The following is a 57282-nucleotide window of genomic DNA, read 5'->3' as shown; positions in this document are numbered from 1 at the left end:
CAAAATTTCCAGAAGTAACTTCATAGCGATAGTGGCCCTTATCGTTAAACCAAACCTCATAGGTTCCGCCTTGCGCCATGCCATCCTCAGATACACCATTTTCTGAGATTACAAAGTGTTTGGAGAAATAAAATGGTGTTTTCTTCTCTGCGTTAGAAACAAATACTGCAAACAAACTCAAGGCGAGGATGGCCATAAAGGATATATAACGTTTTTTGTTCTTCATTTTTCCACCGCTATCATTTTAGAAATCGATATTAAATACAGCCCGTTTTGGGTACACAGTTGTCGAAGGAACTCCGTTTTGATTATACATATTTAGCTCATAATAGACTATTACACAATTGTTTGCATCTTTAACAACTGAGTTAGCCGAGTATTTTACCCAATAGCTAGAATTTGATTCTCGTCTGCGGTCTTCATCATATGTTGTAGAATTGTACACTTGTGTATACTGACCACCTAACTGAGGAGGTCTATTTGTACCAACATATACGCGCTCAACTTCCCAGGTATCATATTTACCAGTACTGTAAGTGTAGGTAGCTAGTACATCGCCTATCCTTTTATCATTTGCCAAAGGAGGAGCATCTGCCCAATATACTTGAGCGTTAAAGTGTGTCTCTGCATAATAATACTCACAGAGAACTTCATTACCCGGTGCACAGCCTGACGTACCATAGGGATACGCAGTTGTACCTACTGGATTTGGTGCGGCATAAGAAGTGAGAATCGATAACTGAAAAATCAGACAGACTACAAGCAATACACGTAACGGTTTAAATCCCTTCATCTTAGCCCTCCTTTTATTTGAGTATAGCTTACAATTTTCCCAGATTAAATCCAATGTGACAGAACTCCTATCTTTAAGCAGGTCTGTTGATTAACCAGAATATGTATCTAAAATAAGGCCCCCGTCTATCAATCGGCGCAGGCGTATCGTCCATTCAACCGGCAAAGCATTTATAAGGAGCAAGCGAGTGAAACGGACAAAAGAAAGCCTCGCATATCGAGGCAGCGTTTGCGTTGTACCGTCGAACAGCCATTTGAGCAGCACAAAGACGATCAGCGCGCAGAACAGCTGGCCATAGACGGCGTTTTCTGTCGTACCAAATAGAGTCGGAATGTTCAAATGCTGTTTCATCCAGCGAAACAAAACCTCAACCTACAAAGCGAGCTTTGTACATCAACGCGATTTACTCAGCCGTTATGGTCATTAAATCGGTCACAACGCGGATTTCTCTTCCCTCAAAATCACGAAAGATAACCACACGATGACGGTTCTCCGTACGACATTGAGGCGTACCTAGTTGACAGGTGATGTCGCGAATGACAGAAGAACCATCGGCAGCTTCACGTCGTCGTGCACGTGGCTTTTCCACATGAACATTGTCGCGCAGTCGAATCACGAAGGATTGCCCCTCTTGTTTATAGCGATCCAAACGCTCCAATTTCCCATAAGCTCGATCCATAACCCTAATAAATGCTGTGTTTTCTAGCGATTCACACACCGGCCCATCGTGCTTAGAGCCAACCGCCTCGGTGAATTGAAGGGGTTGCATCGTTTGAGCTTGCAAGGCTACATGCAACTTTACCGCAGCACGTTCTCCGTGGAAAGGCGCCCATGGCAACCGTGTTTTTCCCACCGTCATGGTCGTAGAGTCGATCAGCAGCAATTCTTTAGGGAAGGCCAGTTTCCGCCGTGTTTCTCGGTTGCATTTGCGGACGATGAGATGAAAGATTTCCTTAAATACCGCAAACGGTACATCAGCTGCTTTACCGGAAAAAGAAGAGTCGTGCACGGGGCGCAAACCGCTGCTGGCCGCATGATCCGCTCCGAAACGATAGCTGGGCCATTCTTCACTGGCCGCAACACTCCAATACAACAACAAATCATAGACGGTGATTTTCCGGGCATTGTCCACATAGCCGACAGCTTGGACCACAAGCCCGACTTCATCGGGTGTCAATACAGTTTGAAGGATAGAGGGAATCATTATGCCTGTCCAGTTGATGAAAAAAAGCATTTTTTGGTGGTTTGGGAAGTTAGGTATATATCAGGCAGACATTCATTCCCAATTGGGCCGTTGGCTAAGCAGGCAACCTGACCCGATATTTGGTTACGACCTAAAAAAACTGCTGCAAAAGGGCGGCGTACAGCTGAAACCTCGAACGGAAGCCATCGAAGCTCATGTGATCTCGTTTGCCGACAATACGACAATTCGGGTAAAAAACGTGGTTTGGGCAACGGGTTTTTATCCCGATTACCGTTGGATTGAAATCCCTGATGTTCATGACGATAAAGGAAAACCCATCCACCAAAGAGGAATAAGTCCAGTGTCGGGATTATATTTTGTGGGGACGCCCTGGCAGCATAGCCGCGGCTCTGCTTTGATCGGGGGGATTGGTAGGGATGCGGAATTCGTGGTGAATTCGATCAAATAAGGAGGCTCACCTGTAAAAGGAAGTGAATTTCCCGACATGATTAAGAACCCCCTGCCATCTGCAGGGGTTTCAAATACATTATTGTTGGCCGACAAGAAGGGAAATATATCTTATAGAGGTTGAGAGATGAACAGATCACGCAGTTGCTTACGGTCATGGATGCCGTTTTCCTTCAAGTTGAGGAAGAAGTTATGGATTGTCATAAAGTGAAAAGAGCTTTTTCAAACTGGCCTTAAGCCTGTTTGGAAAGCTCTTTTCATGTGTAGGTTTCACATGGCCTAGACAACTGTGGATAATAGTAATAATTGATAAGAACCTGAACCCAATGCAATGAATTAATTCATAATTATTCATAAAATCAGATGATAGCGAATCACTTTCCTAATTTCCCATAAAACCCACTAACAAATAGTCCAGAACTCCAATCCCTCTAAACCTTGACCATCCACCCTACTCCTTAAGCTTCAAAACCCCGTCCCACAGAGCCGCAGGCTCATACCCGAGCCGCCAGGCGGCGATGCCGGCGATGTCATACTTCTTCGCCAAAGCTACGCGCTGCTTGATGCTCTCGTTCGTTTCCGCCCAGAACACATACGTTTTGCCTTCTTCGGTGTAGGTGTACTTCGTCAGTCCCGCTTCAGCGTCGAGGGAGGCGTAGGCGGCTTTGGAGTTGATCAGCTTAGGCACATCTTTCATATACACGGCGCGGCTCGTTTTTGGCTTGCCGGAGGCGTCGACTTCCCATACCCGCACATAAAAAGGAATGCCTAACACCAGCTTGGAGCGAGGGACGCCGTAGGCCAAGAACTGCTGGATGCCGCCCTCGGACCAGCCAATGCTGGACACAGGCCCAGCTTCGTCGCTGCCCTGCCAGTGCTCATCATACGCCATGATGACAACTCGATCGGCAACCTCTGCGATGGCCCGATGGTCATAAGCGGTCAGATGATCCCAGGCGATGTCCCCGCGAGGTAAGTCGACTGCAAGCTCCATTCCCTCTTTGTGGAGGGCGGCAGCGATCTCTCTTACAAATTGGCTATAAAGCGCGCGGTCTTTGCCAGCGACACTCTCGAAGTCGAGGTTGAGGCCGTCTGCACCTGCTTTTTTCAAGCTGGCGACGATGTTTTTGATGAATGTTTGTCGAGCCTCGAGATTAGCCAGGAAAGCACTCGTCCGCTTGGCGTCAAACCCATTATGCAACAACGGCTGAACCTTTATTCCGCGTTTATCAAGCGAGGCAACAAGGTCTGGCAGCGAGTCATCTTGCAGCTTGCCGGTACCATCGAGCAGCACGTACCACGAAGGTGATGAAATATCGACCCCTTGGGTCCCAGCGAGCTGGGTTACGATGCTGGACTGATCGGCCGTGCCGCTCCAGCCCAAAATCTCGAGCGCCTTCGGTTGGCTCCAGATGGTCCTTTTATCCGCCGTGACGATGTGGCTCCGGGAATAGCCGGAAGCGTATTGCAGGGCGCTTTTACGCGTATGGAAACTCTTCAACAGCTTGTCCCCTTGCATGACAGTCAGATAGGGCGCATTCGTCCACCAGACGAGTCCATCCCGGACGATCTGAGCTCCGGACAAACCTTTTGCTTTCGTCAATGCGCTTTGCAGCGCATAATATTTCGCCACCGGCTTGCCGTTCTGCAGCACTTCATAAGAAGGTGCTCGGGAAAGAATGACGGCGCCGGTTGAGTTGTTCACTACTTTGCTGCCAGTTAGGGAACGAGCGGCTATTACAGCATCTTTGGCGAAGGCATATACTTTTTTCTCCGTTAGGGCCACGTCAGACTGCACTACGTAAACTGGGCTTCCCGCCCGAATGACCTTAATTTGCGCCGCGGTATAGTTGTCCCAGATCCAATCAGCTGCTTCGATGTCAATGATATGGGTGCGCGACCATTTGGCAGCCTCTTTTTTGGCTTCTGCTAATGTAGCAAAACCCCAGGAAGATTTGGTGCGATCGCCTTGATACAGCTGGTAGCGCGGCGATTTGCTGTACACCCAACCCGGCTGCTGCAGATCACGGATCTGGGCAGTCGGCAGCGAATTGGCTTTGGCAAGCGCCGAACTATAGGAGGCGTATTCCCATGAAGGTTGGCTTTGACCATTTTGATACACCTTGTACCGGGGGAAGTTATCCCAGATCCATTCGCGACCGGAAATTCGTTCAACCCGGGTGTAGGTGAAACGCGAAGCGTATGCCTTGGCGTCGGATAGACGGGCAAATTCTTTCAAGGGACGGTCATTTTGATAAACGCGGTACTGACTGATTTCACTGACGGATGTAGCTGGAGCCGCAGACACTCCAGTGGCAAAAACGGCCTGCAGTCCGATAGCGGCAGCTGCCGCAATGGCCAGCGGGGCTTTGTTCATATTTATTTTCCTCCTGTTAGTAGATATAGCCGATGCTCTCAGTTCGAAGTCGCAATCTACCTGGGCAGAGCGATCCACTTGGGAGCGGATTGGAATGAATGCCGATTGTTCAAGGGCAAGGATGATGAGATGAAAATCCTGCTTCTACTCTATTAAACGATACAAAGGCGCTTTTAGTCGCGTGGCAATGTTTGGACCGGCCGGAACGATAGAGTAGGATGATAGATTTTGATGGAGCCCTTTTGAAAATTACCCGCGCTACAAGAGGTTGAATCCTCCATGGATGGATGATTGTGGGAAAGGCTGCTCATACTATCGTCAGCGGCAGTGGAAGGAGGTGGTAGCATGAAGCGCCATCACGAAAAAGAGTGGCTAGACGAGGAAGGAGCGGCAACGCCCTCCGAGCTTGAAGAGAGCCTGCGGGAAGTATGGGCCGTGAACCGTTATTTGGGCGGTAACCCGCCTCTGCTGCGGCATCTTGGCCGAATGCTGGGACGGGCATCCCAGGGTTCAGACCTGTTGAAAGTGCTCGATGTGGCGACCGGACTGGCTGACCAACCGCTTGAGGTGCATCGCTGGGCTGCCTCCAAGGGCTGGAAGGTGCAGGTCACTGGCGTGGAGATCAGCCCTTCCATTGCGGAGCTGGCACAGCGACGGACGGCACATAATGCGGCAATTACGATTGAGGTGGGTGATGGCAGAAAGCTGCCCTATGAGGACGGAAGTTTCGATGTCGCATTCAGCAATCTGGCGCTTCATCATATGAGCGATGAGGATGCGGTGGCGATGCTTTCGGAAATGCAGCGGGTCAGCCGGCATGGCTGGGTTGTGACCGATTTGGAGCGCAGCCGAACGGCGTACGGCTTTGCGCGATTGCTCGCTTTGGCCGTCTGGCGCAGCCCGGTGACGCGGCATGACGGGCCTTTGTCCGTGCGCCGCTCTTACACGGCGGTTGAGGCTCGGGCGCTGCTGGAGCAAGCCGGTCTGAAAGCGCGTGTGCGGCGGCATTTCCCTTACCGCATCGCGTTGTTCAGCGATGTATGATGTAGTCGTTTGCGGTGGAGGTCCCGCCGGCAGCGCTCTCGCTTGGTGGTTGGCCCGGGACGGGATGCGCGTAGCTATCGCGGACGCGGGGACGCATCCGCGCCGCAAACCTTGCGGCGAGTCGCTTAATCCCGGCGCGGTAGCCGCGATTTTGCGGCTGGCGGCGGGAGCCCCTCCGTTAGAGGGATTGCTGGAGCATGTGCAGCCGCTGGATGGCTGGGTGTTACACAGCGGCAAAGCCTCTGTAGCGGCGCGTTACCCGCGCGGCCGCAGCGGCTGGTCCTGTCGCAGGGAAGCGCTGGACGAGTGGCTGCTGCGGGGAGCGATTGGTGCGGGAGCCGAGATCATCGCAGGCTGCCGGGTCAAGGCGGTGGCGCAGCATGATGACCGCTGCGAAATCAGCGCTGTGCGCGAGGGCATCAATATGACGATGGAAGCGCGTTATGCGGTAGGGGCGGACGGGCTGCGTTCCGTCGTCGCCCGCTCGGTAGGGCTGCTCGCGCGGCCTGGCCCGCTGCGCAAAGTTGCGCTGACCGCGCGGATCAGCGGTCTGCACGATTTGCGGCCGCTAGTGGAGCTGCATTTGCAGCGAGGGGCCGTGATTGGCATTGCGCCGCTGCAAGGCGAAGGCGGCGCCGCCAATGCGACGCTGGCGCTCTCGGCCGTCGAGGCAGCGCGACGGGCTTCCAGCCTGCGCAGCCGACCGGAGGCGCTGCTCGGTGCGCTGCGAGCGTCGACTGCCATTGGCGAAAGGGCAGCTGAGGCTCGCTTGGAAAGCGAGGTGCTGGCTTGCGGGCCTTTTCATTATCCGGTGCGGGCAGCTCACCGGGGGCGGGTGCTGCTCGTCGGTGATGCGGCAGGTTACTATGATCCGCTGACTGGACAGGGGATTTACCGGGCGCTGCGGGGCGCGGAGCTGGCGGCGGGGCTGTTGCGGCAAGCGGCTGCAGAAGGCGGGGTGGAAGTGCTCCAACGCTACTCTGCAATGCTGCAACGGGAGTTTGGAGCGGGCACAGCGTTGCAGCGCTTCATAGAATATGGCGCCGCAAGGCCGCGCCTGTTTCAGGCGGCTATACATGGGCTGCGGCTAAGCGGCAGCGCTTCCCTTGTCGCGGCTGTCGTCGGCAATTGCCGAGAGCCGAGGCGGTGGTGAGCTTTTACATACGGATTGATCAACGAGGAAAGAAGGTTTGCCATGTACACCTATAACGAAGCGTATATCAGCTCCCCGCCGGAGGAAGTTTTCCGCTATGCGAGTGAGGTTGAGCGCTGGCCGGAGCATTTGGACCACTATCGTCAGGTGAGCTTTCGCACTGGCGCACCGAGCGAGGGAATTGTGGAGATGCGTGCTTGGCGTCCGTTCGGAGCGCTGCGTTGGCCGGTCTGGTGGGTTAGCGAGATGAGTACGGAGCCGGACAATAATAGCATCTTTTATCGGCATATCGAGGGCGTCACAACGGGTATGGACGTGGAGTGGAAGGTGGAGCCGCATGGAGACGGCAGCAGGGCTGTCATCATGCATGAATGGAAACGTCCGGCGGTCGGTCGCCTTGCTGCAAGCGGGATCATCGGTCCGACGTTTGTCCATGCGATTGCCGAACGGACGCTGAGAGGATTGAAAGCGGCTGCGGAACAAAACTCAAGGAGGTATGCGCGATGAAGGAACGGAAAGCGGTCATTACCGGCATTGGCTGCGTGACACCAATCGGCACAGGTGTTGAAGGGTTATGGGAAGGTCTGCGCCGCGGCGAGAGCGCGGTTGGAGCCATCGACCGATTCGTGCCAGAAGGTCTGAAAAGTCGGATCGCCGCACAAGTCCGCGACTTTGATCCGAGCCATTATATGGACCGCAAGCGGGCGCATCGCACTGACCGCTACTCGCAGCTCGCGCTCGCTTCAGGACGGCTCGCGCTGCAGCATGCCGGTCTTGATCCGTCGCAGCTGGACGGCGACCGGACCGGCGTATTTATGGGCAGCGCGCTGGGCGGCATCGCTTATGCCGAAGAGCAGTGCAGTCAGTTCATGAACGGCGGTTACCGCAGCGTTTCGCCAACACTCGGTTTTTCTGTGTTCGGCGGCGCCTCTTCCTGCAATATGGCGATGGAGTTCGGCTTTACCGGGCCGAATGAGACAAATTCGATGAGCTGCGCTTCGGGAGCGGTGGCGATTGGACGCGCGCTCCAAGCAATTCGTCGGGGCGAAGCGGATACGATGCTGGCTGGCGGCTCGGAGGCGCCATTGTCGCCGCTGTCGTTCGGAGCATTTGATCTGCTGCGCGCGATGTCGACGCGTAACGAGGAGCCGGGCTCGGCGAGCCGGCCGTTCGATCGCAGCCGCGACGGCTTTGTGATGGGCGAGGGAGCGGCTGTGCTCGTCATCGAAGAGGAGGGCCACGCCAAAGCGCGAGGAGCGCGCATTTTAGCTGAGCTTAGCGGCTTCGGCGTGAGCAATGACGCGCATCATATGAGCGCGCCATTGCCTTGCGGTACTCAGGCGCAGCGTGCGATGCGGCTCGCCTTAAGTGATGCGGACATGCTGCAGGAGGAGGTCGGATATGTGAACGCGCATGGATCTTCGACGCCGCTCAACGATGTGACGGAATCGAGAGTCATCCGCAGCGTGTTTGGGAACCGTCCTGTTGCCGTCAGCGGCACAAAAGGCTTGTACGGCCATCCGCTGGGAGCGTCAGGCGCGATTGAAGCGGCGATTACCGCACTCGCCTTGTCGCGCGGCTGGCTGCCGCCGACCGCGAATTTGCAAGATCCCGACGAGGCGGCGGAGCTTGATCTGGTCACTGGCGCCGGACGGGACGCCAGGCTGAATGCGGCGCTTTCCAATTCGTACGGCTTCGGCGGGATTAATGCGACGCTCGCTTTTCGGCGCAGGTAGACACGGCCGCGGCAAGGCGAGTCGGGCGGGGCTTTAAGTGCAATAAAAAAGGCCGAGCGCAATGGCGCCCGGCCTAATTTTATAAAAAATAGTCTGCTGCGGAATGCTAATCTGCAATATCAGCCCAGAACTCTTCGTCCACATCCAGCGTAATCTGAGAACGAAAGATTCTTTGGCCGTACTCTCGGTAAACATATTGCTCGATCGCTTCCTTGAGGTTAGCTTCCACGAGGTAATGGGACCGCTCACCGATCCAAACCTCCGCTGTGAAGCCGTATTCTTCTTCCCAGCTTAGCTGCACTTCGACTTGCGAAGGCTGGAGGCTCCGCCGCGAAGCTTCACTGACGCAAACGGCATTGATAATCTGATCCATCGACAATCTCATGGCAGATTAGTAAGGTCTGCGCTGATCTGGCTCAGGCTTGCGTCGGCTCTTAATATAGACGAAGAGTGCTCGCACCAGCAAGATCAAGGCAAAGATTCCAAGAAGGTTAACCATCAGGCCGAGAATTTCACCCATGAAGCCCATGCCGCCGAACATGCTGCCGAACATCAGGCCAGCGAGGCCGCCGATCATCAGACCTTTCATCAGGCCGCCGCCGGAGAAAAATCCAGGCTTTTTCGTTGTAGCAGCTCCATTATTTTTAGTTGAGTCGCTGCGCTTAACGTTGTCAGTCTTCTTTTGTTCTTGAGTGTAACCCTGACGCGGAGATGATTTCTTGCCCCGCTTCGCATCTGCGTTGCCCACTCCCGTGAAGGCAAGAATGATGGTGAAAGCAAGCATGAGAATAAATCCTTTTTTCATTGTTACTTAGTCCCCTCCGTAGTGGAATTTAGATCAACATTGCGTTCTGGTGCTCATACGTCTATCATGTTAGGCAGGTTTCAATTATTTTATTAATTTTTAATATGTCCGTCATGCGGACTTTCTATAGCGAAGAGAGGAAATGCCATGCTTACGATTCATGCCTACCCCGAAGCTTATATCCGTTTCCTGGCTGAATTTCATGGAACACGCGATTATTTTGAATGCCATGAGCTGCTGGAAGAGTATTGGAAAGAGAATCCCGACGACGCTGATGCTGGTCTTTGGCACGGCCTGATTCAGATCGCCGTTGGCCAATACCATCTGCGCCGCGGCAACCGTGAAGGAGCGCGCAAAATGCTGCGCTCTGCTTGGCAGCGCCTGTCAAGGGCCAATCCCGCTCGCGCTGGCCTGGACGGCACAGCGCTGCTTCAGCAGCTGGACGAGGCGGCAGGCCACCTGGAGGCGGGCGAGTCGCTTCCATACGTGAGTTGGACGCTGCCGATTCGCGATCCGGAACTGTTCGCGGCAGCGCAGGAGCAATGCCGCCTGATCGACGGCGCAATCTGGTGCGACCCCTCTGTCCGGGATGAGTCGCTTGTGCACCGTCACCGGGTACGCGACCGCAGCGACGTTATTCTGGCGCGGCAGGAGTCGCTGGAGAAGCGACGCGGCGGAGCTCCGCCGCCGCCTCAAGATCCGCAGTAATTGATTCCTGTAAAGGCTGTTCCGTACGTCATGAAAATGACATCGGCACAGCCTTTATTGCATAAACATTGGAATCTGCCAAGCTTAAGGCTGGGGCTCAGGAGGGATATCATCATGCCTTCACTACAAAAGTTACCTTTTCAACTAAATAAGGGTGAGGATATAAAAACACGTTCCCAGCAATGGATTGGAGAAGCTTTTTACGAAAAGCTGCCTAGTCTGGGGTTTGAAATTCGTGAGGAGCAAATTTATGCCGCCTTCCAAATTTATAAAACATTAGGTAAAAAGGAAAAGTTATTAGTAGAAGCAGGGCTCGGATGCGGAAAGACGTTTGCTTATTTGATTGGAGCTATCCTGCATGCGCGTTTGTCTCAACGACCGGTTGTAATATCCTGCGGATCTAATTCGCTTGTTGAACAATTAATACATCCCGGCGGAGATATCGTTAAACTAATGGAAGCGCTTAACGTGCAAATTGATGCTCGTGCCGCATTTGAATCTAACCAATACATATGTGCCAGGAAGGTACAGCTGCAGAAGAGGTTCCGCACAAGGAAGGCGGGATTGAGGGATCTTTTAAAATGGGCGGAAACGACGAAACTCGGCTGCCGGCTGGAAGTGCCAAGTGTAGCTGATGAGCTTTGGAGTTTTGTACAGTGGGAAGAAGGTCAAGATTGCGGGGATTGTTCGGTAGAATATCGTTGTCCTACACGACGTGCTCGCGAACATTATCGCAAGGCCGCCGACATTATTGTGTGCACTCACTCCTATTTTTTTCTTCATATTCGCACAAAAGAAATTTTAAAAGAACAGGGTAATCTGCCCCTACTCCCAAACTACTCGGCAATTATTTTTGATGAAGCGCATCTACTTGAAGATTCCGCTAGGAGATCCCTGGGCGAAGTTCTCACTCTCAACTTTTTGTTGAAGACCATTGATAGAATTCTGGCTCGCGGAATTCGCCAGTCATTTGCCCTCCTTTTGGAGGAGGCGAGAATAAATTCCATCGAAATGTTTAAATATCTTGAGATGCAAAGGCCTAAACCTCTCCAAAAGACGCCCCTGAAAATGTCAGAAGAAGTTACTGTTTGTATTCAATCCCTACATTTATTGATGAACGATGTCTCGGAACAACTTGCGATTGAAGAAGGACTCACAAATGCCCAAAATAAAAACCAATTAATATGGGCGAGCTTAAGCAGTGCAGAACAGACGTTTAAATTACTGCTCACCGAGCATCAGGACCGGGATCATGCGATTTGGCTTGAACGGGGAATGGATAAGGATGATCAAATTTCAATATGGGCAGCGCCAAGCAGCGTTACAAATGTTATGCAGGAACAAGTATTATGTGGAGGTTTACCGGTTATTTTCTCAAGTGCGACGTTAGCGCAAGGCTCTTCATTTGAATATACGAAAAAAATACTTGGCCTCAGGGACGCCAGCACGATGCAAGTTGAGTCACCTTACGATTACGGAAATCAATGCCTGGTCTATATTCCGGATGATAGGTCACTCCTGCCGTTAGCACAACAAATTATTGAATTAATTGAAGGATCAAATGGACGTTCGCTCGTGTTATTTAGAGATGTGACAACTATGAATTCAGTAAGAAATACTATCAAGAAAATAGCAATTAACTCTTCCTGGAATCTATTGTGGGAAGGGGATGCGAGCACATCTCATTTACTGACTGAATTTAGCGAGGATGTGACGTCGGTTTTATTTGGTGTAACCTTTTGGGAAGGGATAAGCGTTGTTGGACCCTCACTGTCTCAATGTATCATTACCCAACTGCCGTTTCCGATGGATGACCCCATTATGATGGTGAAAAGACAACAAGCAAACGCCGCCGGCCTCGATCCATTCGAAGTAGTAGATTTGCCCGTAATGTTAATGAAGTTGAAGCAAGGTACAGGACGACTTATCCGCAGCGCTTCTGATCGTGGAGCTATTAGTTGTCTTGATACTGCTTTCAGGGGAACCAATTATGAAAAAGATGTGCTTGAAACCTTTCCGCGAGGAGCTCGTTTTACGAGCGATCTATTGCAAATTCGGAACATGATTGATTATGTTTAAAAAGGAAAATACTGGCTGGATGTCGAATGCGGCATGTGAACGTTTCTATTAGATGCTTAAAGCTAAGCTAAATGGACCTAAACAGCGGCAGTCATATTTTCTCGTCTAAGGCTACCGCTGTTTTTATATCCATGACCAGTTTAATACATTTATTCTTAAGGTTAATGGAGCTAAAGAAAGCCATAGGACGACTTGTCTGGAGCGTATACAGGTCACAAATCATGCGAGGAGATGTTGGGGATCAAAATACTTGTGGTGGATGACGAGAGCAGCATTCGGGAGGCTGTAGCTTATGCGCTGCGTAGGGAAGGGTATGAGGTGGAGCTAGCTGCGGACGGCCAGGAAGCGCTGGATAAGGTAGAGACGTTTTGCCCTGCGGTGATGGTGCTCGATGTCATGATGCCTAACGTAGGCGGTTTTGACGTTTGCCGCAAGCTAGATGGTCGGCAGCGACCTGCGATTCTATTGCTAACTGTCAAAGATGATATTGTCGATAAAGTGCTGGGACTTGAGCTAGGCGCTGACGATTACATGACCAAACCCTTTGATATGCGGGAGCTACTAGCTAGAGTCAAGGCGCTATCACGCCGGGGAAATCCTATTCAACAATTGCAGCAGGAGCAGCAGGAAGTACTGAGATTAGGAGAGCTGACTGCAGAGCTGTTCAGCCGTGCGGTGTCTATTGAAGGTAAACTGCTGGATCTAACGCCCAAGGAATTTGAACTGCTAGTATTGCTGATGCGCAATCCGGAGCGGGTCTATTCACGAGAATTGCTGTTAGAGAATGTATGGGATATGGATTTTGTGGGTGGAACTCGCACGGTGGACATACATATACAGCGTCTGCGCAAAAAACTAGGTAGTCATTACGGAATCATTCAAACCGTTTACGGCGTTGGTTATAAAGGCACGGGGTCATCTTAGATGATCGGTAAATTTCGGCTGGGCCTGAAGTTAAAAATGTCATTGTTACTCGCCCTGTTGCTTGTCTTTACTGTAACCTGCCTGAGCGTGCTGGTGCTGAGCGGCATCCGGGAGAACGAGCGAACAATGCTGGAGCAGTATTTTATCCAACTGGCAGAAGCTGCCAATCTGAAAGTGCGGGAGGATTATTTGACAGGAGGCAGGATTTCGCCGGAACAGTTTATGAAGCAGACGGGACAACGGCTGGCCGTGGATTTGGGAGCACAAAGCGGCATGGCGGTGACGCTGTATACATTGGATGGCTCATTTGCCGGCACCTCGCTGCCATTCCAGCATCCGGCCAATGTGCAGGATGCATTGCAATATACGCAGCAAGGGCAGTCGGCATACATTACCGAAGGGGATCAAATGTTGTTCCTCGCTCCATTGTACAATTACGAGCAGCGTCTTGGCACGGTGCAGTTTCATACTTCGCTCGCCGCGAAAAATGCTTTTTACGCCAAAATTCGTCAGTTGTTTCTTTTTGCCGGTGCCATCGTGCTTGGTGTCGGTTTCCTAATCGGTTATGTGTATGTCCGGCGACAGGTCAATGTCATTGATCGGCTGAACCGGGCGACATCAAAAATTGGTCAAGGGGATTATCTGTCGGCTCCTTCGGTTGTCAGAAAGGATGAGCTTGGTGAACTGGCACAAGGAATCTATGAGATGAGCAGCAGCATCTCCAGTTCTGTTGGTGCCCTACATGAAGAAAAGCAGAAGCTGCTTGAAACAGTGGAGCAGCTACGTGAACTGGAACAGCAGCAAAAGCAGTTCATCGGTAATATCAGTCATGAGCTAAAAACACCGTTAACCTCGATTATCGCGAATGCTGACCTGTTGACTATGTACAGTGATGATCCTGCCTTACTGGATGATGCCGGAAGGCGCATTCATTTGGAGGCACAGAGACTGAACGGTCTTGTGGAGAAGGCGTTGCAGCTGTCAGCGATGGATATTTACGAGTTCGAGACACAGGCGGAGGTGGTCCCTCTGCTGCCCTTGCTGGAGGAAGCTGTAGCCCGGTTGCAAGGAAAGGCGGACAGCTGCAAGGTTACGATTCATACTTCGCTTTTTGAAGGTGAGGTGTGGGCCGATCCGGAGAACATGATGCATATCATGCTCAATTTATTGGACAATGCGATAAAATATAACTGCCCAGGCGGACAAGTTCACCTGCTGAACTACATAGCAACGTCAGTGGACGGAGCACAACGGATGATCATCGAGGTTGCCGATACAGGAATCGGTATCCCACTGGAAGCTGTATCTCGTATTTTTGATCCTTTTTATACGGTCAGTAGAGACCGATCAAGAGCTAGCGGCGGAACTGGACTAGGGTTAGCATTGGTTCGTGATTTGACCGAGAAGCAAGGGGGGACGGTACAGCTTGTAGAAACGGGACCGGATGGGTCGCGTCTCAGGGTAGAGCTTCTGCTGAACAATACACTCCATAACGAAGTCCGGAATGAATGAGTTCATCCGGGCTTTTTGCCATGACTCTGAAAATGTCAGACGCTACATTGTTTACATTTTCGTTACAATTTGGATATATTTGTGCAATAGTGTTTATCTATAGTAAAGGCCATGTGGAGCTTCAATCGGGATCAAGCGGCCTATTCAGATTATTTTTTTGCAGGAGGTCCTTGATGAACAAAGGGAAATACATCGCCGGTCTGATTGCCGTGACCTTGCTGTCATTCGGCATTTTATTCGGCTGTGACGAAGAGCAGAAGGGCATTACACCGGTACGCAGCACACCGGATACAACGGGTCAATCCAGCTCCATGTGGGGAGGAGGGAAACGTGAACTGACTGTAGTCAAAGACAGTAAACCGCCTGCTAGGCAGGGAGTTGCTGTGCAGCGTATACACCAGGTGGATGGTGCAAATATCGAGAGATGGCTCTCAGACCATGAAATGGAAATCCAAGTCACCACGGTGGAGAAACAAGCCACCGCGACGGAGGAAGCGCAATATGGGCATCACCCGTTCCGATTTGATCTTGAGACGGGTGAACGACTTACCATCAAGGAACCGACAGGATCGGACAAGGGAGACTACATCAAATCTATCCTATCGCCGGATGGGAAATACAGCTTCATTCAGACCTGGAAGAACAAATATAGGGCCGTGAATCAAATTAAAAATACGGCTACAGGGGAGCGGCATGATGTCGCGGTCGACAATTATTTGCAAGTAGGCGACTGGCTCAATAATGACTCCTATGTTCTTGCCGCCGGCTCGACGAAGGACCGGGGCGAGATATGGAACATTTCCGTGGACGGTACCCTGAAGAAGATCAAGCTGGACGATCCTGACGTAAGTATCTTAATGGAATTTGCTGCGGGCAACGGGAAGATTTATTACATTGATGACAAAGAACGGTTGAAAAGCTTCACCCCCACACAATCCCGGCCAACGTTGCTTGCAGAGGAAGTCTCCACATTGAACCTGTCGCCTGACAAGGGGCGGATTGCCGTCTCTACCTCCAGAACCAGCGGGCAGAGGGACTCGCGTTTGCTAATCTACGATACGGATGGCCGTGTACAAGGCTTGGAAATCGGTAAGGGCAGTGTGCTGTCCTATCCGACCTGGTCCCCCGATTCGTCCAAGTTGGCCTTTTCGGTCTATACCGCGGATAAGAGAGGCATGAATGGCGTTTATATCTTTGATACGGTTTCCGGCAAGGTATGGCCGCTAGGGTTATCGTATGAACCGGTATACCCGCTGAGCTGGAACCCTTCTGGCACCAGACTGGGCATTACCGTGAACGATGAAGAGAAGCTACTCGTTACGTATATTTTAGATTTCAAAAAATGATGTTGTTCAGAAATAAAGGAGAAATTCATAGTGAAAAAAACACTTTTGTCCGTCATCGTATTGGGAATGACTTTTTCAGGAGCCGTCGGTGTATATGCTGGAACAAAAATGGAAAAGATTAACGCTTTTCTGAATCACGGCATTACCTTTAACGTAAACGGAGCTGATGGATCCATAACAGATAGCTCCGGCAAAAAGCTGGCGCCGATCACTTACCAAAATACAACGTATTTGCCGGTGCGTGCTATCTCCAACCTGGCTGGAATCAATGTAGAATTTGATGCCGCTAGCCAGCAAATTCGGATGGAAACGGAACAAAAAAGCACTAACCCGGTAGATAATAAATTGACAACGGTCCAATACAGTAAAGAACAAATCAAGGCCATTAAAGAGCGTTACGCCGGTTTTAAATCCTTTGAGACGGCTTATGCTCCACAGAAAATGGTTCCCAATGACAGCTACGTTAAAGTGGGAGATGGGGACGATGGAGTCGGTTTGATCTTTAAACATATGAAAGTGTATGTGTCGCCGCGAGATTATACCTATGAATTAGAATTCAAGAAGGTTAAGCTGTCCAACGGCGTTAGTGCGAAGTGGTTTACGAAAGAGGAAATGCTCGGTTTCGATTTGGACGATCGGTATGTGACGATCAGCTCAGCTGACGGTTCCCTGAGCCAAAGCCAAATGGAACAGGTCGCTGTTAGCGTGGCTAAACTGAAGTAAGGAATACAGGAAAGCATCCGTATAGTTTTTTAAACGAAAAGGAGCTCCTGAATCGGAGCTCCTTTTCATCTGTGCGTTGCGAATACGCTTAAAATTGGAGAAGCGAGTCGTTTTGAGGAGGATAGGCAAGTATGTGTGGAATTGTAGCCGTTTATAATCGGAACGGAATACCGGTTCACCCCGAGCAAATCCAAGTTATGACAGATATTATCGCGCATCGTGGACCGGATGAGGCTGGCCAACATGTTGATGGTCATATCGGACTTGGCTTTCGTCGTCTGAGCATATTAGATCTGGAGCATGGAGCTCAGCCGTTAGGCAGTAATGAAAGTGGAGTTTGGCTTGTCTTTAACGGAGAAATTTATAATTATGTGGAGCTGCGTGAATGGTTGCAAGAGAAAGGTCATCGATTTCATACCCAATGCGATACAGAGGTTATCCTTCGGCTTTACGAAGAAACCGGTGAGCAATGCGTGACTTATTTGCGTGGGATGTTCGGTTTTGTCATTTGGGATAAAAATCAGGACCTGTTATTTGCTGCCCGTGACCCATTCGGTATCAAGCCCGTCTATTATTGTGAAACGTCCGCAGGTTATATGATTTCATCCGAAGTTAAATCGCTGCTTGCCTCATCTATGATAGAGCGGGAAGTGGACGGGCAGTCTTTTTATCACTACTTGACGTTCCAGTACGTACCCGAGCCAGCGACAATGTTCAAGGGCATTCATAAACTGATGGCCGGCCATACCATGACGATTCGAAACGGTATGATGAAGATGGATGCCTACTATACGCCAACATTTAACTTTGACGAATCCCGCTCTTTCTCGGATTTGGCAGAGGAGGCGAGGTCGGTGCTGCTGGACTCTGTAAGCAAACATCGGAACAGCGACGTGCCAAGAGGCGCATTTTTGTCCGGAGGTGTTGATTCCAGCAGCCTGGTGGGCATGCTGCAGCGTTTGGAGCCGACCCAAACTTTTTCGGTCGGTTTTGATGAACCGGGTTACAGCGAGTTGGAGTTGTCGGCGCGTACCGCTGCTTATTTGGGCACGGACCATCAAGAGATTTCAATTAATGCCGGAACCTATCTGGATGAACTTCCGAATATGATTTGGCATATGGACGAACCCGTTGCCGATCCATCGGCTGCCGGCATTTATTTCGTTTCGCGTTTGGCGAGTCAATCGGTTAAAGTCGTCTTTTCCGGTGAAGGAGCCGATGAATTTTTTGGAGGATACAATATTTACCGGGAGCCGATGTCGCTGCAGTGGATTACATCCATGCCAAAAGGTATGCGCAAGCTGGCGGGCCATTTTTCCGATCTGATGCCTGAAGGAATGAAAGGGAAGGGGTTCCTCTCACGCGGAAGCCAGTCCCTGCAAGAGCGTTATTTCGGGAACGCCAAAATTTTCCTGGATCAAGAAAAGACGTTTGTATTGCCCAAAAACGTGTCCCACGGCTATCTTCCGGCTCAAGACATCACGCTTCCTCTTTATGAACAAGCTGTTGGATACGATGATGTCACAAAAATGCAGTACATCGACATCCATACCTGGCTGCGGGGAAACATATTGATGAAAGCGGACAAGATGTCGATGGCTCATTCCTTGGAATTGCGAGTTCCTTTTCTGGATACGAAGGTATTTGAATTCGCGTCGAAGATACCAACGAGGTATAAAATTTCTAAACAATCAACAAAACTGGTCCTTCGTGAAGCTATGAAGGAATTTGTCCCTCCAGATGTGCAGACCCGCAGAAAGCTAGGTTTCCCGGTTCCGATCCGAGTTTGGCTGCGGAAAGAATGGTACCCTTGGGCGAAGGGGCTGATCCACTCTGCCACGAATGTGCCTTGGATTGACCGTAATAATGCGCTCCGCATGCTGGAAGACCATCGGGAAGGAAAGTACGATGCAAGTCGTAAATTGTGGACGTTGCTAATCTTTATCATTTGGCATCAAATGTATATTACGCGCTCCAATCCTTTTTAACAGTTGCTGGGAAGCGACGGCTCAATTTAGCACACAACCGCTCGAAAGAATAGAGCGGTTTTTTTTCTGTTTCTCACGCATGACTACTTAGGTACCTATATAGGTAAATGAAAAACGTCCGAATAATCCTGCGATTTGCAGGATCATCGGGGCGGTTTTCTCCTCTGGATTTGAATGGAATAGGGTTTGAACCCAATCGATTCGTTTTTCTAGTAATAGTCTTTACGGATTTAATGACATGGCGATGTTTTTTAAGAAGTAGGCTCATAGTAGGTTCCCGTTAACGCAAAAAGAGGACACTCCCAAGTCTGCGCTTGGTTACGTCCTCTTTTTGAATGAGCCATTTAGATTAAAACATACGCAGGGAGCGTGTCGTTTGTAGCTTATTAATTACTTACTCTTCATGGGAAGCCGCAGCTTCCTCCTTCAAAAAATCATAACCGTCAGTGACCAGATCAAGCTTGCCCGTCTGTGGATCAATGATCAAGCCATGCACCGGCGTGCCGGGCGGGAGCAGAGGATGATTGCGCACGATGTTGACGCTTTTCTCAACGCTTGTGCGGACATTGTCAAAGCCGGTCAACCAGCGGTGGAAGTCAACGCCGGAATGTTTGAGCGTGCGGAGCGTCGACTTGGGTACGCCGCGGCTGATCATTTTGCCAATCATTGCTTCGGGGTCGATACCCGTCATGCCGCAGTTGTAGTGGCCGATGATCAGCACTTCTTCAGCTTGCAGCTCATAGGTCGCGACGAGAATACTACGCATAATATTGCCAAACGGCTGAGTGACGATCGCACCGGCGTTTTTGAGTACTTTGACATCGCCGTTACGCAGATTCATCGCACGTGGCAACAGCTCGGTGAGCCGAGTGTCCATGCAGGTCAGAATGACCATTTTTTTGTCAGGAAAGCGATCCGTCAAGTATTTCTCATATTTCTTCTCTTCAACGAACTGCTGGTTATAGGATAAAATTTCCTTGATGTTGCTCATCTGGCACCCCGACCTTTCTTAGGACGTTTGGAACTGTGGAGCGTGTGGGAAAAACCGCAAGTCATGGTTGTAAATCTGGCTGTCGCTCGACAAGGTGAACGCGTCTCGATCTTTGTTATAACCGATTCGCAGTTCTGGCTCGAAAAACACCTCGTATCGTTGTTCATAAAAGAAGGGATAGGGGTCTCCCTCGCCCAGCACGTCGCCTGCAAAGGCTTCCTTCACGATATATAGCGCCGACACGCCACTCACGACGCATCCGCAACCTTCGGTATCGTAAAGCAGCTTGAGCACAGCTTGTCCATCCCCGACATAAGGACGTAACTTTTCCACAGCATCTGGACTGAAGCTGATTCGCATCCGACATTCCTCCTCTCTCCGGGGTACTTAACCAATCTCTCCCGAAGGGTTATCGTTGATTATAATAGGTTCCCCCGTTATGATTCAAGTGTAGACTATACCTGTTTAAGATGAAAGGATGATGAAGTTCATGGCCGGAACCGCATCTACATACGATAAGGCTTTGTCAGATTTCCGCGAGCTGGATCGCAAAATCCGCCGTTATTACGAAGCAGTGAGCCTGCTGAGCTGGGATATGCGCACCGGCGCACCGCGTAAAGGGCTGGACGTTCGCTCCGAGACTGTCGGTATGCTGTCTTCCGAGGCATTCCAACTGGCGACATCTCCTCTCGCCGGTGAACTGTTGGAGCAGTTGGAGGAAAAGGAAGCATTCAACCAACTAGGCGAGATCGACCGCAAGCTCGTGCTTGAGTCGCGCAAAAACTATGACCGCAGCGTCAAAATTCCGCCTAAGTTGTACGAGGAGTATGTCGTGTTAACCTCCCAATCGGAGTCTGCATGGGAAGAAGCGCGTAAAAACAATGATTTTGCAGCGTTCCAGGGTTATTTGGACCGGGTTATCGGATATACGAACCAGTTCATTGATCTATGGGGACCCAAAGAGACCCGCTACGACACGCTGCTAGACGAATATGAGCCGGATATGACAGTGGCGGAGCTGGACGGCATTTTCAGCTCGTTGCGTGGGGAGCTGGTTCCACTGGCAGCGGCGATTGCAGCTTCGCCAAATAAGCCAAGCCGCAGCTTCTTGGAAGGACATTTTGACAGGGAGAAACAGAAGGAATTCAGCCGCTACATGCTGGGTCAGCTTGGATTCGACTTCGAGGCGGGCCGCATCGATGAGAGCGCGCATCCATTCCAGACTACGATCAACCTGAAAGATGTTCGTATTACGACGCGTTATCTAGCAGATGATCTGACAAGCGCACTGTTCGGCACGATTCATGAGGCGGGCCATGCTCTGTATGAGCAGAACGTATCCCCGGAGCTAGCTGGAACGTCGCTTTGTTCCGGTACTTCGATGGGAATTCATGAGTCGCAGTCGCGCTTCTGGGAAAATACGATCGGTCGCAGCCGTCCGTTCTGGCAGCGTTACTACGGCGAGCTGCAGGGCCGTTTCCCGGATCAGCTTCGTATATCGGCTGAGGATTTCTACCGCTCTCAGAATACGGTTCAGCCGTCGCTGATCCGCATCGAGGCGGATGAGTTAACGTACAACCTGCACATCATTATTCGTTATGAGATCGAGAAAATGATTTTCAACGAAGGAGCCAAAGCTGCGGATCTGCCAGCCATCTGGAACGAGAAGTACCGCGAGTACCTCGGACTGACACCGCCGACCGATGCGGTTGGCGTTATGCAGGATGTACACTGGAGCGCCGGACTATTCGGCTACTTCCCGTCTTACTCCCTAGGCAATATGTACGCGGCTCAGCTTTCCGATACGATGGAAAGGGAGTTGCCACAGACATGGGAGCTTGTCGCAAAAGGCGAGCTGGCGCCGATTCGCGAGTGGATGACGCAGCGCGTGCATCAATACGGCAAGCTGCGCACGCCGAAGGAGATCATTCTCGGCGCGACGGGCAAGCCGCTGGACTCTTCCCATTTGGTCAAGTACCTGAGGGACAAATACACCGACATTTACAAGCTGTAGTTTGACGTGACGCTGTGAGTTTCGTTCGTTGAAGCGAAGCGATAGGAACACTTTAACATAAAGACGGGAAGAGACTGAGCTTGGCTCAGTCTCTTCCCGTCTTTTCGTTATAAGGCATTGTACCAGAAATCGTAGACACAGCAGACGGCAGCTTAATTACGAATCGATTTTGAGCCTTTTAGGGACAGTCCTTTTTTTTGCGCCCGTGATCAGCGTTCCCCGGTAGACGTTATGCACCAACCCCTCCTGGCGTGAATAGGCTACAGCACAGAATGGCAAGCGACTAAGGGAGGATTCATGACATGAAAAGAAAGGCGATAACCGGTCTGCTGCTCGCGGCGGCGATGGCAGCGTCGGCAATGCTGTCCGGCTGCGGCGCAAAGACCGAAGGAACGGTCAAAGTACGCATCGGCGAAGTGACTCGTTCGTTGTTTTATGCTCCACAGTATGTTGCTCTTTCCAAAGGTTTTTTCAAGGCGGAAGGGCTTGATGTAGAGCTGCAAACGACGGCTGGCGGCGACAAAACGATGACAGCGCTGCTCTCCGGCGGAATCGATGTGGCGTTGGTCGGGTCTGAAACATCCATCTATGTGTATCAGCAAGGCGCGGAGGATCCTGTCATTAATTTTGCACAGGTGACGCAGACTGACGGCACTTTCCTCGTGTCACGCTCCGGCAAGGAGCTGGATTGGAATAGCCTCAAGGGCTCGACTTTCCTAGGGCAGAGAAAGGGCGGCATGCCGCAGATGGCTGGCGAATTCACGCTGAAGAAAAAAGGCATCGATCCGCAAAAGGATCTCAAATTGATCCAGAACATCGATTTCGCCAATATTACAGCAGCCTACGCCTCCGGTACGGGCGATTATGTGCAGCTGTTCGAGCCTCAGGCTTCCATGATGGAACAGGAAGGCAAGGGCAAGGTTGTCGCTTCTTTTGGCGTGGAGAGCGGCCATCTGCCATATACCGTGTTCATGAGCAAGCAGAGTTATATTAGCAAAAATAGGGATACGGTTCAGAAATTCACCAATGCGCTGCAAAAAGCGCAGCTGTGGGTGAAGGAACATAGCGCCGAGGACATCGCGGATGCGGTCGGATCGTACTTCCCGCAAACCGATAAGACGATTATCGTCAGCTCGATCGATCGTTACAAGAAACAAGGCTCCTACGCCGACAACCCGACGATTGACGGAACGGAGTGGAACAATCTGCTCGATGTGATGTCTTCGGCCGGAGAACTGAAGCAGCGTACAGAGCATGATGTACTGGTCGACAATTCCTTTGCTGAGAAGGCTGCTCAGCGTTAACTGGCATACTGAGGACAACGCCAAAGCCTTCTGTCCATAGAGAGGAGGAGAGGAATGGCGGCGAATGAAAAATTAATGCTTGAGCTGCGCTCGGTGTCCCATGTTTATGTTGGCAGGCAGGGTGCTTCGCTGGCAGTAGAGGATATGAGCCTGATGGTCGCCCGAGGCGAGTTCATCAGCTTGGTCGGTCCGAGCGGCTGTGGCAAAACAACGGTGCTTAGCCTGCTGGCAGGGTTGTTCCCGCCGGCCTCGGGGCAAATTCTGATGGGCGGTCGGCCGGTGGAGAAGCCTTCGGCAAAGGTCGGATATATGCTGCAGCAAGATTGCTTGCTGCCTTGGCGCACGATTCGGGACAACGCGGCTCTTGGGCTCCAGATAGGCGGCGTTTCGACGGCGCAGGCCCATGCGGCGGCGGAGCGATTGCTGGAGGAAGTTGGGCTGGCCGGCACGGGAACTCGATACCCCGGCGAGCTTTCCGGCGGTATGAGGCAGCGTGTGGCGTTGGCACGCACGCTAGCGCCCAATCCAGAGGTTCTTCTGCTGGATGAGCCATTCTCGGCGCTCGATATGCATATCAAGATGCAATTGGAGGATCTCGTGCAGGCAACGCTGCGCAAGCTGGGCAAAACGGCGGTGCTCGTCACCCATGATCTGGCCGAGGCGGCCGCTATGAGCGACCGAGTGCTCGTGCTCGGGCGCGATCCAGGCCATATCCGCACAGAGCTGCAGGTACCGGAGGAGCTCCGAGTTCTTCCTCCGACCGAGGCGCGCAAACATCCAGCTTTCCAAGCGGTGTTCGACGCCCTGTGGGAAGAGATGGGCGCGGACGAGAAGGATGGAGGGAATTCGGCATGAGCGAGCTTGAGCTGCTCGGAGGCAGTTCGTCGCCGGGCAACCGTGGGGGCGGGAATGGCCGAGAAAACGGCGATGTCAGCAACGGCAGCGGCAGCGTGAAAGGCAGTGGGAACGGCAACGGCAGTGGGCTCGGGAGCGGTGGCCGTGGCCACCACCGAGGCAGGCGACCGAAACTGTCCTCCAACGCGGACAGCGGCTGGCTGGAGGAAATCCATCGCCGTTATTTAAGTCGCCAGCGCAGAACGAGCGCCGCAGTGCTGAGCGTTCAACTGCTGCTGCTTGCTGCTTTTCTCGGTCTGTGGGAAGCAGCGGGCAGGCTGCGATGGGTCGACCCGCTGCTGTTCAGCTACCCGACTAAAATAGCAAACCTGCTGGCCAGCTCCAGCTTGGACGGCTCGCTTTGGCCACATGTCGGCGTGACGGTGGCAGAGACGGCATCAGGCTTTCTGCTTGGAACGTTGGTCGGCACAGCGCTGGCTGCTTTGCTTTGGTGGTTCCCTTTTCTGGCGCGGGTGTGTGATCCGTATCTGGTCGTGTTCAACAGCTTGCCGAAGGTGGCTCTGGGGCCGATCTTCATCGTTGCGCTGGGGCAAGGTTTTCTGTCCATCCTTGCCGTAACGCTGACGATGACTGTCATCGTGACGACGATTGGCATCTACAACCGATTCCGCGACATGGAGCCGGGGCTGGTCAAGGTTGTCCGCCTGCTCGGCGGGTCCAGATGGCAGCTGTTCCGGCTTGTCATCCTGCCGGGCTCGTTTCCGGTCATTATTTCGACGCTGAAGGTAAATGTCGGGCTGGCCTGGGTCGGCGTTATCGTTGGCGAATTCCTCGTGGCGAAGGAAGGGCTTGGCTACCTGATTATCTACGGTTTCCAAGTGTTCAACTTCACGCTTGTCCTATCAACGCTCGTAGTCATCGCTGCTGCTGCGACGCTTATGTACCAAGGCGTGGCTTTGATGGAGAAACGACTTGTGTCCGGTGGGCGGGAAAACTAACCGAATTTTGATAGCCCGCAGATCTTGACGGTCGGCGGGTTTGTTATGTTTAAGCAGCCTAACTGAGTAAGAAATGCATTATTAACTATAAACGAGCAAAATCGGATACAGAAAATCCTAAATACACTTAGGCCAATTTAAATTGTTTACGAACAACGTCAAACGGAATCCCATTCTGACCGCAATCGTAGACAAACTGGAGCCGATCCAGTTGGACTTGCTTACGAACGGTACGCAATCCATCGCCAAATGGGCAAGGTCGTTCTAGACCGGTGGTACAGTACAAATGCGTCCAGGCCAGCAGCGCCCACAGACGGATAAAGGCAGTTGCCGAACGAACCTGGTACGTGTCGAAACCCAGGTTATTTTTAGACTGGCGAAAAAAGATCTCGATCGGCCAACGTTTGCTATAGTACGTGGAAATCGTTTCGGCATCCAAGGAGACGTCGGTGCACAAAAAAGCACGTAGGGCTTTGGGCACGCCAAACGCTTGCTCTGGCCAGCACAGAAGGACAGCGGCATTTTCAATATCATTTAAGGTGCCTTCATATCGATACGTCCAGTACGAAGTTCCGTTCACGGTCACAAGGCGAACGTCTTCTTTGCGAATATGGGCGGCAAAATCTTGCACGGAAATGCGAATGCCTTGCGGGTAAATGATTCGATTGGTTTTAAGACCCCCTATTAGGTGATACCCAGCAGAGGCGTAGCTATCAATGACCCGTGTACCTGTAAACCAAGAATCGACAAGCACATAGCCGCCATGAGGTGGAAGTGGAAGCGTAGCAGCCATCTCGCACACGTGATCGATTTTCGTATACGGGGTGCCGTCGGGATTCGTTTTCGTTTTGTCGTACAAGTCAATAGAGTGAATTAATGAAGTGTCACTGCTTTGGACCACCGTCGCTTGCACTTGATGGCCCCATACGATTTTTCCTTCCAGATGAGAATGATGAAATCCGGTCTGTTCTATCGGAGATTGTGCCTGTGACGAAGGCTTGGTCTTCTTGGAGATCGTATCATCATGAATGACAAACAGCGGCTCTGCCGTCTGGTTGGCGATTTGGACCACGCGCCGAAGCGACTCGTTCTTGACTTTATTTTGCAACACCGTTTCATCCCACTTGCCTTCAGCCAGAAAGTGTCCAAGCGTTGTACGATGGCAGTTACTATACTCGGCCAGATCCACAACCTTGCCACGAAAGCCTTTCGCCGTAGCGGCTGCCATGTATGTCTCGATATGCGCGACGACAGGTTTAGAGTAGTAAAGCGGCAAACGCTGCTGTAACAAGTAGTTGCGTAGCGCGGAATGATCAGGTACGATGACGGTATGAGACATAGCAATTTCTCCTTGGTGTGAAAATCGGTTGTGGTGACTACTTTTTACCACAAGGAGAACGCAATGTCTCTATTTTTTTGTCATTTTACAGTTCACTGGAAGTGAATTTGCTCATTTATAGTTATTAAATTAAATACATCATAGTAGAACTTTGTTCTGTAAAAAAACCTGCATGTAACTATAGACCAGTATCATGCATTTCGAATAGTGACGTAAGTGTTCCCTTTATCATAGACAATTGGGCCGTTTATATATTCAATTCGGGTTTCTGGGAATACCTCAAGTGCCCCTGCTACCCTCATCCTTATTTTAATACTTCCTACGGTTTCGGATTCTAATTTTACAGCATAAGTGGCGTAGGCGTCGGAATCCTTATATGGTAATGCTCTATTAACCTCAAAGTGATAGCTCCTGTAGGGTAGAATAATATGCGAAGCAGGGAAGGGCGACTCAAAGTTTCCTTCCAAGGCAGTTGTCACTAATGAAAAATATGCAGTTTGGTTGTAAATATTGAATCCTTTGGAGGCTTGTATCGTGGTTAAACTATCATCCGACTGGTTATCCCCTCCAGTGGAGCTGTAAACTAACGTTGTCATAATTACCAGCAAAATAAACAAAACTAAAATCATTCCGAAGTTTGACCTGTAACCTTTAATAGTACTGATTTCAGTTCTTTCAACATTCATTCCAGTTTCCTCCTAATAGGGTTCTATCAACATAGTATGAGGAATTAACAGAATGGTATAGGCTGACTCAGCTAAAATATATGTTGGTATCAAGCGACGCAGCAGCGTTACGGAACCCGTTGACGGGTAACCGGCGAAGGACTAGCATGAAGAGCAAACATGCAGGCGCCCTGCACTTGGCTGGATGATTCGGCTGCGCGGGCGTTTTTGCGATAGGGGGCGGACAGGCATTGAAGGAATGGATCGGACTGCGCATTTGGAAGACAGCAGCAGCCGTAGCGGCGGCAATTGCGACGGCGCAGCTTCTGGAGCTGAGCGAGCCGATGTTTGCAGGGGTGCTGGCGATACTCGGTGTGGAAGTGACAAGGCGCAGCGGCTTCCGCAGCCTGTTTGAGCGGTTGTCCGCCGCGCTTGTTGCGCTGCTCGTTTCGTCGGTGCTGTTTGAACTGCTCGGCTACCATATTGGGACGGCGGCACTTTATGTGCTGCTCGTTTTTCCGGTACTGTCGAAGCTGAAGCTGCAGAGCGGCATCGTGCCGGGCAGCGTCCTCGTTTTCCATCTGTATGGCGCTGGTGCGGTGACGGTGGAACTGCTGTGGAACGAGGCGCAACTGCTCATCGTGGGGCTGGGATGGGCGGCGCTTATTAACAATTTGTACATGCCCGACGAGCGCAGCCGGCTGCATAAGTTGAGGCGCACGGTGGAAGACTGTTTCGCCGGCATTTTTGCCGGGATGGCCGCCGTACTTCGAGACCCGGAAAGCCTATGGAGCGGCAGCGAACTGCTGGAGGCAGACGAAGCTGTACGCGAGGGGCTGGAGCGGGCGCTGCGGGAGCAGCATAACCGGCCCTGGCAGCCGGATTTTTACTGGACGAGCTATTTTAATATGCGTAAAAGGCAGTTGGAAATCATCGGGACGATGATGGAGCTTCTATCTTATGTGTATGATCACGATCGTCTGCCTCAGGGCAAGCTGCTGGCGGGGCTGTTCGATACGATGGAGGGAGATATCCGCTCCGACTATTACGAGGACCGTCCGCGCGCGGCGTTGACCGGGCTTCGTGCCAGCTTCCGGACGATGGAGCTGCCCCTAACTCGCGAGGAATTCGAAGTGCGCGCGGCGCTGCTGCAGCTGACCGTGGAGCTGGACCGCTTTTTGGATACGGCTAGCAGGCTTAAGAAACGCAGGGCGGAAGAGAGGGGTTGAACCTTTTCTTGGGATCGTTGCTGTCAACTGTCTGGATGATGATTATGCATTGCGAACCGTAACATATCTGCTTCCGTTTTGATAGGAAATGGGGCCATTAATATATAAAATTTCGGTCGAGGCTTTGACAACAGAGGTCGCGTATACACTCATAAATATACGGATATTCCCTACTACTTCTGTCCCCGATAAGACATTATAAGTGACGTAGGCTCTATTGGTGGCGCCATATTTTCTAAGCACCTCAAAGTTGTAGCTCCTGTAAGGAAGAATAATATGCGATGCAGGGAATGGGGGCTCAAATTCTCCTTCCAAGGATGCTGTCGCTAACGGAAAGTTAACCGTTTCGTTGTAGATGGAGAACCTTATGGAGTCTTGTGTCGTTATTGAATCATTATCCCGCAGGTTATTTCCTGTTGCTGAGCTGTAAACGAACGTTGTTGCAATGACCAGCAAAATAAACAATACTAGTATCATTCTCCAGCCTGGACTTTTAAAACTATTGGATTGTGTGTTTGGCATCTCTCCAATCTCCTCCTTTCTATCGTGATTGCTTCTGGCTAACTTGGATAGGATCTGAATCCAAAATCGTGACGTAAGTCCCCCCGTTGTCATATCGAATGGGGCCGTCTATAAAATCAACAATGGTTGACGGGACAGGGATTCCAAAATACGCCGACGGAGTTGTTCTCATATTTATACGAATATCTCCCACTGTTTCGGTACCTGATATAACGTTGTACGTAACATAGGCGCTGTAGCTGGTTACTCCAGAGGATCTAACCTCAAAATGGTGGCTTTGGTCGGGTAGAATGATATGCGTTGAAGGAAATGGAGATTCAAATTCTCCTTCCAAAGAAGCTGACACTAATGAAAAGTCGGAAGTGTGGTTGTAAATGTTGAATCCTATGGATAGGTTCGTTTGAAAATCATTCTTCAGCTGTTTATTCCTCTGAGGGGAGTTGCTAACGAAAGCTGAAGCAAGGACAAGCAGAATAAACAAAATTAAAATCACTTTCCCATGTAAATAGGGCATAGCTTATTCTCCTTTTTTCGTAGAGGATCATGAATTGAAAATCGTGACGTAAGTCCCCCCATTCTCATACCGAATCGGGCCGTTTATTGATTGAATCTCCGTTGAGGGACGCACATCGAACGGTCCGGTTGTACTCATTTTTATTCGAATGTTCCCCACTGTGTCTGTTTCTGATAAGACGTTGTAAGTTACATAGGCTGTGTAAGTACGGAACGGATTCCATATAACCTCAAAGTGATGGCTCCTGTTGGGCAGAATAATATGCGCTGATGGGAAGGGGGCTTCAAATTCTCCATCAAAGGAAGATGATACTAATGTGAAGTTGGCAGTGCGGTTGTAGATATTAAATCCTTTGGAGCCTTGTATCGTTATCGACTCATTGTCCTGCGGGTTATTTCTTTGAGAAGGGCTGTACACGAAAGATGTCACAATGACCAGCAAAATAAACAAAACTAAAATCATTCCCCCGTTTACAAAGGACATAATTTAATCTCCTTTCTGCGCAAGCGATCATAAATCGAAAATATTGACGTAAGTCCCCCCTTTCTCATATCGAATGGGGCCGTTTATAAAATCTACGATGGTTGTGGGAGTTGTTGGTGCTGCGTCCTCTGTCCTCATGTTGATCCGAATATTCCCCACTGTTTCGTCGCCTGATACAACGTTGTAAGTGACATAGGCACTGTAATTTTTGTGTGGCGTGGTTCTAACCTCAAAGTGGTAGCTTCTGTAGGGCAGAATAATATGCGCTGGAGGAAAAGGGCGATCAAATTCTCCTGTCAAGGAGATCGATACTAAAGTAAAGTTGGTAGTCCGGTTATAAATGTTAAAGCCTTTGGAGACTTGAATCATCGTTAAATCTTCATCTAGCTGGTTATCCCTTTGAGTGGAACTGTAAATAAAAGTTGTCACAATGACCAGCAAAATAAACAAAACTAAAATCATTCCCCCGTTTATAAAGGACATAATTTAATCTCCTTTCTGCGCAAGCGATTATAAATCGAAAATAGTGACGTAAGTCCCCCCGTTCTCATATCGAATGGGGCCGTTTATAAAATCTACGATGGTTGTGGGAGTTGTTGGTGCTTCGTCGTCTGTCCTCATGTTGATCCGAATATTCCCCACTGTTTCGTCGCCTGATACAACGTTGTAAGTGACATAGGCACTGTATTTTTTGAATAGCGTGGTTCTAACCTCAAAGTGGTAGCTTCTGTAGGGTAGAATAATATGCGCTGGAGGAAAAGGGCGATCAAATTCTCCTGTCAAGGAGGTCGATACTAAAGTAAAGTCGGCAGTCCGGTTGTAGACGTTAAAGCCTTTGGAACTTATCATCGATAAACCATCATCGGGTTGTTTATCCCCTTGAGTGGGGCAGTAAACGAACGTTATTGCAATGACTAGCAAAATAAACAAAACTAAAATAGTTGCAAAACTTGTAAAATACATAACTTCATGTTCCTTTCCGCGGTGTATTTGCATCCCAGTGTCCATGCAGCTAATCATGCATTTCGAATATTAACGTAAGTTCCCCCGTTATCGTATTTAATGGGGCCGTTTATAAAATCAATAATGGTTTTTGCTGGTACTGGAGCTGGGCTGGTTGTCCTCATATTGATCCGAATATTTCCCACTACTGTGACGCCAGAAACGACGTTGTAAGTGACATAAGCGCTTGAGTAATAAGCTTTTACCTCAAAGTGAAAATCCTGGTACGGTAGAATAACATGCGCTGGGGGGAATTGGTCCGCAAATTCTCCTTCCAAGGAAGTTGACGCTAATGAAAAGTTAGCAGTGCGGTTGTAAATATTGAATCCTCTGGAGAGTTCTAGCGTTTTTAAACCATCATCGGGCGGGCTATCCTCTTGAGCGAAGCTATAAATAAAAGTTGTTGTAATTACCAGTAAAATAAACAAAATTAAAATCATGCCCAAGCCGGGTCCTTTAAGATTACTGGTCTGAGCTTTTATCAGATGCATAACTTATTCTCCTTTCTGCGGTGTTCTAGCAATGTTGATCGAGGATGAAGGAGCATATAGATTGAAAATTGTGATCATCTATTGACAAAATTAAAATAGGTACCACCGTTTTCAATACCCACGGGAAAATAAATCGTAGTGTTTAAAGACAAGACTGTAGTTGATGCAACATGCGTGTCTACTCTCATTCTTAATCGCGCATCTCCAAAACGGGTTCCATTCATATCTAACAAATCGTAAGTGACGTAGGCCTCGGAAACATAGAAATAATATCTATCCACTTCGAAGTGGTAACTTTCTCCCGGTCGAATTATATGCAGCGGGTCTGGGGGCGACGCGTAGTTTCCATTGAAGCTGGCTGCTCGTAAAAGGAATGGTTGCAGCGCACTTTTGTTATAAACATTGAACCCTTTGGTTGCTAGTATAGTTGAATTGTCATCTTCCAGATTCACTCCTGAGTCTCCATTGATAGGGCTGCGAAAAAGACTCGTAACAATAACTAATAAAATAAACAAAACCAAAATCAGTCCGAAGTTTGACCCTTTACCTTTCACAGTGCTGATTTCTACTCTTTCAAAGTTCATTCAATTTTCCTCCTAATATGGCTGTTTCAACATAGTATGAGGAATTAACAGAATGGTACGGGCTAGATTTATGAGAATTCAAGGTAACATGATAATCGACTTAGGAGTGTGAGGACTCGTGCGGCGGCGCTGTATAGACTGGAGCAGGAGGGGGACGTTCAGATCAGAAGAAGAGGTATTGACGAAGAGGCACTGACGAAGACGTATTAATGAAGAAACACAAATCATCAAACTTTAACTGCTTATGATTGATCTAAGGCTCTGTATGTGCGTATGGCGCACGACTTACGCGACTCTTTTTCAGCACGCCTGATTAGCCAGTAAAAAATGACCGGATTTAGACCGCCAATCATAAACGCTCCTACACGAACATATGTAAAAAAAGCGCCCCATACACTCATAATCTGGGGCGGGAACGGAATATATTGCATTGACTAGGTTCATTTTATCAACATTGGCCTATGTCCTGCATACACTTGTAAGGAATGATGGTATGGAGGAGGTTAAAGGAAATGACGATTGCAGATAAACAGCTTCAGACTAGAGAGATCATCACAAAAGCTGTCTGCGGTAAAGGTCGCAAGTTCTCGACGGTTTCGCATACCGTCACGCCCCCTCACCGCCCTACCAGCATACTGGGTGCATGGGTTATCAACAACCAGTATGAAGCGGTACGGTCGGGGGACGGCATCGAGGTCGTCGGAACTTACGACATCAACATTTGGTATTCCTACAACAGGAACTCGCAAACTGACGTAGCCAAGGAAACGGTATCTTATGTCGAAAACATTCCCCTTTCCTATGTGGACCCGAAGCACCGGGCTTCCACGGAGGAAGTGGCGGCTGAAGCGACGCAGGAGCCGAACTGCATCGAGGCGAATATTTCGTCTAGTGGAGCTTCCGTTGTCGTAAGGGTCGAGCGCGAATTCGCCGTCGAGATGATCGCGGAGACGAAGGTGTGTGTAGCAGTCATTCCAGGTGGCTGCGACGACATTGAAAGCAAAGACAGCTTTGACTATGACGACGGGGACAGCGGATTCGACGATTTGGACGGCGATCTGCTGGACGACGAGCTGTAAGAGGGGTTTTGCGGCTCATAATGCAAGGTATGCAGGAAAGCAGTACAATTCGAGGGCGAAAGCCCTCTTTTTTTTATCTGGCAGCAGTAAATTTGTTCCGCTTATGTCCGCTGCCAGGACTCTGAGGGGAAAAAGCACCGGCTGCTGGCGGCCGGGGTAACGGGAGGCGGTGCGTCATGGCAGGCAAGCTGTGGCTGTGGTGCGGTAGCTTGAGTGAGCCGCCGGAGGCGGCTCCTCCGTCAGAATGGGCTATTTGGCAGCATGGAACGGAGCTGTCCCGCTCCGATGCTATGCTGATCTGGGGCAGCTCGGCTTGGCCCGGCAGCATGGGGTCTGGCGATAGTGGTGGGCAGGAGCGAAATGCCGCTTCAGGCATAGAGGTGGAGCCGGGCAGTCCATGGGTGCTGAATGCTGGAGCGGCGGCTGTGGACTCGCTAGGCAGCGACGCTGTTGCGCGCAGGCTTGAGCTGGCCGGAATTCGTACGGGAGCCGCTGAAGAACCGGGCAGGCTTATGCGGGTCGCTGTGTTTCATCTGGAAACGGTGTTTATTGAGAGGCTCCGATCGTCATCCTGGCAATCAGGCGTTGGGGCTGGGAGTGGTATCGCTGCCCGGCGTTCGCCTGGAGCGGATTCAGTTGAGGAAGAGTGGCGGAATCCGCCTGCGGAGCCTCAGGATCCAGATATGAAGCGTGCTGCTCGTTTAGCGAAAAGAGCAGCATATGAGCTGCTCCTGGATGCTGCCGAGCTGCTGATCCGCATCGGCGACAGCGGGAAGTTATATGTTGAGGGATATAGACTTCCCGGCTGTAGGAGCTTTCGGCCCGTTGGAGCGGAAAAGCTCTCGCCGGAGGCGAAACGGCTGCCGGCTGCAAGCGCCTCGCTGTGGTTTCCACCGATGAAGAGGCTTGAGCAGCTGCTGGAGCAGGAGGCTACTCGTATCGCTGGGCATAGTAGTAGCGCTCCTCCCCTGCGGATCGGAGCAGACCCGGAGTTTCTGATCCTCCGTCAGAACGGGAGGATCTTCTCGGCATCGCAGCTCGGCGGGCTTCACAGTTCCGTGGGCAGCGATATGCTGGTCGCCGGCCAAAGTCTGCGTCAGCCGGTCGGCGAGCTGAGGCCGGAGCCAGCGACGAGCGCGGAGGAGCTGCTGAGCCGGGTTCGCCGGCTGCTTGCGCTGGCCGCGCGGCGCGGAGCCCGCGAGCCGGGCATGCGGCTGGCTGCAGGCGCAATGCCGGTGCCGGGCATCGCGCTCGGCGGCCATGTGCATCTCAGCGGCGTGGCGCTGACGACGCGGTTGCTGCGCGCGCTGGACAGTTATGCGGCGATTCCGCTGGCGCTCGCCGAGGATGCTGCCGGCAGGGGCAGGCGCCCCCGTTACGGCACATTCGGCGACTGCCGCCGCCAGCCTCATGGCGGCTTTGAATACCGCACGCTGCCCAGCTGGCTCGTTTCACCGGCCGTAACTCGCTACGCGCTCGGCGTGGCGCTGCTGGCAGCGGAAGACTCGGCTTGGCTTGAGGATTTGCCCAGCTTGGAGGAGCTATTTGCCCGAGCTTATTATGAAGGGGATCGAGAGACACTCGTGCTCTGCCTGCCACGATTGCGAGCAGGACTGCGTAAGGCCCCTTCTTATGAGCAGCGACGGCATTTGCTTGACCCTCTGCTGGACGCAGTTGAAGCGGGGGCAGTCTGGGATGAGAGCCTAGACATCCGTATCCGCTGGGGTATCCCAATGCCGGAACGGAGCCGGTCGCTGCGCTCCGGCGGCTTCTCTATCCGGCATTCAAGCTCACGGCAGCCGACATCGGCAGGGGACAGCTCTATTTTTGAACGTGGTTGAAGGACCGGAGCGGGAAGCTGTTGATACGCTGAGAAGCTGAGACAACGAAATTGCCATGGCTTCTCAATCAGCCACCCCGGATGAAAGCGACTGAGTATCGCTTATGCATGAATGGTCGAGCTGAGGCCCTTCGAGTTTCTCTCGTGCATTTGGAACGATGGCAAGGCAATGGTCTGATGCAACTTTTCGTTCGCCACTCTATTACCAGTTAGAGAATGGTTTTCTTGTTTTCAAGGTTAATTTCTTTCTTTCGTTTAGCCTATATATTTAAATTAATTACATGAATTATTAAATACATTAAAACTAAACCTAATCAATTATGTTTGCGGCTAGCCGTGACTCCTATTTGGGAGGGCGGCTTTTTGGCGTACATCTCCTTTTGTACGGACTTCGTTATACTGGTATAATGAAGGTTGGTTTTCATAGAATGCAGGAGGCTTGGCGGAGCGCCAAAGTCCATATCTGCGCAGGAGGTACAAGGTGGTAGCGTTGACGCCGATGATGCAGCAGTATTTGACTATAAAAGAAGAAGCCAAGGACGCTTTTCTATTTTTTCGCCTGGGAGACTTCTATGAATTGTTTTTTGACGACGCCATACTAGCATCCAAAGAACTGGAAATTACGCTTACCGGCCGTGCCGGAGGAGGCGAAGTGAAAATCCCGATGTGCGGGGTGCCGTATCATTCCGCTGAAGGGTACATAGCCCGTCTAGTCGACAAAGGCTACAAAGTGGCTATTTGCGAGCAGGTCGAGGACCCTGCCGTAGCTAAAGGCGTTGTGCGGCGCGAAATCGTTCGGGTCGTGACGCCGGGTACTGTCATGGAGAGCAAGTCTCTCACGGACAAGTCCAACAATTATATTGTCTCTGTGGCAGCAGAGGGTGGGCAGTTAGCGCTTGCCGCCTGCGATCTGTCGACAGGAGAACTTTACGCAACTTCTTTTGCTGGGAGCGCTGAGCTGCTGCAGGACGAGATCAATGTGTATTTCCCTGCGGAAATCGTCGGGGATGCTGGGGTGCTGGAACAATTGCGGTCGCGGCCTTCGATGACTAGTCGGCCAGTGCTGTACACGGAGCGCGAGCCGATGGAGGCGGAGGCATTGTCGCAGCTGCTGCCGGGCAAATCGCTCGACGGACTACCGGCGGTTCGCGTGCGAGCTGTGTCGCTTTTGGCGGGTTATTTGTCGGAGACGCAGAAGCGGTCGCTCGGTCATCTACGTGCGGTGCACAGTTATGAGCCGAGTCAGTATCTGATTCTGGATCCGTTCACGCGGCGTAATCTGGAGCTGACGGAGACGGTCCATGGGCGGAGTCGCAAAGGTTCCCTGCTGTGGCTGCTCGACCGGACCAAAACATCGATGGGCGGCCGTTTGCTGCGTCGCTGGATCGACAAGCCGCTGCTGTCAGCAGCACCAGTGGAAGAACGGCTTGAAGCCGTTGCCGCACTGTATGGCAATCTGATTTTGCGTGAGGATGTGCGCGGCGAGCTGGATGGTATATATGATCTAGAGCGGCTTGTTGGGCGTGTTGCTTACGGCACGGCGGGCGGTCGTGATCTGGCTGCACTCAAAGCGTCGCTTGATCGGGTGCCAGCGCTGCTTCAACTGCTCCAGGATTCTGGCTCCGCGACACTGCGGCGTTTGACACATGGGGTGGACAACTGTGGAGACTTGCGCGAGCTAATTGATACGGTGCTGGTGGACGAGCCGCCAGTATCTCTGCGGGAAGGCGGACTGATCCGCTCTGGTTATGACAGCTATTTGGATCAGCTGCGAGAGGCGAGCACTAGCGGTAAAAAATGGCTAGCTGATCTGGAGCGGCGCGAGCGGGAAGCGACTGGCATCCGTACGTTGAAAATTGGCTACAACAAAGTGTTCGGATATTTCCTGGAGGTGTCGAAGGCGAATATCGCTTCGTTACCTGAGGGGCGGTACGAGCGCAAGCAGACGCTTGCCAATGCGGAACGTTATGTGACGCCGGAGCTTAAGGAGAAAGAGCGCCTTATTCTCGAAGCCGAGGAGAAAATGACGGATCTGGAGTACAGCCTGTTCATCCAGCTTCGCGACGGGATTGCCGGTGAGCTTCATCGCCTGCAAAGGCTGGCGGATATTATCGCGCAGGCGGATGTGCTGCAGTCGCTTGCAGCGGTCAGCGCCGAGCGCCGTTATGTCCGTCCCGAGGTGACGGACGGTTATGATCTGGACATCGACGGCGGGCGTCATCCGGTCGTTGAAGCGGTGCTGGAAGGGACCTCTTTTATGGCCAACGGCACTCAGCTCGGTCGGGATGAAGCGAGGATGCTGCTCATTACTGGTCCCAATATGGCGGGTAAAAGCACTTATATGCGTCAAACGGCTCTCATCTGCATCATGGCTCAGATCGGCTGTTTCGTACCGGCGCGCTCGGCGCGTCTGCCGCTCGTGGATCGGATCTTTACGCGCATAGGCGCGGCGGATGATCTAGCCGGCGGACAGAGCACATTCATGGTCGAAATGCGGGATATTCAGCAGATGACCGACAAAGCTACGGTACGCAGTCTCGTCATTATTGACGAGTTGGGACGCGGTACTTCGACTGCAGAGGGCATGTCCATCGCACAGGCGGTTATCGAGTTCTTGCATGATGTGACCGGCTGCAAAGCGCTTGTGTCGACACATTTTCACGAGTTATCCCATCTGGAAGAGTCGCTGAAGTACCTGAACAACGCCTGTATGGCGGTCAAAGAAAGCGGCGGCGATGTAACCTTCCTACGTAAGCTTGTGCCAGGTGCGGCCAGCACGAGTTACGGCATTTATTGCGCGCGGCTTGCGGGACTACCTGACAGAATTATCGGCCGCGCCTATAAGCTGCTGGAAACGCTGGAGAACCAGTATGATGAAGGGGCGGCTGGGCGCTCGGCCCGCGCTAATTCGGAGATGATTCGGGAGACAGCCGCAGCCTATGCTGGTGAAGCGGTGAGTGTTGAAGCTAATGTGGAGACAGTTGCTGGCGTTCGGGAAGTGGCTGGTGAAGATGCAGGAGCAAGTGATGGAGCAAGTGCAGGAGCAAGTGATGGAGCAAGTGCAGGAGCAAGTGCAGGAGCAAGTGCAGCGGCTGGCGCTGGAATGCCTGGTATAGAGAATGCTGCTGGAGCTGAAAGAGTCGTCGGCACAGATAATGGAGTAGAAAACAAAGCTTCTAGCGCTGATTATGCTAATGGCATGGAGTCTAGAACCGGTAATGAACCGGCAAAATCTCCAGTGCAGCTGTCGATTTTCGGGGAAGAGTCGGCGGGTATGGCGGGTTCAGGCAAGCGGCGCTCCGGCAAGGCCGCCGAAACGGCGGATGAGCTGGCGGACAAGCTGCGCAAGCTGGATCTGCTCAATATGACGCCGCTTCAGGCCATCCAGTGGCTGAGTGATATGAAGGGCAAACTAAGCGTTTAATACGGGCGAGGGAGGAGTGAGCCAATGGGCAAAATCAAGGTACTGGACGAGCATTTGGCGAACCAGATCGCTGCCGGCGAAGTCGTGGAGAGACCAGCCTCTGTTGTAAAGGAGCTGGTTGAGAACGCGGTGGATGCTGGGGCTACCTCCATCGATATTACAATAGAAGAAGGCGGCTTCAGCCTGATCCGCGTCCAGGACAACGGAAGCGGTATAGAAGTTGAGGATATGGAGACCGCGTTCCAGCGGCATGCAACGAGTAAGCTGTTGACGGACAGGGATCTTTTTCGCATTGCTAGTCTCGGTTTCCGGGGCGAGGCTTTGCCGAGTATCGCCGCTGTTGCTAGAGTAGACTGTGTGTCTGCCAGCAACGACAGCGGACTGGGAAGGCGCATCGTCATGGAAGGCGGCAAGCTGACTACGGATGAACATGCTGGAGCCGGTCAGGGGACGGATATGACGGTCCGGGATCTTTTTTTCAATACGCCTGCACGCCTGAAATATATGAAAAGTATTCAGACCGAGCTTGGCCATATCTCCGATTACATTTATCGGATTGCGCTTGCTCATCCTGGCATTGCCTTTTCGCTGACGCATAATGGCGGCAGTCTGCTGCGGACTTCCGGTTCGGGGGATCGGCTGCAAGTCATTGCCGCTGTTTACGGCACGGGAACGGCCAAGGCGATGCTGCCGCTGCGCGGCGAGCATGCCGATTACGAGCTGAACGGTTATATTTCCAAGCCAGAGCTGACGAGGGCGAGTCGCACCGCGATAACAACGGTAGTCAACGGGCGTTATATCCGTAGCTTTGCTGTACAGCAATCGCTGCTGACGGCTTTTCATACTTTGCTGCCGATCAACCGGTTTCCCGTAGCGGTGCTTGAGATCGGGATGCATCCTGGTCTCGTCGACGTGAACGTGCATCCGTCGAAAATGGAAGTGCGCTTCAGCAAGGAAGCCGAGCTGAAAGCTTTCATTGAGGAAACGGCGCGCGCCGCTCTGGGCGGTCGCCGACATATTCCGGGGCCAGATTCCGGCCGCGGGACCCGCTCCGGCCCGGTGTACCGGCAGGAGCAGCTGCGCTTTCACCAGCCGGAGCCGGGGTTCGGCGCCGCTGGTGCTGGCTTGCCCGGCGGCTCCGCCCCTGCGGGCGGAGAGCCGCCTGCGGTGCCTCCCGGCGGCGCGGCTACGCTGCCGCCGGCTGCCCTTGCGGCCGCTGGCGAAGCCGCGGCCGCGAGCGCTGCGGCGGGCTTCGCCGCGCCGCAGCAGGGCGGCCCGCGCGGCTACGCCGGCTCGGGCCGCAAGGGCCCGCCGCCCGGCAGCATCGCAGCCGGGCCTTGGCGGCCTGCGGCGCAAGGCGCGCCGCCGGTGCCGCCTGACGCGGCGCAGCGGCTCTATGCGCCCGCTGCTGGCGCCTTCGGCGCAGCGGGCCTGCGCGAGCGCTCGGCCGCGCCTTATGCGCCGGCGCCCGCAGGCTCCGGCGCATCGGCGGGAGGCTTCGCCTACCCGCCGACTACGCAACAGGCTAACCCGCCTGCGCCTAACGATGGGGACGAGCTGTCTGCATCATTAGCTGCAGCGGGTAGTCCAGCTGATTTGCAGGAGCCGCCACAAGGCTATCGGCCAGCGGCTCCTACGGAACTCTCGGCGGCGGTGGATTCCGACGCAGATCCGGCTTTCGGTGCTGATCCAAGTTCCGCTGTCGAGCAAGTATCCGGCGCCTATCGGGGCTCTGGTACGGACTCAGCGTCCGACGCCGACCCTGCTCACGCGACCGATCCTGCCTTTGCCGCTGACCTTGCTCACGCCACGGACTCAGCGCCTTACGCCGATCCCGCCAGCGCATCTAATCCTAGCTCCGCTGGAGCTACCGATTCCGGTTTCCCGGAGCTAAGCTGGGTAGGTCAGCTCCATGGAACGTACCTGATCGGCCAGAATGAAGAGGGAATGTACCTGATCGATCAGCATGCTGCGCATGAGCGGATCAATTACGAATATTATTACCGCAAGTTCGGTGAGATTAGCCGGGAGAGCCAGCCGCTGCTTGTGCCGTTCACGCTGGAATATACCAGCGTCGAAGCTATGCAGTTGGCTGACAGGCTCCCGCTATTAGCGGAAGCCGGCGTGGAGCTGGAGCCATTCGGCTCGCAGTCCTTCCTCGTTCGCTCCCATCCTCATTGGTTCCCCAAAGGGGAAGAGCAGCAGCTCGTAGAGGAAATGGTCGAGTGGGTGCTGCGCGAGAAACGCGCAATCGACATCGCCAAGCTGCGCGAGGAAGCGGCTATCATGTGCTCCTGCAAAGCTTCCATTAAAGCTAATGACCGGCTGAGCCGGGAAGAAGGCGAAGCGCTGCTGTCGCGATTAGCGGCCTGTCAGCAGCCCTACACTTGTCCGCATGGGCGGCCGATTCTAGTGCATATTTCGGTATACCAGTTAGAAAAAATGTTCAAACGGGTGATGTCATGATCGTAACAACGACGGATTATCCGTCAGAGCTTATGCTGGAAATGGCCGCGCGGCTAGCCAAAGAGCTGAATGCGCGGCTCACGCCCCGGCGCAGGCGCACACTCGGCCAGTTGGCCGAGCAAGCGGGAGACCGCGAGCTGCTCGTAGTGACGAGCACGCAACTGCGCTATTACGGCGGTCCCCAGGAGCCGCCCTTTTATTTTCATCCAAGTATGGCCTATGTGCGGGTCAAAAGGCTGCGCAAAGGCGAAGCCGATCCTCTCGTAAGCTTGTCCGGTTGTCAGCCGGGGGACCAAGTGCTGGACTGCACGGCGGGTTTGGCGGGTGATTCCTTCGTGTTCTCCTATGCAACCGGACCGGAGGGAGGCGTGACCGCTCTCGAAAGCGAACCCGTCCTGCATGCGATCGTGCGTGAGGGGCTGCAGCAGTACGAGTCGGAGCTTGAGGATGCCAATGCGGCGCTGCGCCGCATCACTCCTGTTTTGGCCGATCATGCGGACTTTTTGAAGGGTCTCCCGGATAAAAGTTATGACATCGTTTATTTTGATCCGATGTTTCGTGATCCAGTCCATGAATCAAGCTCAATCGGCCCGCTGCGCGGCCTCGCTAATCCCGATCCACTTCATCCCGGCATCGTCCGGGAAGCGGTACGTGTGGCCCGGCGAACCGTCATCATTAAAGAAACGAATAACAGTCCTGAATTCGACCGGCTCGGCTTCGTTCGCTGTCCAGTCAAAAAAACGTCGGCTGTCGGATATGGAGTGATACAAGTTGACTGAACGCAAACAGCCGCTGCTCGTGCTGCTCGGCCCGACGGCGGTCGGTAAAACACAGCTCAGTTTGGAGCTGGCCCGCGCCTGGAACGGAGAAATCATATCCGGAGATTCCATGCAGGTGTATCGGGGCATGGATATTGGCACCGCCAAAATCCGCTCCGAGGAGCAGATGGGCATAACGCATCATCTGATTGACATCCGCGATCCGGAGGACCCGTATTCGGCCGCTGATTTTCAAGAGGCTTGCTCCAGGCTTATTCCGGAGATTGCTGCGCGCGGCAAGCTGCCTTTCATCGTTGGCGGCACAGGGTTATATATTGAGTCGGTCTGCTACGGCTATGAATTTTCCAAAGCTTCCTCGGACGAGTCATATCGCTTAGAGTTGCAACAGATGGCAGACGTCCACGGACCAGAAGCAGTGCATGCGCTGCTTGCAGAGCGCGATCCTGAAAGCGCCGCTAGACTCCACGCTAACGATATACGCCGTGTAATTCGGGCGCTAGAAATCTTGCATTTAACCGGAATGAAGATGAGTGAGCAGCTTGCCGGACAGAAAAAAGAGTCTCCTTACGAACTCTGTCTGTTGGGACTGACAATGAATCGCTCCGAGTTGTATCGCCGCATTGAGCGGAGGATCGACCTGATGATGGAGGAGGGGTTAGTAAACGAAGTTGCCGGTCTGTTGGAACGCGGCGTGCCCCAGCATGCTGTGGCGATGCAGGGTCTCGGTTACAAAGAGCTTGTCCCCTATTTGCAGGGTCAAACTTCGCTGGAAGAGGCGGTTGTACTGCTGAAACGCGACACAAGGCGCTTCGCCAAGCGCCAGCTCAGCTGGTTCCGCCATATGAAGGACATCCAATGGATTGATGCAGGGGAAAATTTTCACAACAATTTGGATACCATTCATGCTATACTAGCAGGAAAGTTCAACGTCAGTCTTGAATATACCACTAACCAATCTTCTTTTGACGGGGGTAACTCTCAATGAACAAATCGATCAATATTCAAGATACGTTCCTGAACCAGCTGCGCAAGGACAGCATTCCGGTTACGGTCTACCTGACGAATGGCTTCCAGATCCGGGGCGTAATCCGCGCTTTTGATAATTTCACCATCGTCATTGATTCAGACGGCCGTCAACAAATGGTGTACAAACATGCGATTTCAACGTTTACACCGCAGCGCAACGTCTCGCTCATGCAGCAGGAGACACCAGGCGCTCAAGCCTGAAGTTTCCCCCGATGAAACCTTTCCTTTAGTCTTTTCGTTATTTGAATATCGGTCAGGAGAACAACCCTCTCTTACGATGGGGTTGTTCTTCTGTTTCCGGGGTATAACTGTTACGGGAGAGAACTACCGGAAGGAGTACAACCATTATGACTGAACAGAGAAAAAAAGGGGAGAGCCGCAAGGGGCCGGGCACTACAGCTAAAGGGCGTAAACGCTCGAAGACCAGCCGCAAGCGGAAATGGTTTTACGGTTTGTTTTTTGCTGGCGCACTCGCGGTAATTTGCGCGATCGTCGGATATTTGCTCGTCATTCTGAACGGTGAGAGAATTTTGGCGGCCAACCGTGATGTTTTGCTGCGCGGTGATTCATCTGTCATTTATGATTCCAGCAACAACAAGGTGGCCAGTCTGGCCAGCGTAAATTCTCAGGATGCACAATTCAACGAATTGCCTAAAATGCTGCGCGATGCTTTCATCGCAACTGAGGATCAGCGATTCGAAAATCACTCCGGCATTGACGTAATCGGCATCGGCCGGGCTATCGTCAAGGATATTATCGCACGCAGCGCCGTTGAAGGCGCGAGTACGATTACACAGCAGCTGGCGCGGAATTTGTTCCTCAACCAGGACAAAACCTTCTTCCGTAAAGCTACAGAGGCTTCAATAGCTGTCGCACTTGAGAACCAGATGAGTAAAGACGAAATTTTGACGATGTATTTGAACCGGATCTATTTCGGCAATGGCGTTTATGGCGTCAAGCTCGCCGCCAAATACTATTTTAATAGCAGCTTGGAGGATCTGAAGCTATGGCAGATGGCTTCGCTTGCCGCGATCCCCAAAGCTCCGAGTTATTATAATCCGAAAGACGAGCCGGAGGATTCCTTGCAACGTCGTTCGGTTGTGCTCAAGCTGATGCAAGATCAGGGTTATATTACGGAGGCTCAGAGGAATGAAGCCAAAGCCATCGTATACAAACCTCTAGAAAACTACAGCACGGGCAGCAACCGCAATAAATTTATGACGTACGTCGACTTTGCCGTTAAAGAGGCTGTGAAGGTAACGGGCAAAACCGAGGATCAAATCCGTCTCGGAGGTTTCAAAATCTACACCTCGCTGAACGCTAACGCTCAGCAGGCCGTAGAGGATGCTTTCAATGATCCAAAGAATTTCGAGGAATCCTCTGACGACCAGAAAGCGCAAGGTGCGATGGTCATCATGGATCATGCGGATGGTTCTATCAAGGCGATGATCGGCGGCCGAGACTATGTGCGTAAGGGCTGGAACCGCGCCACGGTGCCGCGTCAGCCAGGATCGTCCTTCAAGCCGATCACCGCTTACGGACCGGCATTGGAAACCGGAGATTATGATATGAACTCCATTTTGCGGGACGATAAAAAATGTTATGGCGACTATTGTCCTACCGACTCTAATCGTGTGAAATACATCGGGCCGGTGTCCATGTCGCAGTCCATTAAGGAATCGCGAAACGCATCCACGGTATGGTTACTGAACGAGATCGGCGTCAGCAAAGGTGTCGCTTTCTCCGAAAAGCTGGGTATGCCGCTGGACAAAAAGAATGACCGTAATCTGAGCATCGCGCTAGGTGGATTGACGACCGGCGTCTCGCCGCTTCAGATGGCGACCGCGTACAGCGCGTTCGCGAACGATGGCAAATCGGTCGATACGCATACGATCGACCGGATTGAAGGGCCGGACGGTTCAAATATTTACGAATATAAATCGCCTAAGTCGGAGCAGCTCATGAAAGAAGAGACGGCTGACGCGATGACAGCGATGCTGCAAGAAGTTCTCAAACCTGGAGGCACCGGACTTAACGCCGCGATCGACCGTCCGGTGGCAGGCAAGACTGGAACGACCCAGCACGGTATTCCAGGGCTCTCATCAAGCTCCAACCGCGATGTTTGGTTCGTCGGTTATACACCGGAATGGACTGCGGCGGTTTGGATGGGCTATGATAAAACGGATAAGCAGCATTTGCTTAAAAAAGGAAGCTCTACTGCCGCGTCCCTCTTCTCTACAGTAATGGAGAAGGCGATGAAGGATGTACCGCGAGGCTCCTTTGATCGTGCTCCCCAGACGAATGAGCCGCCGCCGGAGCAGAAGAACGCTCCGGAACAGGTTAAGGATTTAAGGGGAGCTTATGATGAGAATAGCATGCTTGTTTCCTTGAGCTGGACGCCGATTTCAGGCGAGGGCATTAGCTATCGTCTCTACCGCAAGGCTTCTATGGAGGCGGAGTACACCCGAGTACTGGATGCTGCCACGGGAGAGGCGACGGACCTTAGCGTAGCACCGGGCATGAGTTATGAGTACTACGTTACGGCCTATAACAGTGCAACGGATCAGGAAGGTGTGCCTTCGGCGAAAATTGCCGTAGAAATTCCAGGTGTCGATCTGTCGCCACCACCGTTACCATCGTCATCACCAACGCCATCTCCTACACCGACGCTGCCGCCAGAAGAAAGTCCACTGCCGACGCTGCCACCGGATGGGGGAGGTTGGCCATCCAATGAACCTCCATTAACGACGCCAACACCAACTCCGCCACCAGACCAACCTGCTGGTGGACTGCCTGGGGAAGAAGGGCCGGGTAACGGTGATGAAGCAGCGGAAGGTGCAGGGTTTGACAGACCTTAGCTCTGCTAACTGCGTGCAGGTAGTACTACCTGCACGCGAATATTAGAACATGAAGAGGAAGATGACCGATCATGAATCGAACAACTGTTTCGCTGACTTCTCTAGTGCTTGGGGCTGCTCTCGTGTTGAGCGGTTGTGGCGCCAAGCCGGAGAACACGACTCCAGCCGCCAGCAATGAGCCTACCAATTCCGCTTCCGACGGAACGCAGGGGGGCGGCGCTAAGAGCTGGGACAAGGCCCCGGATATGACCATTGATACGAGCAAAACCTATAAGGCCGTAGTGAAAACGTCGGAAGGCGAGTTTACGATCCGTCTTTTCCCCAAGGAAGCGCCGAAAACGGTCAATAGCTTCGTTTTTTTGAGCAAACAAGGGTTTTATGAGGGAGTTATTTTTCACCGCATTATCAAGGACTTCATGATTCAAACTGGGGACCCCACAGGAACGGGCGGCGGAGGTCCCGGGTACTCCATACCGGACGAGCTTAATAACGGCTATAAATACGACAAGTATACCGTTGCTATGGCAAACGCCGGGCCGAATACAGGCGGCAGCCAATTTTTCATTGGGACAGGCGCTAGCGTAAAAGATCTGGATAGAATTCCTAACTACACGATTTTCGGTGAGGTTGAAAGCGGCAAGGAAGTTGTTGACAAAATTGCTGCGACTCCAGTTGATATGGACAACACCGGCCGTGAGCAGAGTAAGCCGAAAGTTGAAGTCAAAATGGAAAGTGTGACCATCGAGGAGGGCTGATTGGCCAGTCCATTTTCACCTTAGTGGTGAACATTGTGTGAACTCCTTCATATGCTATAGCAAGCATAAGGAGGAGGACACGCATGGACAAGCGGATCTCGATGTCGACGATGCTGCGCTGGTACGCTTTTGGCCTAGCTGTTTTGGGTGCAATGTTATGCCTGGCGTTCCTTACGCCGTTCAATGATCGCAATATGCTGCTTATGGCCGGTATGGGGTGTCTGATCGCATCACCTGTCGTCATGATTGCCGCATGGATGTTCCCGTTATCGGAAGAAATAACCGATGAAGGTCAAGATAAGACAATTCAATGAACAAGATTTTACGGAAATCGCACAAAAATAAGACGGATTCGTTAACAGGGACGCGATCAGGCGTCCTTTTTGGTATGCTGTTTCTTGAGAGAGGACCCAGTTTTATACGCTCTGTATTAAATGGGCCCGAATTGTGGTTAATAAGTATGGAGATGGCCTAAAGGAGATGAAACAATGAAAGCAACACACAAGCGACTCCGCATGCTCGGAATCATCCTGGTTGGAGTCGGTATGGCCGTGTTTTTGGCCGGGTGTGGAAATCCAATGGTCCTTGATCCCAAGGGGCAGATAGCGGATATCCAGAAAGAAATGATTTGGATCTCCATTATTTTGTGTGCGATCATTATCGTGCCCGTGCTCGGGATCTGGATTTACATTTCCGTGCGTTATAGGGACAAGCCAGATAACAAGGCGCCTTATGAGCCTAACTGGTCTCATAGCACGAAGCTTGAAGTAATCTGGTGGGGTATCCCGATTATTGTTGTCGGCGTTCTTGGCTACTTTACGGTAGTGGCCACGTATGATCTCATCAAGCCGCCGAAAGCGACGGCCAATGTTGAGCCTCTAACGATCGAGGTTACCTCGATGGACTGGAAATGGCTGTTCCAATATCCGGATCAGGACATCGCTACGGTGAACTACCTGAATATCCCGGAAAATACGCCGATCCAATTCGTACTTACTTCCAACACAGCGATGAACTCTTTCTGGGTTCCGCAGCTTGGGGGAATGATGTATACGATGCCTGGAATGGCGATGCGGCTGTGGCTGCAAGCTGAGGGCCCTGGCGAATACCTAGGTATGGGAGCCAACTTCTCCGGCAGCGAGTTCGCGAAGATGCACTTTAAAGTCAAATCCATGCCTCAGAATGAATTTGATGCTTGGGTAGCTAAGTCTCAGGATGAGCCAGCCAAGCTTACTCGTGAAACGTATGCAAAGCTTGCCGTGAAGGGGACCGTGCCGATTCAGACGTTTGGCCAAAATGAGCCGACTTTGTTCGCTTCCATCGTCGTGAAAAACGGCGGCCATCACGGAATTAGCATCCGCGGGTCCGACCCGGTAAAGTCTAATCAACAATCCTCTGGCGTTAAGTCTGAGGCTGAAACAAAAGAAGTTTCCGGCTCCCAGCAGCCGGAGCAGAACCAATAGGCGGCTAGGGGAGGAAACAAATCCATATGTGGGATTCCATTAAAGAATTTGCCGCCGATTTTTTTGTCACCGGCGATCCGCTCATTTACGGAGCAGACGTTTCCATCGCACTCGTCAGTATTGCCATCGTTTTCGTCCTTACCTACTTCAAGAAGTGGAAGTGGCTATGGCGTGAATGGCTGACAACGGTTGACCATAAAAAAATCGGCATTATGTACCTGATTGCATCGCTGCTCATGCTGTTCCGCGGCGGAGTAGATGCGATCCTCATGCGTATGCAGCTTGCGCTGCCGGATGTTGAGTTCCTTCAGGCGGATCACTATAACGCCATCTTCACCACGCACGGCACGATCATGATTCTCTTCATGGCGATGCCGATGATGTTCGCGCTGTTCAACATGGTTGTTCCGCTGCAAATCGGCGCGCGCGACGTCGCATTCCCGTTTTTGAATGCACTTAGTTTCTGGATGTTCTTGTTCGGCGCTATGCTGCTTAACATCAGCTTTGTCATCGGGGGTTCCCCGGATGCAGGCTGGCTCAGCTATCCGCCGCTGTCGGAGCTTTCAGGCAGTCCTGGCAGGGGGCAAGATTTCTACATTTGGGGTATCCAAATTTCCGGTATCGGCTCGCTTGCGACCGGCATCAACTTTATCGTAACGATTCTCAAAATGCGTGCTCCAGGCATGAAGCTCATGAAAATGCCGCTGTTCTCCTGGTCCGTACTTTCTGCTTCTATCACAATTTTGTTCGCTTTCCCGATTCTGACCGTTACGCTTGCGCTGCTGTTCCTCGATCGCTACTTCGGCGCGCATTTCTTCACGCTTGACGGCGGCGGGATGTCAATGCTGTACGTCAACTTGATCTGGATGTGGGGTCACCCTGAGGTGTATATCGTCGTCCTTCCGGCGTTCGGTATCTTCTCGGAGATTGTGGCAACCTTCTCGAGAAAAACCGTATTTGGATATAATTCCATGGTATTTGCGATGATGGTCATTAGCGTACTTAGCTTCTTTACATGGGTGCATCACTTCTACACGATGGGCTCAAGCGCCGATGTTAATGCCTTCTTTGCGATAACAACAATGGCCATATCTATACCGACCGGGGTCAAGATATTCAACTGGCTCTTCACCATGTATCGAGGGCGAATCAAATTCGACTTGCCGATGTTATGGACGATGGGCTTTATCCCTTGCTTCCTTGTCGGCGGTGCCACGGGCGTCATGCTTGCTGTCGCACCAGCGAACTTCCAGTACCATAACAGTTACTTCCTAGTTGCTCACTTCCACCAAGTTCTTATTGGCGGCGTAGTGTTCGGCTATCTTGCCGGCATCTACTACTGGTGGCCTAAGCTGTTCGGCTTTAAGCTGGACGAAAAGCGCGGCCGCTGGGGCTTCTGGTTCTGGAACATCGGTTTCTATCTTTGCTTCTTCCCGCAGTACTTCCTGGGCCTCGACGGAATGACGCGTCGCGTTTATACGTACGGCTGGGATCGGGGCTGGGCTGCGCTGAACTTTGCAAGTACAGCCGGTGCTTTCCTGATGGGTGTCGGATTTATTTTCCAAGTGTGGCAAATTGCCTACAGCGTCCGTAAGGGCGAGCGCGATAAAACCGGCGATATTTGGAACGGACGTACGCTTGAATGGTCTATTCCTTCCCCGCCTCCGGTGTACAACTTTGCCCGTGTGCCACAGGTTCAGCATGTGGACGACTGGTGGCGCGAGAAGGAAGACCGCGAGAACGGTATCGTAAGGCCACAGCCGGAGCTGGAGCCGATTCATATGCCGAAAAATTCAGGCATTCCGTTCATTATGTCCAGCTTCTGGTTCCTGATCGGATTCGGTTTCACATTCGACTGGATCTGGCTGGTCATCATCGGCTTCCTGGGAGTATTCGGATCGATGTACGCCCGCTCGTTCACTTATGATGTGGATTATTACATTCCGGTGGATGAGATCAAGAAAACAGAGCAGAAGCTCAGGGGGGCGACGACTTAATGGCGCAGCATATCGTATCGCCTGAAGTACACGAACATCATACGCAGGAGCAGGAGTCGCTCAAAACAGCTGGTTTTTGGCTGTTCCTGATCTCTGACGTTATTCTTTTTGGCACGTTGTTCGCAACTTACGTGGTCCTTGTGGGCCACACGAACGGCGGCCCTACAGGCAAAGAGCTTTTTGAAATACAAGGTTTTGTTATCTCGACGTTCATTCTGCTTACGTCCAGCTTCACAAGTGGATTGGCTGTTTTGCAGATGCACGCCAAAAACCTGAAGGGCTTGATTTTCTGGCTGGTGGTGACGATTCTTCTCGGCGGAGCGTTCCTTTTCATCGAGATCGAAGAATTTCTTACCCTTATTCACGAAGGTGCGAATATCGGCACAAGTGCCTTCCTTTCCGCGTTCTTCGTACTTGTCGGAACGCACGGTATTCACGTGACGCTCGGTATTTTCTGGTGCATCGGCTTGATTATTCAGCTGCGCAAGCACGGTATTACGACCGTGACCAAACGCAAAATTACGAATTTCGGCCTGTACTGGCATTTCCTTGATGTTATCTGGATCTTCTTGCTCTCGGTTGTTTATTTGATGGGGGTGATGTAGATGAGTCAGCATTCCGCGGACAATCACTCACATGATCATGGCCATGGACATCATGAAGAAGAGGCTCATGGCTCAATCAAGTCGTATACGATGGGATTTATCCTGTCGCTGATCCTGACCGTCATTCCGATGGTCATTGTGTTCAATGATTTGATGGGCCGTACTGGCACATTGGCTGTCATTTTGATTACGGCTGTCGCCCAGCTCTTCGTGCAGATGTGGTTCTTCATGCATATCCGCGATGAGAAAGGCCCGAGGTACAACCTCATGGCTCTTTCTCTCGGTATCCTGCTGGTAATTACAATCATTGCCGGTTCGGTGTGGATCATGTCGTTCAACTCTTACACGCAGTAAACCTTAACAGCCCGTCTCCGCAAGTCGGAGACGGGTTTTCTGTGCATAAGATAAGAGCATGTAGTTATACCCTAAGGGTATAGATCTCACATTTCCTTCGCTCACGTACTTTGACCTGTACATAGCGCGGGACGAGGCAGCCCGGTCATATTTGGCACTTTAGGTGGAGATGGTCAGTAAGATGTGTTAAGCTGTCAACTAAAGGAAAGATGGCGCGGGTGGAAAGAAAAGCCCTCCTCCTTATGGAGAAGGCAGCCGCACCGCATCTTAGGGGAAAGGGTACGTTCCAATATGAAACGAAAATTTTCAGATCGGGCCAACTGGCGGCGTATCCTGCGCAGAAGCTACACCTGCCTGACGCTTGACGGCGAGGACTTCCGAGGTCTGGTCACATTTTACCGGATCCATGAGCTGCGCGAGCCGCTATGGAAGGAGTACAACGGGCGCCGGCTTTGCTTGGCGGATCGTGGTTATCTCTGGATGCAGCATTTTCCGCGGGGTGAGCATTTTGTCGTAACAACGATGTTTGACGACAAGGGCAAGGTTGTACAATGGTACATTGACATCTGCAAAACGCAAGGACTGACAGACCAGCAAGTCCCATGGTTCGATGATCTGTACCTGGATATTGTCGTGCTTCCATCTGGAGAGGTTTTCCTCATGGACGAGGATGAGCTTGAGGATGCGATTCGGGATGGAGATGTGACACGCAAGGAAGCTGCTATGGCTCGCAAAACGGCGGGTAGGCTGCTTGCATCCATCAAGAACGGACGCTTTCGCTACTTCACACTGAGTCTGCGCCATCGCAAAACGCTGGCAGAGAGACTCGGCGAGGTTAGTGAGTCATGAGCCCGACTCCATCGGTCCGCAAGGGCGGTAAGAGCGCTGCAACTGGCAAGGGCGGTAGAGCACAGTCTGCGAGCGGTAAGGCTGCTGCGGGAAGCAGAGTGCAAGCAGGCAGTAGCAAGACGGCTGCGGGCAAGAGTTCCAGGAAGCCTTCGCGCTCGCCCGGTAGCAAGCGTAAACAATTAAGGCGGGGCGGCCTGGCAGGCCGCCTTTTCCGCGTTTTCCTGTTTTTATTTTCTTTTGGAATCTTTGTGGCGGGATGGCTGCTTTGGCAGATTACTCATTATGATCCTCCTAACCCGATACCGCAGAGGCAAGCGGCTATCGTACTCGGTGCAGCGCTGTGGAATGACGTGCCTAGCCCCGGACTCAAAGAAAGGCTGGACCTTGCACTGAAGCTGTACGAGAACGGCCGGGTGGACAAGCTGATCGTCTCCGGAGGGCTGGACAATAATGGATCCAAGCTCACGGAAGCTCAGGGCATGAGGGTTTATCTTGTGTCCAAAGGTGTACCCAAGGAAAACATTTTACTAGAAAATCGCGCAACGAGCACGTACCAAAATCTCGTGTTCAGCCGCCAGGTTGGAGAGCAACAAGGTATTACTTCTTATCTCATCGTCACCCATGAATACCACGCTCCCAGAGCGCTGGACATGGCTCGCTTCCTCGGTTTTGAAGATCCTGTCGTGAGTTCCGTCAAGTCCAAGGTGCTGAACGCGGCTCGCAATCAGACGCGGGAAACACTGGCTTTTGGCAAGTGGCAGCTGGACAAGCTGCTCATGCTGACAGGAGTAAAGCCCGTTTAAATCTGTTAATATGGCCTATCCTTCTCGAATACACTTGTAGAGCGAACATTTGTAGAAGGGATAGTGATGCCGCAGATGAACGGACACGCCGCCTCGGGAGCCAAGGAATCCAGACCCGCCCGCCAGATCAATGTAGTGCTGCGCCATCACGAGACTTATGGCCTGGGAGCCTCAGCTCCAGCGCTTGTGGAGCCGGTCGAGCCAGCCGTTGCTCCGCTTAAAGCAGCGGTCGCGCCGCCTGCAACCGATCCCTACCTGGAGATACAGAAGGAAATGGATCATATGGTAGGCATGGAAGGGGTCAAATCCCTTATTTATGAGATCTATGCACTTCTGTTGATCAGCCAGATGCGAACTGAGGCGGGGCTTTCCGGAGGCGCCCAGGTTTACCATATGATCTTCAAGGGCAACCCCGGCACCGGTAAAACGACGATTGCTCGCATCGTCGCCAAGCTGTTTCAGAAGATGGGTTTACTGTCCAAAGGTCATTTGATCGAGGTGGAGCGGGCTGATTTGGTCGGAGAGTATATCGGGCATACGGCTCAAAAGACTCGTGATCTCGTCAAAAAAGCGCTTGGCGGAGTATTGTTCGTTGATGAGGCCTATAGCCTTGCTCGTGGTGGAGAGAAGGACTTTGGCAAGGAAGCGATCGATACGCTCGTGAAAGCTATGGAGGATCACCGCAGCCAGTTCGTGCTCATTCTGGCTGGTTATCCACTGGAGATTGAGCATTTTATGCTGACTAACCCGGGCTTGCCTTCACGTTTCCCGATTCAGATCGATTTCCCGGATTATACGGTTGACCAACTGATCCAGATTGCTGAGCTCATGTCCAAAGACCGGGATTACAACTTGATGCCGCAGACGATATTCAAGCTCAGAACACATCTGATGCAGGAAAAGACGGCAACGCTGTACTCCTTCAGTAATGCGCGATATGTACGCAATCTCATTGAGAAAGCTATCCGCCATCAGGCTGTGCGCCTGCTGGGCCAGTATTCTTCTGTAAGTCCCGGACGTCAGGAGCTCATGAGCATCCGGCCAGAAGACATGCGATGGGACGGCAAAGGCAAGCCGGACGGCTGATTCCTTACGATTCCCTTATAGGTAGGTGCTTCAGGCAGCCACTTGGCTGCCTGAAGCCCTTTTTATGCCGCCCCGACGGGTGATTTCGGCTGAAAAGACGGCCGAGGCCCCTTTTGTCCATGGGGTGAGCCAACATCTTAGACAGTAAGGAGTTCGGGTAACGAATGATGGATAAACTAACGGAGCTCGCGCGAGACGCCGAGGAAAAAATGGACTCTCGCTTCAAGGAGCTCGATCGTACAGCCGAGGAGAACCAGTGGAAGGTAATCCGGGCTTTTCAAAATCATAAAGTAAGCGACTTTCACTTCAACGGCTCCACAGGTTATGGCTATAACGACCGGGGTCGGGAAGTTTTAGATCTGGTTTATGCACAGGTGTTTGGCGCTGAAGCGGCTCTTGTACGGCCTCATTTTGCTTCCGGTACCCATACGATCAGCTGCGCCTTATTCGGCCTTTTGCGGCCGGGAGATGAGCTGCTGTACTTGACAGGCAGGCCATATGACACGCTTCACAAAGTTATCGGCAAGCCTGGTGACGGCACCGGCTCTCTGCAGGACTTCGGCATTCGTTACAAAGAAGCAGCGCTGACGGCTGAAGGCAAGATCGATTGGACGCTTGCAGAATCTCTGATCGGCCCAGACACGAAGGTCATTGGTATTCAGCGCTCGAGGGGCTATGATTGGCGAGCTTCTTTTACGGTGGAACAGATTGGCGAAATGGTAAAACGGGTCAAAACGATCAAGCCAGATGTGTTGGTATTCGTTGATAACTGTTATGGCGAATTTACTGAGCTGAAAGAGCCGACAGAGGTTGGAGCGGACCTCATCGCTGGCTCACTCATTAAGAATCCAGGAGGCGGTCTGGCTGCGACAGGCGGTTATGTTGCTGGCACAGCAGAAGCGGTGCAAGCGGCTGCCTACCGCCTCACAGCGCCGGGCATCGGCGGTGATGTTGGCGCTATGTTAGATACTTTGCGAGCTATGTATCAGGGACTGTTCCTTGCCCCTCATTTGGTCGGACAAGCGTTGAAGGGAAGCGTGCTGGCAGCAGCGCTTTTCGAGCAGCTTGGGTTCGAAACCTCACCGCGCTGGGACGAGCCTCGCACGGATCTGATTCAGGCCATTCGATTCGGTAAGCCGGATGCGTTAATCGCGTTTGTTCAGGGTATCCAAGCGGCAGCAGCCGTCGATTCTCATGTCGTGCCGGAAGCTTGGGATATGCCGGGTTATGAGCATCCGGTCATCATGGCGGCGGGTTCATTCATTCAGGGTGGAAGCCTGGAATTATCGGCTGATGCGCCAATTCGTGAGCCTTACATAGCCTACATGCAAGGTGGGTTAACCTATGCTCATGTGAAGTATGGCTTGTTGCAATCTCTAGAACGATTAGCTCAACAGGATATTATTGTAATATAAACTCACACGGGAACCTGACATTGGTTGACATGTTCATGTAGTGCCGTTACAATAAGCACATAACTTATTGGAATTGGAAGGTTGATGTAAACATGGCTGACGATATACGGCGCAATATGGCGTTGTTTCCTATCGGGATAGTAATGAAGCTTACGGATTTGACAGCAAGGCAGATCCGTTATTACGAGCAGCATGAGCTGATCGTGCCGGCTCGTACGTCCGGCAATCAGCGCTTGTTTTCTTTTAATGATGTAGAGCGACTGCTTGAGATCAAGTCCCTGATTGAGAAGGGCGTTAACATTGCCGGAATCAAGCAGGTCATGAACCCTGTGTCGAAGGAATCCGAGGAAGCAACCGTTATGACCGAGATTTCCGAGGTTCGTCGCCGCGAGCTCAGTGATTCGCAGCTGCGTCTGCTGCTCAAGCAGCAGCTGCAGGAGAAGCGCCCTGGCAAAGCTTCCATGATTCAAGGCCAGCTCAGCCGCTTTTTCAACAACAAACGCTAAGCAATGTACTTTATGATGTGAGGAGCCGATTTTCTTGAATTATACTAAAGACGATATCAGACGAATTGCCCAAGAACAGAACGTCCGCTTCATCCGCCTTCAGTTCACCGATCTGCTCGGTACGATCAAAAACGTGGAAATTCCAGTCAGCCAGCTCGAAAAAGCACTGGACAACAAAATGATGTTTGATGGATCTTCCATCGAAGGTTATGTCCGTATTGAGGAATCTGATATGTACCTATATCCGGACCTCAGCACCTGGGTCGTGTTCCCTTGGGTGACACAGGACCGCGTTGCGCGTCTGATCTGTGACATCTACATGCCTGACGGTACGCCATTCGCAGGAGATCCACGGGGCATTCTGAAGCGCGTGTTGAAAGAAGCCGAGGAAATGGGCTTTACAGCGATGAATGTAGGTCCTGAGCCGGAATTCTTCCTGTTCAAAACGAACGAAAAAGGCGAGCCGACAACTGAACTCAATGATCAGGGCGGTTACTTCGACCTGGCGCCGATGGATCTGGGCGAGAACTGCCGTCGCGAGATCGTGCTCACGCTGGAGGAAATGGACTTCGAGATCGAAGCTTCCCATCATGAGGTTGCTCCAGGCCAGCATGAGATCGACTTCAAATATGCCGATGCGATCAAAGCAGCTGACCAAATCCAGACGTTCAAGCTTGTCGTCAAGACGGTTGCTCGCCAGCATGGTTTGCATGCGACATTCATGCCTAAGCCGCTGTTTGGTGTTAATGGTTCCGGTATGCACTGCCATCAGTCGCTATTCAAAGGCAATCAGAATGCTTTTTATGAGGAAAGCGACCATCTTGGTTTGAGCTCGACAGCTCGCCATTATATGGCCGGAATTCTGCGCCATGCCCGGGCGATGGCCGCCATTACGAACCCAACGGTCAACAGCTACAAACGTCTCGTTCCAGGTTATGAGGCTCCTTGTTATGTTGCTTGGTCAGCCAGTAACCGCAGCCCGATGATCCGTATCCCGGCTTCACGCGGCCTCAGCACCCGCGTTGAGGTGCGTAATCCAGACCCGGCAGCTAACCCTTATCTGGCGCTTGCTGTCATGCTGAAAGCCGGTCTGGACGGCATTCGTAATAAATATCCGCTGCCAGCTCCAACGGACCGTAACATTTATGTCATGACCGACGAAGAGCGTCTGGATGAAGGCATCCCGAGCTTGCCGGAGGATCTGCGCGAAGCGCTCAACGAGCTGCTGCGCAGCGAGATCGTGACCGAGGCGCTTGGCGACCACGCTCTGGCGCACTTCTACGAGCTGAAGGAAATTGAATGGGATATGTATAAAACCCAAGTACATGAGTGGGAAAGAGACCAGTATCTGACTCTTTACTAGGAAGGGAATCCTTTGGCCCGTGCGGGCTGAGGGGTTTTTCTTTTTGTGGGTGGGAAGGTGTAAGAGAGGGAGTTGAGAAATAGCACCCACGAAACACCCACATTTATTCGAAAATATCCTTGGTGTAGTTTTCAAACTTCTCCATGTTCGCCTGTGTTATCTTGCTCGATATGTGGGCGTAGATATCGGACGTAATTTGGATGCTACCATGTCCGAGCTGTTCCTGTACAAATTTTTTTTCAAAAGTATCGGCTGCGATCTGTGATTGCTTTTTCGTTTCAAATCCTCGTTCTGATAGCGCCTTCGTCCAAGAGCAATCGCTGAATTTGCGACACTGGCTGGCTAGTGGCGGGAAGTTGGCGGTGAAGTGGCGGAACAGTGGCGGCCATAGCCCTGTCAACCCGTGCTAAAATGATATTGTGCCACACGAGTAAAGCAAGCCGGGAGAGATGCCTGATGAGCTAAACTAGGCAATATGTAGAGGCAAGCCGTCCACCCCATATGGACGGCTGTTTTTATTCTCTTTCTTTAATTTCGATTAATCAGTCTGAGATATACAAGTTTTCTAAGTTTCCAGTCGTCCCGGTTGACGACTGTAGCGATATGGTGGAAGAAAAAGAATTAATTAGAGGATCACGACCGAATCGTGTCACAAGATTGAATTGAAGTCCGCCAACCCTTGTAAATCCTAAAAATATTGAATATCTATATAGAGCGCAAGTGAAAAACGAACAAAGTCAGGCTTACCACCAAAGTGGGTAATGAATAGTAACAAGAACCCGGT

The 57282-nt window shown here is 51.9% G+C and carries 55 protein-coding genes (1 of these 55 running past the window's edge); 37 read left to right on the top strand and 18 right to left on the bottom strand.

The features are described from left to right. The 4 genes from CGZ75_RS07530 to CGZ75_RS07515 all read right to left on the bottom strand — a co-directional run. Positions 1-226, bottom strand: partial view of a hypothetical protein gene (locus tag CGZ75_RS07530; protein WP_089523601.1) — the start only. The gene continues 413 nt to the left of window position 1, outside the view; 226 of the gene's 639 nt are visible here — the first part of the coding sequence; its start codon is at positions 224-226; the stop codon falls past the left edge of the window. An 18-nt stretch (positions 227-244) separates the two neighbouring features. Then, a complete protein-coding gene (locus tag CGZ75_RS07525) occupies positions 245-793 on the bottom strand; it encodes a hypothetical protein (protein ID WP_089523600.1) in 549 nt (182 codons plus the stop codon). Between the two features lie 90 nt (positions 794-883). After that, entirely contained in the window at positions 884-1144 is a 261-nt protein-coding gene (locus CGZ75_RS07520; protein ID WP_089523599.1) for a hypothetical protein, read from the bottom strand. A 52-nt stretch (positions 1145-1196) separates the two neighbouring features. Then, a complete protein-coding gene (locus CGZ75_RS07515; protein ID WP_176444717.1) occupies positions 1197-1997 on the bottom strand; it encodes a transposase in 801 nt (266 codons plus the stop codon). Between the two features lies 1 nt (position 1998). Here CGZ75_RS07515 and CGZ75_RS07510 point away from each other — a divergent pair, with 1 nt between their 5' ends. Continuing rightward, entirely contained in the window at positions 1999-2445 is a 447-nt protein-coding gene (locus CGZ75_RS07510) for an NAD(P)/FAD-dependent oxidoreductase (protein WP_176444716.1), read from the top strand. Between the two features lie 450 nt (positions 2446-2895). Here the strand turns inward: CGZ75_RS07510 and CGZ75_RS07505 are convergent, their stop codons facing one another. Further along, entirely contained in the window at positions 2896-4821 is a 1926-nt protein-coding gene (locus tag CGZ75_RS07505) for a glycosyl hydrolase family 18 protein (RefSeq protein ID WP_089523596.1), read from the bottom strand. Between the two features lie 345 nt (positions 4822-5166). Here CGZ75_RS07505 and CGZ75_RS07500 point away from each other — a divergent pair, with 345 nt between their 5' ends. The 4 genes from CGZ75_RS07500 to CGZ75_RS07485 are packed head-to-tail and all read left to right on the top strand — an operon-like array spanning position 5167 to position 8754. Continuing rightward, positions 5167-5865 (top strand): methyltransferase domain-containing protein, encoded by a 699-nt coding sequence (locus CGZ75_RS07500; RefSeq protein ID WP_089523595.1) that lies wholly within the window; start codon positions 5167-5169, stop codon positions 5863-5865. Then, positions 5858-7018, top strand: coding sequence for an NAD(P)/FAD-dependent oxidoreductase (locus CGZ75_RS07495; RefSeq protein WP_089523594.1), 1161 nt, complete (start codon positions 5858-5860; stop codon positions 7016-7018). Before CGZ75_RS07500 ends, CGZ75_RS07495 begins: the two co-directional genes overlap by 8 nt. A 42-nt stretch (positions 7019-7060) precedes the next feature. After that, positions 7061-7525 carry an SRPBCC family protein gene (locus tag CGZ75_RS07490; protein WP_089523593.1) on the top strand — a complete coding sequence of 155 codons (465 nt, stop codon included), beginning with the start codon at positions 7061-7063 and terminating at the stop codon, positions 7523-7525. Then, the gene (locus tag CGZ75_RS07485; protein WP_089523592.1) at positions 7522-8754 is read left to right on the top strand and encodes a beta-ketoacyl-[acyl-carrier-protein] synthase family protein; all 1233 of its coding nucleotides are present in this window, start codon (positions 7522-7524) and stop codon (positions 8752-8754) included. Before CGZ75_RS07490 ends, CGZ75_RS07485 begins: the two co-directional genes overlap by 4 nt. Before the next feature lie 106 nt (positions 8755-8860). On the opposite strand, the gene CGZ75_RS07480 is transcribed toward CGZ75_RS07485, so the two are convergent. Next, complete coding sequence (locus CGZ75_RS07480; RefSeq protein ID WP_245850738.1) at positions 8861-9127, bottom strand: DUF2653 family protein; 267 nt, start codon at positions 9125-9127, stop codon at positions 8861-8863. Positions 9128-9145: 18 nt separating this feature from the next. Then, a complete protein-coding gene (locus CGZ75_RS07475; RefSeq protein WP_089523590.1) occupies positions 9146-9559 on the bottom strand; it encodes a hypothetical protein in 414 nt (137 codons plus the stop codon). Positions 9560-9706: 147 nt separating this feature from the next. Between CGZ75_RS07475 and CGZ75_RS07470 the strand changes: the two genes are divergently transcribed. From CGZ75_RS07470 to asnB, 7 genes are all read left to right on the top strand, one after another. Then, positions 9707-10267 carry a DUF309 domain-containing protein gene (locus CGZ75_RS07470; RefSeq protein ID WP_245850737.1) on the top strand — a complete coding sequence of 187 codons (561 nt, stop codon included), beginning with the start codon at positions 9707-9709 and terminating at the stop codon, positions 10265-10267. Between the two features lie 114 nt (positions 10268-10381). Then, positions 10382-12346, top strand: a complete 1965-nt coding sequence (locus CGZ75_RS07465; RefSeq protein WP_176444715.1) for an ATP-dependent DNA helicase — start codon at positions 10382-10384, stop codon at positions 12344-12346. Between the two features lie 231 nt (positions 12347-12577). Continuing rightward, positions 12578-13270, top strand: a complete 693-nt coding sequence (locus CGZ75_RS07460) for a response regulator transcription factor (RefSeq protein WP_089523588.1) — start codon at positions 12578-12580, stop codon at positions 13268-13270. Then, positions 13271-14782 carry a sensor histidine kinase gene (locus CGZ75_RS07455; protein ID WP_089523587.1) on the top strand — a complete coding sequence of 504 codons (1512 nt, stop codon included), beginning with the start codon at positions 13271-13273 and terminating at the stop codon, positions 14780-14782. Between the two features lie 173 nt (positions 14783-14955). Further along, a complete protein-coding gene (locus CGZ75_RS07450; RefSeq protein ID WP_089523586.1) occupies positions 14956-16128 on the top strand; it encodes a TolB family protein in 1173 nt (390 codons plus the stop codon). Positions 16129-16158: 30 nt separating this feature from the next. Beyond that, positions 16159-16851: a stalk domain-containing protein gene (locus tag CGZ75_RS07445; protein ID WP_089523585.1), complete on the top strand. Its 693-nt coding sequence runs from the start codon at positions 16159-16161 to the stop codon at positions 16849-16851. A gap of 131 nt (positions 16852-16982) precedes the next feature. Next, a complete protein-coding gene (asnB, locus tag CGZ75_RS07440; protein WP_089523584.1) occupies positions 16983-18839 on the top strand; it encodes an asparagine synthase (glutamine-hydrolyzing) in 1857 nt (618 codons plus the stop codon). 394 nt (positions 18840-19233) lie between these two features. Here asnB and CGZ75_RS07435 read toward each other — a convergent pair whose 3' ends face one another. Then, a complete protein-coding gene (locus CGZ75_RS07435; protein WP_089523583.1) occupies positions 19234-19830 on the bottom strand; it encodes a beta-class carbonic anhydrase in 597 nt (198 codons plus the stop codon). Between the two features lie 18 nt (positions 19831-19848). Further along, positions 19849-20190 carry an iron-sulfur cluster biosynthesis family protein gene (locus CGZ75_RS07430; RefSeq protein ID WP_089523582.1) on the bottom strand — a complete coding sequence of 114 codons (342 nt, stop codon included), beginning with the start codon at positions 20188-20190 and terminating at the stop codon, positions 19849-19851. Positions 20191-20320: 130 nt separating this feature from the next. Between CGZ75_RS07430 and CGZ75_RS07425 the strand changes: the two genes are divergently transcribed. From CGZ75_RS07425 to CGZ75_RS07410, 4 genes are all read left to right on the top strand, one after another. Further along, complete coding sequence (locus tag CGZ75_RS07425; protein ID WP_089523581.1) at positions 20321-21844, top strand: carboxypeptidase M32; 1524 nt, start codon at positions 20321-20323, stop codon at positions 21842-21844. Between the two features lie 302 nt (positions 21845-22146). Next, positions 22147-23148, top strand: a complete 1002-nt coding sequence (locus CGZ75_RS07420; RefSeq protein ID WP_089523580.1) for an ABC transporter substrate-binding protein — start codon at positions 22147-22149, stop codon at positions 23146-23148. A 54-nt stretch (positions 23149-23202) separates the two neighbouring features. Next, complete coding sequence (locus tag CGZ75_RS07415; protein ID WP_089523579.1) at positions 23203-24003, top strand: ABC transporter ATP-binding protein; 801 nt, start codon at positions 23203-23205, stop codon at positions 24001-24003. Next, complete coding sequence (locus CGZ75_RS07410; RefSeq protein ID WP_089523578.1) at positions 24000-25001, top strand: ABC transporter permease; 1002 nt, start codon at positions 24000-24002, stop codon at positions 24999-25001. The genes CGZ75_RS07415 and CGZ75_RS07410 overlap by 4 nt, the downstream gene beginning before the upstream one ends. A 127-nt stretch (positions 25002-25128) precedes the next feature. Here CGZ75_RS07410 and CGZ75_RS07405 read toward each other — a convergent pair whose 3' ends face one another. Together CGZ75_RS07405 and CGZ75_RS07400 are read right to left on the bottom strand one after the other, a co-directional pair. Continuing rightward, positions 25129-26340, bottom strand: a complete 1212-nt coding sequence (locus CGZ75_RS07405; RefSeq protein ID WP_089523485.1) for an IS701 family transposase — start codon at positions 26338-26340, stop codon at positions 25129-25131. A 191-nt stretch (positions 26341-26531) separates the two neighbouring features. Continuing rightward, complete coding sequence (locus CGZ75_RS07400; protein ID WP_089523577.1) at positions 26532-27026, bottom strand: hypothetical protein; 495 nt, start codon at positions 27024-27026, stop codon at positions 26532-26534. A 230-nt stretch (positions 27027-27256) separates the two neighbouring features. On the opposite strand from CGZ75_RS07400, the gene CGZ75_RS07395 reads away from it, so the two are divergent. Beyond that, on the top strand, positions 27257-28234 hold the full coding sequence (locus tag CGZ75_RS07395) for an aromatic acid exporter family protein (RefSeq protein WP_089523576.1): 978 nt from the start codon (positions 27257-27259) through the stop codon (positions 28232-28234). 42 nt (positions 28235-28276) lie between these two features. On the opposite strand, the gene CGZ75_RS07390 is transcribed toward CGZ75_RS07395, so the two are convergent. From CGZ75_RS07390 to CGZ75_RS07360, 7 genes are all read right to left on the bottom strand, one after another. Beyond that, positions 28277-28756: a hypothetical protein gene (locus tag CGZ75_RS07390; RefSeq protein WP_089523575.1), complete on the bottom strand. Its 480-nt coding sequence runs from the start codon at positions 28754-28756 to the stop codon at positions 28277-28279. Positions 28757-28775: 19 nt separating this feature from the next. Next, positions 28776-29270 (bottom strand): hypothetical protein, encoded by a 495-nt coding sequence (locus tag CGZ75_RS07385; RefSeq protein ID WP_089523574.1) that lies wholly within the window; start codon positions 29268-29270, stop codon positions 28776-28778. 27 nt (positions 29271-29297) lie between these two features. Beyond that, entirely contained in the window at positions 29298-29753 is a 456-nt protein-coding gene (locus CGZ75_RS07380) for a hypothetical protein (RefSeq protein ID WP_089523573.1), read from the bottom strand. Between the two features lie 27 nt (positions 29754-29780). Continuing rightward, positions 29781-30236, bottom strand: a complete 456-nt coding sequence (locus CGZ75_RS07375) for a hypothetical protein (RefSeq protein ID WP_089523572.1) — start codon at positions 30234-30236, stop codon at positions 29781-29783. A gap of 27 nt (positions 30237-30263) precedes the next feature. Further along, positions 30264-30716, bottom strand: coding sequence for a hypothetical protein (locus CGZ75_RS07370; protein ID WP_176444714.1), 453 nt, complete (start codon positions 30714-30716; stop codon positions 30264-30266). A 53-nt stretch (positions 30717-30769) separates the two neighbouring features. Then, positions 30770-31246, bottom strand: coding sequence for a hypothetical protein (locus CGZ75_RS07365; RefSeq protein ID WP_089523570.1), 477 nt, complete (start codon positions 31244-31246; stop codon positions 30770-30772). A 74-nt stretch (positions 31247-31320) separates the two neighbouring features. Further along, complete coding sequence (locus CGZ75_RS07360) at positions 31321-31830, bottom strand: sporulation protein YjcZ (protein WP_089523569.1); 510 nt, start codon at positions 31828-31830, stop codon at positions 31321-31323. 512 nt (positions 31831-32342) lie between these two features. Here CGZ75_RS07360 and CGZ75_RS07355 point away from each other — a divergent pair. The 20 genes from CGZ75_RS07355 to glnA all read left to right on the top strand — a co-directional run bounded on the left by CGZ75_RS07355 (position 32343) and on the right by glnA (position 56498). Then, positions 32343-32909, top strand: a complete 567-nt coding sequence (locus CGZ75_RS07355; protein ID WP_089523568.1) for an outer spore coat protein CotE — start codon at positions 32343-32345, stop codon at positions 32907-32909. 176 nt (positions 32910-33085) lie between these two features. Beyond that, positions 33086-34750 (top strand): putative amidoligase domain-containing protein, encoded by a 1665-nt coding sequence (locus CGZ75_RS07350; RefSeq protein WP_089523567.1) that lies wholly within the window; start codon positions 33086-33088, stop codon positions 34748-34750. A 480-nt stretch (positions 34751-35230) separates the two neighbouring features. Further along, positions 35231-38173 carry a DNA mismatch repair protein MutS gene (gene mutS / locus CGZ75_RS07345; RefSeq protein ID WP_089523566.1) on the top strand — a complete coding sequence of 981 codons (2943 nt, stop codon included), beginning with the start codon at positions 35231-35233 and terminating at the stop codon, positions 38171-38173. A 24-nt stretch (positions 38174-38197) separates the two neighbouring features. Then, the gene (mutL, locus tag CGZ75_RS07340; RefSeq protein ID WP_089523565.1) at positions 38198-40639 is read left to right on the top strand and encodes a DNA mismatch repair endonuclease MutL; all 2442 of its coding nucleotides are present in this window, start codon (positions 38198-38200) and stop codon (positions 40637-40639) included. Then, positions 40636-41418, top strand: a complete 783-nt coding sequence (locus tag CGZ75_RS07335; RefSeq protein WP_089523564.1) for a class I SAM-dependent methyltransferase — start codon at positions 40636-40638, stop codon at positions 41416-41418. The genes mutL and CGZ75_RS07335 overlap by 4 nt, the downstream gene beginning before the upstream one ends. Next, a complete protein-coding gene (gene miaA / locus CGZ75_RS07330) occupies positions 41411-42403 on the top strand; it encodes a tRNA (adenosine(37)-N6)-dimethylallyltransferase MiaA (RefSeq protein WP_089523563.1) in 993 nt (330 codons plus the stop codon). Before CGZ75_RS07335 ends, miaA begins: the two co-directional genes overlap by 8 nt. Beyond that, entirely contained in the window at positions 42400-42645 is a 246-nt protein-coding gene (hfq, locus tag CGZ75_RS07325; protein WP_089523562.1) for an RNA chaperone Hfq, read from the top strand. The genes miaA and hfq overlap by 4 nt, the downstream gene beginning before the upstream one ends. Before the next feature lie 146 nt (positions 42646-42791). Further along, positions 42792-45302, top strand: a complete 2511-nt coding sequence (locus CGZ75_RS07320) for a transglycosylase domain-containing protein (RefSeq protein WP_089523561.1) — start codon at positions 42792-42794, stop codon at positions 45300-45302. Between the two features lie 71 nt (positions 45303-45373). Beyond that, positions 45374-46057: a peptidylprolyl isomerase gene (locus tag CGZ75_RS07315; RefSeq protein WP_089523560.1), complete on the top strand. Its 684-nt coding sequence runs from the start codon at positions 45374-45376 to the stop codon at positions 46055-46057. A gap of 83 nt (positions 46058-46140) precedes the next feature. Further along, positions 46141-46371: a hypothetical protein gene (locus CGZ75_RS07310; protein ID WP_089523559.1), complete on the top strand. Its 231-nt coding sequence runs from the start codon at positions 46141-46143 to the stop codon at positions 46369-46371. Positions 46372-46545: 174 nt separating this feature from the next. Next, positions 46546-47520 (top strand): ubiquinol oxidase subunit II, encoded by a 975-nt coding sequence (locus tag CGZ75_RS07305; RefSeq protein WP_089523558.1) that lies wholly within the window; start codon positions 46546-46548, stop codon positions 47518-47520. Positions 47521-47546: 26 nt separating this feature from the next. Beyond that, entirely contained in the window at positions 47547-49517 is a 1971-nt protein-coding gene (locus CGZ75_RS07300) for a cbb3-type cytochrome c oxidase subunit I (RefSeq protein WP_089523557.1), read from the top strand. Then, complete coding sequence (locus CGZ75_RS07295; protein ID WP_089523556.1) at positions 49517-50122, top strand: cytochrome (ubi)quinol oxidase subunit III; 606 nt, start codon at positions 49517-49519, stop codon at positions 50120-50122. The genes CGZ75_RS07300 and CGZ75_RS07295 overlap by 1 nt, the downstream gene beginning before the upstream one ends. Continuing rightward, the gene (gene cyoD / locus CGZ75_RS07290; protein WP_089523555.1) at positions 50123-50476 is read left to right on the top strand and encodes a cytochrome o ubiquinol oxidase subunit IV; all 354 of its coding nucleotides are present in this window, start codon (positions 50123-50125) and stop codon (positions 50474-50476) included. It begins immediately after the preceding gene. Between the two features lie 291 nt (positions 50477-50767). Beyond that, positions 50768-51325 carry a ribonuclease FAU-1 family protein gene (locus tag CGZ75_RS07285; RefSeq protein WP_089523554.1) on the top strand — a complete coding sequence of 186 codons (558 nt, stop codon included), beginning with the start codon at positions 50768-50770 and terminating at the stop codon, positions 51323-51325. Next, the gene (locus CGZ75_RS07280) at positions 51322-52128 is read left to right on the top strand and encodes a SanA/YdcF family protein (RefSeq protein ID WP_089523553.1); all 807 of its coding nucleotides are present in this window, start codon (positions 51322-51324) and stop codon (positions 52126-52128) included. The genes CGZ75_RS07285 and CGZ75_RS07280 overlap by 4 nt, the downstream gene beginning before the upstream one ends. A gap of 75 nt (positions 52129-52203) precedes the next feature. After that, entirely contained in the window at positions 52204-53214 is a 1011-nt protein-coding gene (locus CGZ75_RS07275) for an AAA family ATPase (RefSeq protein WP_089524601.1), read from the top strand. A gap of 209 nt (positions 53215-53423) precedes the next feature. Next, a complete protein-coding gene (locus tag CGZ75_RS07270) occupies positions 53424-54629 on the top strand; it encodes a methionine gamma-lyase family protein (protein WP_245850817.1) in 1206 nt (401 codons plus the stop codon). Positions 54630-54721: 92 nt separating this feature from the next. Further along, complete coding sequence (locus CGZ75_RS07265; protein WP_089523551.1) at positions 54722-55135, top strand: MerR family transcriptional regulator; 414 nt, start codon at positions 54722-54724, stop codon at positions 55133-55135. A 34-nt stretch (positions 55136-55169) separates the two neighbouring features. Continuing rightward, positions 55170-56498 carry a type I glutamate--ammonia ligase gene (gene glnA / locus CGZ75_RS07260; protein ID WP_089523550.1) on the top strand — a complete coding sequence of 443 codons (1329 nt, stop codon included), beginning with the start codon at positions 55170-55172 and terminating at the stop codon, positions 56496-56498. Positions 56499-57282: the final 784 nt, after the last annotated feature.

Source organism: Paenibacillus herberti, from assembly GCF_002233675.1.
Taxonomy (GTDB): Bacteria; Bacillota; Bacilli; order Paenibacillales; family Paenibacillaceae; genus Paenibacillus_O; species Paenibacillus_O herberti.
Note: the sequence above shows the minus strand (reverse complement) of the source record. Positions and strands in the feature narration are given on the sequence as shown.

What these genes read in the sequence shown, in the direction of transcription:
- CGZ75_RS07430 (WP_089523582.1), bottom strand. Translation starts at nt 20,190, where the DNA reads ATGCGAATCAGCTTCAGTCCAGATGCTGTGGAAAAGTTACGTCCTTAT.
- CGZ75_RS07370 (WP_176444714.1), bottom strand. Translation starts at nt 30,716, where the DNA reads ATGTATTTTACAAGTTTTGCAACTATTTTAGTTTTGTTTATTTTGCTA.
- CGZ75_RS07520 (WP_089523599.1), bottom strand. Translation starts at nt 1,144, where the DNA reads ATGAAACAGCATTTGAACATTCCGACTCTATTTGGTACGACAGAAAAC.
- CGZ75_RS07270 (WP_245850817.1), top strand. Translation starts at nt 53,424, where the DNA reads ATGGACTCTCGCTTCAAGGAGCTCGATCGTACAGCCGAGGAGAACCAG.
- CGZ75_RS07425 (WP_089523581.1), top strand. Translation starts at nt 20,321, where the DNA reads ATGGCCGGAACCGCATCTACATACGATAAGGCTTTGTCAGATTTCCGC.
- CGZ75_RS07360 (WP_089523569.1), bottom strand. Translation starts at nt 31,830, where the DNA reads ATGAACTTTGAAAGAGTAGAAATCAGCACTGTGAAAGGTAAAGGGTCA.
- CGZ75_RS07265 (WP_089523551.1), top strand. Translation starts at nt 54,722, where the DNA reads ATGGCTGACGATATACGGCGCAATATGGCGTTGTTTCCTATCGGGATA.
- CGZ75_RS07320 (WP_089523561.1), top strand. Translation starts at nt 42,792, where the DNA reads ATGACTGAACAGAGAAAAAAAGGGGAGAGCCGCAAGGGGCCGGGCACT.
- CGZ75_RS07420 (WP_089523580.1), top strand. Translation starts at nt 22,147, where the DNA reads ATGAAAAGAAAGGCGATAACCGGTCTGCTGCTCGCGGCGGCGATGGCA.
- CGZ75_RS07410 (WP_089523578.1), top strand. Translation starts at nt 24,000, where the DNA reads ATGAGCGAGCTTGAGCTGCTCGGAGGCAGTTCGTCGCCGGGCAACCGT.
- CGZ75_RS07505 (WP_089523596.1), bottom strand. Translation starts at nt 4,821, where the DNA reads ATGAACAAAGCCCCGCTGGCCATTGCGGCAGCTGCCGCTATCGGACTG.
- CGZ75_RS07355 (WP_089523568.1), top strand. Translation starts at nt 32,343, where the DNA reads ATGACGATTGCAGATAAACAGCTTCAGACTAGAGAGATCATCACAAAA.
- CGZ75_RS07280 (WP_089523553.1), top strand. Translation starts at nt 51,322, where the DNA reads ATGAGCCCGACTCCATCGGTCCGCAAGGGCGGTAAGAGCGCTGCAACT.
- CGZ75_RS07310 (WP_089523559.1), top strand. Translation starts at nt 46,141, where the DNA reads ATGGACAAGCGGATCTCGATGTCGACGATGCTGCGCTGGTACGCTTTT.
- CGZ75_RS07475 (WP_089523590.1), bottom strand. Translation starts at nt 9,559, where the DNA reads ATGAAAAAAGGATTTATTCTCATGCTTGCTTTCACCATCATTCTTGCC.
- CGZ75_RS07495 (WP_089523594.1), top strand. Translation starts at nt 5,858, where the DNA reads ATGTATGATGTAGTCGTTTGCGGTGGAGGTCCCGCCGGCAGCGCTCTC.
- hfq (WP_089523562.1), top strand. Translation starts at nt 42,400, where the DNA reads ATGAACAAATCGATCAATATTCAAGATACGTTCCTGAACCAGCTGCGC.
- CGZ75_RS07470 (WP_245850737.1), top strand. Translation starts at nt 9,707, where the DNA reads ATGCTTACGATTCATGCCTACCCCGAAGCTTATATCCGTTTCCTGGCT.
- CGZ75_RS07480 (WP_245850738.1), bottom strand. Translation starts at nt 9,127, where the DNA reads ATGGATCAGATTATCAATGCCGTTTGCGTCAGTGAAGCTTCGCGGCGG.
- CGZ75_RS07385 (WP_089523574.1), bottom strand. Translation starts at nt 29,270, where the DNA reads ATGCCCTATTTACATGGGAAAGTGATTTTAATTTTGTTTATTCTGCTT.
- CGZ75_RS07305 (WP_089523558.1), top strand. Translation starts at nt 46,546, where the DNA reads ATGAAAGCAACACACAAGCGACTCCGCATGCTCGGAATCATCCTGGTT.
- CGZ75_RS07335 (WP_089523564.1), top strand. Translation starts at nt 40,636, where the DNA reads ATGATCGTAACAACGACGGATTATCCGTCAGAGCTTATGCTGGAAATG.
- CGZ75_RS07515 (WP_176444717.1), bottom strand. Translation starts at nt 1,997, where the DNA reads ATGATTCCCTCTATCCTTCAAACTGTATTGACACCCGATGAAGTCGGG.
- CGZ75_RS07365 (WP_089523570.1), bottom strand. Translation starts at nt 31,246, where the DNA reads ATGCATCTGATAAAAGCTCAGACCAGTAATCTTAAAGGACCCGGCTTG.
- CGZ75_RS07405 (WP_089523485.1), bottom strand. Translation starts at nt 26,340, where the DNA reads ATGTCTCATACCGTCATCGTACCTGATCATTCCGCGCTACGCAACTAC.
- CGZ75_RS07350 (WP_089523567.1), top strand. Translation starts at nt 33,086, where the DNA reads ATGGCAGGCAAGCTGTGGCTGTGGTGCGGTAGCTTGAGTGAGCCGCCG.
- CGZ75_RS07450 (WP_089523586.1), top strand. Translation starts at nt 14,956, where the DNA reads ATGAACAAAGGGAAATACATCGCCGGTCTGATTGCCGTGACCTTGCTG.
- CGZ75_RS07485 (WP_089523592.1), top strand. Translation starts at nt 7,522, where the DNA reads ATGAAGGAACGGAAAGCGGTCATTACCGGCATTGGCTGCGTGACACCA.
- mutL (WP_089523565.1), top strand. Translation starts at nt 38,198, where the DNA reads ATGGGCAAAATCAAGGTACTGGACGAGCATTTGGCGAACCAGATCGCT.
- CGZ75_RS07400 (WP_089523577.1), bottom strand. Translation starts at nt 27,026, where the DNA reads ATGAATGTTGAAAGAACTGAAATCAGTACTATTAAAGGTTACAGGTCA.
- cyoD (WP_089523555.1), top strand. Translation starts at nt 50,123, where the DNA reads ATGAGTCAGCATTCCGCGGACAATCACTCACATGATCATGGCCATGGA.
- CGZ75_RS07510 (WP_176444716.1), top strand. Translation starts at nt 1,999, where the DNA reads ATGCCTGTCCAGTTGATGAAAAAAAGCATTTTTTGGTGGTTTGGGAAG.
- CGZ75_RS07500 (WP_089523595.1), top strand. Translation starts at nt 5,167, where the DNA reads ATGAAGCGCCATCACGAAAAAGAGTGGCTAGACGAGGAAGGAGCGGCA.
- CGZ75_RS07390 (WP_089523575.1), bottom strand. Translation starts at nt 28,756, where the DNA reads ATGCCAAACACACAATCCAATAGTTTTAAAAGTCCAGGCTGGAGAATG.
- CGZ75_RS07435 (WP_089523583.1), bottom strand. Translation starts at nt 19,830, where the DNA reads ATGAGCAACATCAAGGAAATTTTATCCTATAACCAGCAGTTCGTTGAA.
- CGZ75_RS07295 (WP_089523556.1), top strand. Translation starts at nt 49,517, where the DNA reads ATGGCGCAGCATATCGTATCGCCTGAAGTACACGAACATCATACGCAG.
- CGZ75_RS07455 (WP_089523587.1), top strand. Translation starts at nt 13,271, where the DNA reads ATGATCGGTAAATTTCGGCTGGGCCTGAAGTTAAAAATGTCATTGTTA.
- CGZ75_RS07490 (WP_089523593.1), top strand. Translation starts at nt 7,061, where the DNA reads ATGTACACCTATAACGAAGCGTATATCAGCTCCCCGCCGGAGGAAGTT.
- CGZ75_RS07460 (WP_089523588.1), top strand. Translation starts at nt 12,578, where the DNA reads ATGTTGGGGATCAAAATACTTGTGGTGGATGACGAGAGCAGCATTCGG.
- CGZ75_RS07415 (WP_089523579.1), top strand. Translation starts at nt 23,203, where the DNA reads ATGGCGGCGAATGAAAAATTAATGCTTGAGCTGCGCTCGGTGTCCCAT.
- CGZ75_RS07525 (WP_089523600.1), bottom strand. Translation starts at nt 793, where the DNA reads ATGAAGGGATTTAAACCGTTACGTGTATTGCTTGTAGTCTGTCTGATT.
- asnB (WP_089523584.1), top strand. Translation starts at nt 16,983, where the DNA reads ATGTGTGGAATTGTAGCCGTTTATAATCGGAACGGAATACCGGTTCAC.
- CGZ75_RS07315 (WP_089523560.1), top strand. Translation starts at nt 45,374, where the DNA reads ATGAATCGAACAACTGTTTCGCTGACTTCTCTAGTGCTTGGGGCTGCT.
- CGZ75_RS07300 (WP_089523557.1), top strand. Translation starts at nt 47,547, where the DNA reads ATGTGGGATTCCATTAAAGAATTTGCCGCCGATTTTTTTGTCACCGGC.
- CGZ75_RS07380 (WP_089523573.1), bottom strand. Translation starts at nt 29,753, where the DNA reads ATGTCCTTTGTAAACGGGGGAATGATTTTAGTTTTGTTTATTTTGCTG.
- CGZ75_RS07375 (WP_089523572.1), bottom strand. Translation starts at nt 30,236, where the DNA reads ATGTCCTTTATAAACGGGGGAATGATTTTAGTTTTGTTTATTTTGCTG.
- CGZ75_RS07285 (WP_089523554.1), top strand. Translation starts at nt 50,768, where the DNA reads ATGAAACGAAAATTTTCAGATCGGGCCAACTGGCGGCGTATCCTGCGC.
- CGZ75_RS07275 (WP_089524601.1), top strand. Translation starts at nt 52,204, where the DNA reads ATGAACGGACACGCCGCCTCGGGAGCCAAGGAATCCAGACCCGCCCGC.
- CGZ75_RS07465 (WP_176444715.1), top strand. Translation starts at nt 10,382, where the DNA reads ATGCCTTCACTACAAAAGTTACCTTTTCAACTAAATAAGGGTGAGGAT.